53 protein-coding genes (2 of these 53 running past the window's edge) are annotated in these 56,577 nt (G+C 67.2%); 21 read left to right on the top strand and 32 right to left on the bottom strand.

The window, feature by feature from the left end; translation table 11 throughout:
- Positions 1 to 723, bottom strand: partial view of a GntR family transcriptional regulator gene (locus ABFO07_RS28435; RefSeq protein WP_059882460.1) — the 5' portion only. 153 nt of this gene lie to the left of the window's left edge; 723 of the gene's 876 nt are visible here — the first part of the coding sequence; it begins with the start codon at positions 721 to 723; its stop codon lies off the left edge, out of view.
- 74 nt (positions 724 to 797) lie between these two features.
- Between ABFO07_RS28435 and ABFO07_RS28430 the strand changes: the two genes are divergently transcribed.
- From ABFO07_RS28430 to ABFO07_RS28405, 6 genes are all read left to right on the top strand, one after another.
- Positions 798 to 1,997, top strand: coding sequence for a C45 family autoproteolytic acyltransferase/hydolase (locus ABFO07_RS28430; protein WP_060290313.1), 1,200 nt, complete (start codon positions 798 to 800; stop codon positions 1,995 to 1,997).
- A 120-nt stretch (positions 1,998 to 2,117) separates the two neighbouring features.
- Positions 2,118 to 3,617, top strand: a complete 1,500-nt coding sequence (locus ABFO07_RS28425) for an ABC transporter substrate-binding protein (protein WP_230943231.1) — start codon at positions 2,118 to 2,120, stop codon at positions 3,615 to 3,617.
- A gap of 12 nt (positions 3,618 to 3,629) precedes the next feature.
- The gene (locus tag ABFO07_RS28420) at positions 3,630 to 4,586 is read left to right on the top strand and encodes an ABC transporter permease (protein WP_059908280.1); all 957 of its coding nucleotides are present in this window, start codon (positions 3,630 to 3,632) and stop codon (positions 4,584 to 4,586) included.
- Complete coding sequence (locus ABFO07_RS28415; protein WP_059882455.1) at positions 4,583 to 5,389, top strand: ABC transporter permease; 807 nt, start codon at positions 4,583 to 4,585, stop codon at positions 5,387 to 5,389. The genes ABFO07_RS28420 and ABFO07_RS28415 overlap by 4 nt, the downstream gene beginning before the upstream one ends.
- Before the next feature lie 74 nt (positions 5,390 to 5,463).
- Entirely contained in the window at positions 5,464 to 7,128 is a 1,665-nt protein-coding gene (locus ABFO07_RS28410) for an ABC transporter ATP-binding protein (RefSeq protein WP_347469707.1), read from the top strand.
- Positions 7,129 to 7,315: 187 nt separating this feature from the next.
- Entirely contained in the window at positions 7,316 to 8,383 is a 1,068-nt protein-coding gene (locus ABFO07_RS28405) for a porin (protein WP_230959244.1), read from the top strand.
- Positions 8,384 to 8,433: 50 nt separating this feature from the next.
- Here ABFO07_RS28405 and ABFO07_RS28400 read toward each other — a convergent pair whose 3' ends face one another.
- The 10 genes from ABFO07_RS28400 to ABFO07_RS28355 form a co-directional block, all read right to left on the bottom strand.
- Positions 8,434 to 8,652 carry a hypothetical protein gene (locus ABFO07_RS28400; protein WP_081063178.1) on the bottom strand — a complete coding sequence of 73 codons (219 nt, stop codon included), beginning with the start codon at positions 8,650 to 8,652 and terminating at the stop codon, positions 8,434 to 8,436.
- A 112-nt stretch (positions 8,653 to 8,764) separates the two neighbouring features.
- The gene (locus tag ABFO07_RS28395) at positions 8,765 to 9,229 is read right to left on the bottom strand and encodes a copper chaperone PCu(A)C (protein WP_347469037.1); all 465 of its coding nucleotides are present in this window, start codon (positions 9,227 to 9,229) and stop codon (positions 8,765 to 8,767) included.
- Between the two features lie 11 nt (positions 9,230 to 9,240).
- Entirely contained in the window at positions 9,241 to 11,352 is a 2,112-nt protein-coding gene (locus ABFO07_RS28390; RefSeq protein WP_347469035.1) for a TonB-dependent receptor family protein, read from the bottom strand.
- A 68-nt stretch (positions 11,353 to 11,420) separates the two neighbouring features.
- Positions 11,421 to 11,924 carry a YcnI family protein gene (locus tag ABFO07_RS28385; RefSeq protein WP_059992742.1) on the bottom strand — a complete coding sequence of 168 codons (504 nt, stop codon included), beginning with the start codon at positions 11,922 to 11,924 and terminating at the stop codon, positions 11,421 to 11,423.
- 95 nt (positions 11,925 to 12,019) lie between these two features.
- Entirely contained in the window at positions 12,020 to 12,394 is a 375-nt protein-coding gene (locus ABFO07_RS28380; RefSeq protein ID WP_059564296.1) for a DUF2946 domain-containing protein, read from the bottom strand.
- Between the two features lie 294 nt (positions 12,395 to 12,688).
- Positions 12,689 to 13,066: a DUF2946 domain-containing protein gene (locus ABFO07_RS28375; RefSeq protein WP_347469033.1), complete on the bottom strand. Its 378-nt coding sequence runs from the start codon at positions 13,064 to 13,066 to the stop codon at positions 12,689 to 12,691.
- Between the two features lie 133 nt (positions 13,067 to 13,199).
- Positions 13,200 to 14,603, bottom strand: a complete 1,404-nt coding sequence (locus ABFO07_RS28370) for a GGDEF domain-containing protein (RefSeq protein ID WP_059810864.1) — start codon at positions 14,601 to 14,603, stop codon at positions 13,200 to 13,202.
- A 175-nt stretch (positions 14,604 to 14,778) separates the two neighbouring features.
- Entirely contained in the window at positions 14,779 to 15,099 is a 321-nt protein-coding gene (locus tag ABFO07_RS28365) for a DUF4148 domain-containing protein (protein WP_060352502.1), read from the bottom strand.
- 117 nt (positions 15,100 to 15,216) lie between these two features.
- Complete coding sequence (cynS, locus tag ABFO07_RS28360) at positions 15,217 to 15,687, bottom strand: cyanase (RefSeq protein ID WP_059564300.1); 471 nt, start codon at positions 15,685 to 15,687, stop codon at positions 15,217 to 15,219.
- Between the two features lie 30 nt (positions 15,688 to 15,717).
- Entirely contained in the window at positions 15,718 to 16,377 is a 660-nt protein-coding gene (locus tag ABFO07_RS28355) for a carbonic anhydrase (RefSeq protein ID WP_347469031.1), read from the bottom strand.
- 123 nt (positions 16,378 to 16,500) lie between these two features.
- Here ABFO07_RS28355 and cynR point away from each other — a divergent pair, with 123 nt between their 5' ends.
- Together cynR and ABFO07_RS28345 are read left to right on the top strand one after the other, a co-directional pair.
- Entirely contained in the window at positions 16,501 to 17,421 is a 921-nt protein-coding gene (cynR, locus tag ABFO07_RS28350; RefSeq protein ID WP_060014355.1) for a transcriptional regulator CynR, read from the top strand.
- Positions 17,422 to 17,510: 89 nt separating this feature from the next.
- A complete protein-coding gene (locus ABFO07_RS28345) occupies positions 17,511 to 17,936 on the top strand; it encodes a GNAT family N-acetyltransferase (RefSeq protein ID WP_059922187.1) in 426 nt (141 codons plus the stop codon).
- A 7-nt stretch (positions 17,937 to 17,943) separates the two neighbouring features.
- Here ABFO07_RS28345 and ABFO07_RS28340 read toward each other — a convergent pair whose 3' ends face one another.
- The 11 genes from ABFO07_RS28340 to ABFO07_RS28290 all read right to left on the bottom strand — a co-directional run bounded on the left by ABFO07_RS28340 (position 17,944) and on the right by ABFO07_RS28290 (position 30,715).
- A complete protein-coding gene (locus ABFO07_RS28340; protein WP_059564303.1) occupies positions 17,944 to 18,363 on the bottom strand; it encodes a secondary thiamine-phosphate synthase enzyme YjbQ in 420 nt (139 codons plus the stop codon).
- 22 nt (positions 18,364 to 18,385) lie between these two features.
- Positions 18,386 to 18,712 carry a thioredoxin family protein gene (locus tag ABFO07_RS28335; protein WP_059810869.1) on the bottom strand — a complete coding sequence of 109 codons (327 nt, stop codon included), beginning with the start codon at positions 18,710 to 18,712 and terminating at the stop codon, positions 18,386 to 18,388.
- 351 nt (positions 18,713 to 19,063) lie between these two features.
- Complete coding sequence (locus ABFO07_RS28330) at positions 19,064 to 20,305, bottom strand: PucR family transcriptional regulator (protein WP_124491012.1); 1,242 nt, start codon at positions 20,303 to 20,305, stop codon at positions 19,064 to 19,066.
- A 400-nt stretch (positions 20,306 to 20,705) separates the two neighbouring features.
- Positions 20,706 to 21,641 carry a 3-hydroxyacyl-CoA dehydrogenase NAD-binding domain-containing protein gene (locus ABFO07_RS28325; protein ID WP_059988090.1) on the bottom strand — a complete coding sequence of 312 codons (936 nt, stop codon included), beginning with the start codon at positions 21,639 to 21,641 and terminating at the stop codon, positions 20,706 to 20,708.
- Between the two features lie 29 nt (positions 21,642 to 21,670).
- Complete coding sequence (locus ABFO07_RS28320; RefSeq protein WP_124491011.1) at positions 21,671 to 22,876, bottom strand: acyl-CoA dehydrogenase family protein; 1,206 nt, start codon at positions 22,874 to 22,876, stop codon at positions 21,671 to 21,673.
- A 24-nt stretch (positions 22,877 to 22,900) separates the two neighbouring features.
- A complete protein-coding gene (locus ABFO07_RS28315) occupies positions 22,901 to 23,656 on the bottom strand; it encodes an acetoacetate decarboxylase (RefSeq protein WP_059908300.1) in 756 nt (251 codons plus the stop codon).
- Positions 23,657 to 23,742: 86 nt separating this feature from the next.
- Complete coding sequence (locus ABFO07_RS28310) at positions 23,743 to 24,975, bottom strand: CaiB/BaiF CoA transferase family protein (RefSeq protein WP_124491010.1); 1,233 nt, start codon at positions 24,973 to 24,975, stop codon at positions 23,743 to 23,745.
- A 90-nt stretch (positions 24,976 to 25,065) separates the two neighbouring features.
- On the bottom strand, positions 25,066 to 25,869 hold the full coding sequence (locus tag ABFO07_RS28305; RefSeq protein ID WP_124491009.1) for an enoyl-CoA hydratase/isomerase family protein: 804 nt from the start codon (positions 25,867 to 25,869) through the stop codon (positions 25,066 to 25,068).
- 107 nt (positions 25,870 to 25,976) lie between these two features.
- On the bottom strand, positions 25,977 to 26,339 hold the full coding sequence (locus tag ABFO07_RS28300; RefSeq protein WP_060160099.1) for a DUF3331 domain-containing protein: 363 nt from the start codon (positions 26,337 to 26,339) through the stop codon (positions 25,977 to 25,979).
- 232 nt (positions 26,340 to 26,571) lie between these two features.
- Positions 26,572 to 27,813 carry a PucR family transcriptional regulator gene (locus ABFO07_RS28295; RefSeq protein ID WP_059810877.1) on the bottom strand — a complete coding sequence of 414 codons (1,242 nt, stop codon included), beginning with the start codon at positions 27,811 to 27,813 and terminating at the stop codon, positions 26,572 to 26,574.
- Positions 27,814 to 27,898: 85 nt separating this feature from the next.
- Complete coding sequence (locus tag ABFO07_RS28290) at positions 27,899 to 30,715, bottom strand: LuxR C-terminal-related transcriptional regulator (protein WP_060352498.1); 2,817 nt, start codon at positions 30,713 to 30,715, stop codon at positions 27,899 to 27,901.
- 266 nt (positions 30,716 to 30,981) lie between these two features.
- On the opposite strand from ABFO07_RS28290, the gene ABFO07_RS28285 reads away from it, so the two are divergent.
- The 11 genes from ABFO07_RS28285 to ABFO07_RS28235 all read left to right on the top strand — a co-directional run bounded on the left by ABFO07_RS28285 (position 30,982) and on the right by ABFO07_RS28235 (position 42,487).
- Positions 30,982 to 32,064 carry a porin gene (locus ABFO07_RS28285; protein WP_124517669.1) on the top strand — a complete coding sequence of 361 codons (1,083 nt, stop codon included), beginning with the start codon at positions 30,982 to 30,984 and terminating at the stop codon, positions 32,062 to 32,064.
- A gap of 328 nt (positions 32,065 to 32,392) precedes the next feature.
- Positions 32,393 to 32,662, top strand: a complete 270-nt coding sequence (locus tag ABFO07_RS28280) for a YtcA family lipoprotein (RefSeq protein WP_059810891.1) — start codon at positions 32,393 to 32,395, stop codon at positions 32,660 to 32,662.
- 15 nt (positions 32,663 to 32,677) lie between these two features.
- Entirely contained in the window at positions 32,678 to 33,742 is a 1,065-nt protein-coding gene (gene mdtN / locus ABFO07_RS28275; protein WP_347469026.1) for a multidrug transporter subunit MdtN, read from the top strand.
- A gap of 7 nt (positions 33,743 to 33,749) precedes the next feature.
- Entirely contained in the window at positions 33,750 to 35,846 is a 2,097-nt protein-coding gene (locus tag ABFO07_RS28270; protein ID WP_347469024.1) for an FUSC family protein, read from the top strand.
- On the top strand, positions 35,843 to 37,327 hold the full coding sequence (locus ABFO07_RS28265; RefSeq protein ID WP_060352496.1) for an MdtP family multidrug efflux transporter outer membrane subunit: 1,485 nt from the start codon (positions 35,843 to 35,845) through the stop codon (positions 37,325 to 37,327). The genes ABFO07_RS28270 and ABFO07_RS28265 overlap by 4 nt, the downstream gene beginning before the upstream one ends.
- Before the next feature lie 8 nt (positions 37,328 to 37,335).
- Complete coding sequence (locus ABFO07_RS28260; RefSeq protein ID WP_059922240.1) at positions 37,336 to 37,806, top strand: MarR family winged helix-turn-helix transcriptional regulator; 471 nt, start codon at positions 37,336 to 37,338, stop codon at positions 37,804 to 37,806.
- A 48-nt stretch (positions 37,807 to 37,854) separates the two neighbouring features.
- Positions 37,855 to 38,505 carry a paraquat-inducible protein A gene (locus ABFO07_RS28255; protein WP_347469022.1) on the top strand — a complete coding sequence of 217 codons (651 nt, stop codon included), beginning with the start codon at positions 37,855 to 37,857 and terminating at the stop codon, positions 38,503 to 38,505.
- Positions 38,502 to 39,131, top strand: coding sequence for a paraquat-inducible protein A (locus ABFO07_RS28250; protein ID WP_059993265.1), 630 nt, complete (start codon positions 38,502 to 38,504; stop codon positions 39,129 to 39,131). The genes ABFO07_RS28255 and ABFO07_RS28250 overlap by 4 nt, the downstream gene beginning before the upstream one ends.
- The gene (locus ABFO07_RS28245) at positions 39,124 to 40,764 is read left to right on the top strand and encodes an intermembrane transport protein PqiB (protein ID WP_347469020.1); all 1,641 of its coding nucleotides are present in this window, start codon (positions 39,124 to 39,126) and stop codon (positions 40,762 to 40,764) included. Before ABFO07_RS28250 ends, ABFO07_RS28245 begins: the two co-directional genes overlap by 8 nt.
- Before the next feature lie 8 nt (positions 40,765 to 40,772).
- Positions 40,773 to 41,423: a PqiC family protein gene (locus ABFO07_RS28240; RefSeq protein ID WP_430733083.1), complete on the top strand. Its 651-nt coding sequence runs from the start codon at positions 40,773 to 40,775 to the stop codon at positions 41,421 to 41,423.
- Between the two features lie 119 nt (positions 41,424 to 41,542).
- Positions 41,543 to 42,487, top strand: coding sequence for a LysR family transcriptional regulator (locus ABFO07_RS28235; RefSeq protein ID WP_059809141.1), 945 nt, complete (start codon positions 41,543 to 41,545; stop codon positions 42,485 to 42,487).
- Between the two features lie 30 nt (positions 42,488 to 42,517).
- Here ABFO07_RS28235 and ABFO07_RS28230 read toward each other — a convergent pair whose 3' ends face one another.
- The gene (locus ABFO07_RS28230; RefSeq protein WP_060290497.1) at positions 42,518 to 42,991 is read right to left on the bottom strand and encodes a MarR family winged helix-turn-helix transcriptional regulator; all 474 of its coding nucleotides are present in this window, start codon (positions 42,989 to 42,991) and stop codon (positions 42,518 to 42,520) included.
- A 259-nt stretch (positions 42,992 to 43,250) separates the two neighbouring features.
- Between ABFO07_RS28230 and ABFO07_RS28225 the strand changes: the two genes are divergently transcribed.
- Positions 43,251 to 44,504 (top strand): PucR family transcriptional regulator, encoded by a 1,254-nt coding sequence (locus ABFO07_RS28225; RefSeq protein WP_059994574.1) that lies wholly within the window; start codon positions 43,251 to 43,253, stop codon positions 44,502 to 44,504.
- Positions 44,505 to 44,634: 130 nt separating this feature from the next.
- On the opposite strand, the gene ABFO07_RS28220 is transcribed toward ABFO07_RS28225, so the two are convergent.
- Positions 44,635 to 46,332, bottom strand: coding sequence for a M4 family metallopeptidase (locus ABFO07_RS28220; protein ID WP_059889978.1), 1,698 nt, complete (start codon positions 46,330 to 46,332; stop codon positions 44,635 to 44,637).
- Positions 46,333 to 46,921: 589 nt separating this feature from the next.
- Positions 46,922 to 47,677: an SDR family oxidoreductase gene (locus ABFO07_RS28215; protein ID WP_347469017.1), complete on the bottom strand. Its 756-nt coding sequence runs from the start codon at positions 47,675 to 47,677 to the stop codon at positions 46,922 to 46,924.
- Positions 47,678 to 47,866: 189 nt separating this feature from the next.
- Between ABFO07_RS28215 and ABFO07_RS28210 the strand changes: the two genes are divergently transcribed.
- Positions 47,867 to 49,366, top strand: a complete 1,500-nt coding sequence (locus ABFO07_RS28210) for a PLP-dependent aminotransferase family protein (RefSeq protein WP_347469016.1) — start codon at positions 47,867 to 47,869, stop codon at positions 49,364 to 49,366.
- A 27-nt stretch (positions 49,367 to 49,393) separates the two neighbouring features.
- On the opposite strand, the gene ABFO07_RS28205 is transcribed toward ABFO07_RS28210, so the two are convergent.
- The 7 genes from ABFO07_RS28205 to ABFO07_RS28175 all read right to left on the bottom strand — a co-directional run.
- A complete protein-coding gene (locus tag ABFO07_RS28205; protein ID WP_059921037.1) occupies positions 49,394 to 50,068 on the bottom strand; it encodes an FMN-dependent NADH-azoreductase in 675 nt (224 codons plus the stop codon).
- Entirely contained in the window at positions 50,065 to 50,532 is a 468-nt protein-coding gene (locus ABFO07_RS28200) for a GNAT family N-acetyltransferase (RefSeq protein ID WP_059882905.1), read from the bottom strand. The genes ABFO07_RS28205 and ABFO07_RS28200 overlap by 4 nt, the downstream gene beginning before the upstream one ends.
- Positions 50,533 to 50,860: 328 nt before the next feature.
- Positions 50,861 to 51,904, bottom strand: a complete 1,044-nt coding sequence (locus ABFO07_RS28195) for an AraC family transcriptional regulator (RefSeq protein ID WP_347469014.1) — start codon at positions 51,902 to 51,904, stop codon at positions 50,861 to 50,863.
- Between the two features lie 87 nt (positions 51,905 to 51,991).
- Positions 51,992 to 53,188, bottom strand: a complete 1,197-nt coding sequence (locus ABFO07_RS28190; RefSeq protein ID WP_347469012.1) for a porin — start codon at positions 53,186 to 53,188, stop codon at positions 51,992 to 51,994.
- 177 nt (positions 53,189 to 53,365) lie between these two features.
- Positions 53,366 to 54,571, bottom strand: a complete 1,206-nt coding sequence (locus tag ABFO07_RS28185; protein ID WP_060149368.1) for an MFS transporter — start codon at positions 54,569 to 54,571, stop codon at positions 53,366 to 53,368.
- Complete coding sequence (locus ABFO07_RS28180) at positions 54,568 to 56,145, bottom strand: D-arabinono-1,4-lactone oxidase (protein WP_347469011.1); 1,578 nt, start codon at positions 56,143 to 56,145, stop codon at positions 54,568 to 54,570. The genes ABFO07_RS28185 and ABFO07_RS28180 overlap by 4 nt, the downstream gene beginning before the upstream one ends.
- Positions 56,146 to 56,228: 83 nt before the next feature.
- Positions 56,229 to 56,577, bottom strand: the end of a protein-coding gene (locus ABFO07_RS28175; protein WP_347469008.1) for an amino acid deaminase/aldolase. Its footprint extends 875 nt past the window's final position; only the last 349 of its 1,224 coding nucleotides appear in the window; its start codon lies beyond the right edge, outside the window; its stop codon occupies positions 56,229 to 56,231.

Below are 56,577 nucleotides of genomic sequence, written 5' to 3'. Positions count from 1 at the left end.
GCGCCTGAGCCGGTTCAGGCGCCGGATGGCGTCGACGAAGAAGCGGTTTCCGGATGCCAGCGCCAGCCCTTCATGGAACGCGGCGTTGGTCTCGAAGAACGCCACGCTCAGGCTGTCCTCCCACGGGCGGGTGAGGAACGCCGAGTGCTGGCGGCGCATTTGCGCGGCCCAGTCGGGCGGAAGCGAAAACTCCGGCTGCAGGATCGCCGCCGGCTCGATCGACAGACGATAGCGATAGCACTCGATGCGCGCCTCGCCATACCAGTCCAGATTCGTGAACGTCCATCGATAGCCGACGCGACGCTCGACCAGCCCGAGATCCGCCAGGCGCACGAGCGCCTGCTTGATGGTCGCCCGGCTTTCTCCGTAGAACTCCATCAGGTCCTTCTCGGACACCTCGTCGGGCAGCGCGCTGCGCTGGCGATCGTGGGCGATCCTGGCGAGCAGCGCATCCTCGTCCGTTGCGCCGACGGGCTCGTTCGACACCGGAGGGGCCGCCAGAAGCTCGACCCCCCTGTTCTTCCTGCGCTGCACGAATCCCTGCTTCTCGAGCTGATCCAGCGCGGCGCGGATCGGCGTGCGCGACACGCCGAGGTGCTCCGCCAGCCTCTGCTCGTTCAGCCGGTCGCCGACCTGCAGCGCTTCATCTCGAATCCATTGGGCGATGCGATCCCCCAGATCAACGCGGGCGCGCACGGTTGCCGATTCACTTTGCATATCCATTTATTTTTTTGTGTTCACAAAATACATTCTAGCCTAAACTGCGACGTACCTCATTTGACAACGAAAGCCCGACCATGGACAACCTTCCAGCCCAACGGCAGCAGTCGATCCCGCCCCACACCCCGCTCGTCGAAGTCAGCGGCGCGCCGCGCGAGCGCGGCCGCCAGTATGGGGAGCAGGCGGCCGGTCGCATCCGGCGCGGCGTCGAGCACTACGCGCGTCAGCTCGAGCAGGAAAGGCTGAGCGCGTTGCAGCTTCGCGAAATCGTGGCGCGGTTCGAGCCGACGATCGCATCGTTCGAGCCGCGCTACATCGAGGAGATGAAGGGCATCGCCGAGGGCGCCGGGGTCGGCTATGACATGGTCGTCATGCTGAACGCGCGAACCGAGGTCCTGAAGCTGGCGGACAGGATGCGAAACGCCGAACCCGTGCCGATCGATCCGGACGGCTGCACCGGCATCGTCGCGCTGCCGGCGGCGAGTGCGTCGGGACGCGTGATCCACGCGCAAAACTGGGACTGGAAGGCCGAGTGCGCGGAATCATCCGTTGTCCTGAAGGTGAAGCGGGACGATGGCCCCGATTTCCTCACATTCACCGAGGCAGGTGCGCTGGCGCGCTCGGGCATGAACGCCGCGGGCATCTCGATCACCGCGAACTACCTCGAATGCGAGCGCGACTACCGCAACCTCGGCGTGCCGCTTGCGTTGATTCGCCGGAAGGTGCTGGAGCAGCAGCGCTTCGCGTTCGCGATGCAGGCGGTTTACGCGACGCCGAAATCCGCGGCAAACAACATGATGGTCGCGCATGCGAACGGCGTCGCGATCGATTTCGAATGCGCGCCGGACGAAACCTTCCTGATCCACCCGAAGCGGGGCGTGATCGTCCACGCCAACCATTTCCAGAGCCCGGTCGCGCTGTCGAAATTGTGCGACAGGGGCATCGCCACGATGCCCGACTCGCTGTATCGGGACGAGCGCGTCTGGCAGATGGTCGAGCCTCATATCGGCGAGGTGACGCCGGAGATCGTCAAGGCGGCGCTGTTCGACGATTTCGAGGCGCCCTGGTCCGTGTGCCGGCCGCCGCGCCCGAACGAACGCAACAACCTGTCGGCGACGGTCGCGATGATCGTGATGCAGCCCGACCTCGGCATCATGGAGGTGTCGACGCTGCCCGCCGTCAATCCCGTTTTCCAGGCTTACAGCCTCGAGATGGCCGTCGCGCGGCCCAGGTCCGTGCCCGCATCCGTCGCGCTCAGGCGCATGGCAATCGCATAACGACACGGAGGAGACATGAGCACCACGAAAACAATCGCCAGATCGATCGGCGCCGCATTGACGTCGCTGCTGCTGGCCGTCGCCGGCACGCCTGCATCGGCGCAGCAGTCGCAAGGCACGTTGCGCATCCGCCTGAACGCCGACGTTCGCTCGCTGGACCCGGGCGTCAATCGGGACGGCAACAGCGACGCGGTCGTCTCCCATATCCTGGAGGGGCTCGTCGCGTTCCGCGAGGATACGTCCGTCGGCCTGCTCCTCGCAAAAGCGCTGACGGTCTCGCCCGACGGCCTGACGTATACGTTTACGCTGCGCCCGGGCGTGAAATTCCAGAACGGTTCGCCGCTGACTTCGGCGGATGTGACGTTCGCGTGGAATCGCTACATGAACCCGGGCACCAACTGGCGCTGCCGGCCCGAATTCGATGGGCAGGGCGTCGCCAAGGTCGTGAATGTCTCGGCGCCCGATCCGTCGACCGTCGTCTTCACCCTCGACCGCCCGAATGCGATCTTTCTGGAAACGATGGCGCGCACGGACTGCGGCGGCACCGGCATCTATCATCGCAGCTCGCTCGACGCGAACGGCGCGTGGCGCGAGCCCGTCGGCACCGGGCCGTTCAAGGTGTCGGAATGGAAGCGCGGCCAGTACGTCGAGCTTGCGCGCAACCCCCTGTACTCCGCGCTGCCGGGCAAGCGCGACGGGAATACCGGAAACAAATCGGCGGAGGTCGCGAAGGTTCGCTTCGTCGTGATTCCCGACGCGGCGGCGGCAAAGGCGGCGCTGCTTTCCGATGCGGTCGACGTCGTGTCCGATGTGGACGACGGCGATGTTCCGGATTACAAGGGACGCGCCGATCTCGCGGTGGCCAGCGTGCCTTCGATGGCGGTCACCGCCATGCTGTTCCAGACGCGGGATCCGCTGCTGAAGGATGCGCGCATCCGGCGTGCGTTCGCGTTGGCGCTCGACCTGCCGCAGATCGTCCGGACCGTCACGAACGGCACGTCGAAGGCCAGCCGGTCTCCCATTCCCGAGCCGAGCGTGTACTACAGCAAGGTACAACGCACCGTCCCGGCGCGAGATGTCGCCGCGGCGAGAAAATTGCTCACGGAAGCCGGGTATCGCGGCCAGCCCATCAAGCTGCTGACGACGAAGCGCTACAACTACCTGTTCGACGTCGCCGTCCTCGCGCAAGCGATGGCTGCCGAAGCCGGCATTCGAATCGACGTCGAGGTGCTCGACTGGGCCACGCTGCTCGACAAGTACAACCGCGGCGATTACCAGGCCATGACGTTCACGTACTCGGCGCGGCTCGATCCGTCGCTTTCGTTCGACGCGTTCGTCGGCGCCAAGGACAAGCAGTCCCGCAAGGTCTGGGATGACCCTGACGCCATCCGCATGGTCACGCGTTCCATGGAGTCGTCGGACAAGGGCAAGCGGCAAGCGCTGTTCGACCAGCTGGAGCTGAAGCTCCTCGACGAGACCCCGGCCGTCTTTCTCTATTCGGAAACCCGAACCAGCGCGGTGCGCAAGAACGTGCGGGGATTCAAGGGCTGGCCCCTCGGCCAGCCGCGCGGCTGGGGCGTTTCCCTGACCGGGCAGGCGATCTCCAGCGCGGAGAAATAAGGAGCACGTATCATGCGACACGCATTCCTTCCGTATCTGCTGCGGCGCATACTCTGGACCATCCCGACGCTGCTGGTCGTCGCGACGTTCGTGTTCGCGCTGATGCGGCTGATTCCCGGCGATCCCGTGCAACTGATGCTGGGCGACGCCGGAACGCCGGCGCAAGTCGCGCAGCTGCGCACGCATCTGGGCCTCGACAAGCCGATGGTTACGCAGCTTGCCGTGTGGATCGCCCATCTGCTGCACGGCGACTTCGGCCATTCGATCACGACGGGCCAGCCGGTGCTGCCGTTGCTGCTCGAACGCTTCCAGGTGAGTGCGACGATCGTGCTCGTGGCGGTCGCGATCGCGGCCGTCATCGCGGTGCCCGCCGGTCTCGTCGCCGCGTGGAAGCAGAACTCGATCACCGATACCGCCGTCGTCGCGGGCGCCACGTTCTTTCTGTCCGTCCCGAGCTTCTGGCTCGGCCTGGTGCTCCTGCTGTTCGTCGGCCTGAAGCTCGGGTGGGTGCCGGTGGTCGGCTACGTGACGTTCAGCGAGAACTGGCGATCCGCATTGACCTATCTGGTGCTCCCGATCGTCACGCTGGCACTCGTCGAGACCGGCGTGCTGACCCGCATGTCGCGCGCCAGCGCCATCGAGGTGCTGCGCCTCGAATACGTCACGCACGCGCGCGCCAAGGGTTTGCCGGAGCGAAAAGTGCTGCTTCGCCATGTGCTGCCCAATGCGTTCGCGCCGACCTGGACGATGATCGGCCTCGTGCTCGGCCACCTGCTGGGCGGCATCGCGGTGCTGGAGACCGTGTTCACGCTGCCGGGCCTGGGAAGGCTGCTCGTCGACGCGATCTTCGCTCGCGACTATCCGGTGGTGCAGGGCTGCCTGGTGTTTACCGCCGCCGTCTACGTGTTCGTCAACCTGTTCGTCGATCTGCTCTATCCGCTCTTCGACCCGCGAGTGTCGGCATCATGAAAATCCGAAACAATGCACTTTTGGGCGGCGCAATCGTGGTCGCGGTGGCCGCGATGGGCATGCTGTCCACGGTATGGACACCGTACGATCCGCTCGCGCTGAGCCTGGGCGAGCGTTTTCGCGCGCCTTCCGCGGTTCATCTGCTGGGCACGGACGAATTCGGCCGCGACATCTTCTCCCGGATCCTGTCCGGCGCCGGCGCGAGCCTGCTGGTCGCGTGCCTGACGGTGCTGATGGCGATCACGATCGGCACGCTGCTCGGGTTGACCGCCGGATATTTTCGCGGGCTGGTCGATCGCGTCATGATGGTCGCGAACGATGCGCTGCTCGCGTTTCCCGGCATTCTCCTGGCGCTGGGGATCAGCGTCGTCGCCGGCGCGAACAAGTACGGGATCGTGCTGGCGCTCGGGCTGGCCTACGCCCCCACGACCGTGCGCCTCGTGAGGGGCACGGTGATGTCGCTGCGGGAAAAGGAGTACATCGAGGCGTCGCGCGTCATCGGAAACAGCGAGCTGACGACGATGCTGAAGCACGTGCTGCCGAACTGCGCGGCGCCGCTGATGGTGCTGGCGACGTCGATGTTCGGCTGGGTGATCCTCGCCGAAAGCGCGATGAGCTTTCTGGGTCTCGGCGTGCCGCCCCCCGCTCCCACCTGGGGGAACATGCTCTCGTCCGGCCGGCCCTTCATCGAATCGGCGCCGTGGCTCGGGATGGCGCCGGGCCTGTGCATCGCGCTGACGCTGCTCGGCATCAATCTGCTGGGCGACGCGCTGCGCGACTGGCTCGACCCCCGGATGGAGTGAGCATGAACCTTCGAATCCTCTCACCACGCGCGCCGCGGCACGATATCGGCGGCGCCAGCACATCGGGCGACGACATGAATCGAGCGACGGCCGCCAGCCCCGTGCTGTCCGTGCACGACCTGACGCTCGAGAGCCTGCGCGGCGCAAGCATTCTCAATGGCCTGACGTTCGACATGGCCGCCGGCGAAATCCTCGCGCTGGTCGGCGAATCCGGCAGCGGCAAGACGATGGCGGGCCGGGCCATCCTGCGCCTGCTGCCGTCGCAGGTCGTGCAGACCGGCGGCACCATCGTGCTCGACGGGCATGACGTCGGCAGCCTGTCGCCGTCGGACATGCACCGCGTGCGCGGCAGCGTGGCCGGGATGGTGTTCCAGGAGCCGATGGTGTCCTTGAACCCGGCCATGACGGTGGGCGCGCAGATGTCGGAAGGGCTGATGCTGCACGAAAAGATCACCGCGGACGACGCGCGCGGCAGGATCGTCGAAATGCTTCGCCGGGTGCAGATTCGCGAGCCGGAAAACTGTCTCTCGTCGTATCCGCACGCCTTTTCCGGTGGCATGAGGCAGCGCATCATGCTCGCGTCGGTGATGCTGCTCAAGCCGAAGCTGTTGATCGCGGACGAGCCGACCACCGCGCTGGACGCGTTGAGCCAGAAAGAGGTGATGGAGCTGATGGTCGATCTCGCCCGCACCTCCGGCACCGCCGTGCTGCTCGTGACGCACGATCTCCAACTCGTCGCGCACTATGCCGATTCGGTGGTCGTCCTGAAGCGGGGCGACCAGATCGAGTCCGGCGCCGCGCGCGACGTCCTTGGCCATCCGGCGAGCGAGTACACGCGGAGCCTGATCGACGCGCTCCCGAAGCGAGACGAAAACAGGGCGCCGGTTCGGGACGCGCCGACGCTGATCGAGGCGCGCGACGTATCGGTTTCGTACGGCGGCCGCCGGGGCCTGTTTTCCCGGGGCGCGGGGAAGCTCGCGGTGAACCGGGCGACGATTTCGATCCGCGCCGGCGAGGTCGTGGCGGTCGTGGGCGGTTCGGGGTCCGGAAAGACTACGCTCGGCCGCGCCTTGATCGGGCTCCTGCCGCTGACGGACGGCGCGGTCTACTTCCGGGGCCGGCCGTTGACCGACAGCGATCGGAACACCCGGCGGGCGTTCCGCCTCGCGTGCCAGATGGTATTTCAGGATCCGTACTCGTCGCTGGACCCGCGTCAGAAGATCCGCGACATCGTCGCCGAGCCGCTGAATCACCAGGACGGGCTGACGTCGGCCGAGCGGCGGCGATGGGTGGACGACATGCTGCGCGAGGTCGGACTGGAAATGCTCGGCGACAGGTTTCCGCACGCGCTGTCGGGCGGGCAGCGCCAACGGGTTGCGATCGCGCGGGCGCTGATACGGCGGCCCGCACTGGTGGTTGCCGACGAGCCGGTGTCCGCCCTCGACATGACGATTCAGAAGCAAGTCCTGTCGCTGTTCAGGCGGCTGCAGGCGCAATACGGCTTCGCGTGCTTCTTCGTCTCGCATAACCTGGCGGCCGTTTCCGAAATCGCGGACCGGATCGTCGTGATGCACCAGGGCTGCATCATCGAAGAGGGCACGGTTTCAGACATCTTCGATCGGCCGCGCGAGGCGTATACCCGGCAGTTGCTGGAGGCGGCCTATGTCGCGCCGGGGCAGCTGTCGCCGCTGTCGCGCAGCCGAACCGGCGCTGCGACGCAACGCGCGGCGGGCGCGTAGCGCCGGCAGGCCGCTGCGGCGCGCCTGGCTTCGGCATGCGTATCAGGCGTTGAGAAACAAGCACGAGCAAACGAAAGGAGTCAGACGGCAATCTTTACTTCGCAATCCAAATAAATGTGAAAACCCGGAGATCTTTTACGTGAAAAAATTCATCATTGTTCTTGCATCATCGAGCGCCATCTCGGGAGTGGCTCAGGCTCAAAGCAGCGTCACGCTGTACGGCATCGTGGACGCGGGCATCCTGTACACGAGCAACGTCAAGACCGCCGGCGGCGGCAAGGCGCTCTGGCAGCTGGCAAGCGGCAACGAGTCCGGCTCGCGCTGGGGCCTGACCGGCACCGAGGACCTGGGCGGCGGCCTGAAGGCGGTCTTCAAGCTTGAGAACGGTTTCAACGTCAACAGCGGCACGCTCGGCCAGGGCGGCCGGGAATTCGGTCGTCAGGCGTACGTGGGATTGGCGGGCGACCGCTTCGGCACGTTCACGATGGGCCGCCAGTACAACGCCATTCAGGACTTCGTTTCCCGGCAGGGCGTGGCGTCGATATTGGCCCAGTTCGCGACGCATCCGCTCGACAACGACAACCTGAACAACACGTATCGCACCGACAACTCGGTGAAGTACGCGACGCCCGTCATCGCCGGTTTCCAGGCGGAGGCGACGTACGGCTTCTCGAATTCGACCGGCTTCGCGAACAATCGCGCGTTCAGCGTCGGCGCGACCTATATGAACGGCCCGCTGAACCTCGGGGCAGGGTATGCGCGCGCGCAGCAGCCGGGCACGATCGGCGGTGCGATCGTCGGCAATCCGTCGTCGAGCACGCCGTCGAACCCGCTGCTGGGCGCATCGCGCGTCGATCAGTGGGGCGCGGGCGGCACGTATGCGTTCGGCCCGCTGACCGTCGGCCTGCTGTACTCGGGGGCGCTGTACGTCAACGCGAACACCGCGCTGACGGCGCCGCGCGGCACGATTCATTTCCAGAATTATGAAGGCAGCGTTCGCTACCAGGTCACGCCGGCCCTGTTCCTTGCGCTGGGCGAGACCTACACGAACGTGCATCAGTCGGGCGCGTCGGGGCACTACCTGCAAACGAGCGGCGGCGCGCAATACCTGCTGTCGAAGCGCACGGACGTCTATCTGAATGCCTTCTACCAGAAGACGTCGAGAAACCTCAACGCGGCGATCGACGCCGCCGGCGGCACGTCCAGCGGTACGTCGCAAACGGCGGTGGTGCTCGGCATGCGTCACAAGTTCTGAGCATCCCGGCAGCGGGTTTCGTCCGGGCCTGCCCGGCGCCTCATCCGCCGCTAGTCGCCGAACATGGCCGCGATATCGCGTCCGGCCTGTTCGGCTTCTTCGATCAGCCAGTCGAGGAACTGTCGGGTGGCAGCGGAGTCCGCCACCGCCTGCTTCCGGCAAATGAAGTACGGGAACGGCATGGGCAGGGCGATCCTGAACGGCGCGACGAGATCGTGCCGCTTGATCGCCTCCATGGCAAGGAAGCCCCCTATGGCCGCGTCATCCACGCGATCCATCCGGCCCAGAGCCCGCAGGCGATCAGGGCGCCGATGTTCAGGTGCGTCTTGTAACGAACGATCAGGTCAAGCAGGGACGGTCGGTTTTTCATGTGTGTCTCCGTCATTCAGGGTTGCCGGCCGACTGGCCGGAAAACGATGGCGCCTTGACGTCGCAGGTCGCGGGCACCGCCAGGCCGCCGGCGAAATGCAGCGTGAGCGGCACCTTCGTGCCGGGCGTCACGGCCTGCCGCGGCTGTTCGAGCATCGCGTGATAGCTTTTCGGCTTGAACGTGAGCGACCCATGCGCCGGCACCTCGACCGATTCGACGTGAACCATCTTCGACGTGCTGCCGCTCGTCTGCGTTTCGTGCAGCATCGCCATGCCGAATGCGGGCGTGTCGATGCCGGTCAGCGCGATGGGCGCGTCGCCGTCGTTCTTCACCGTGAAATAGCCGGACGACGGCAGCGTCGGCGGCATCGCGCGAATCCAGCAGGCATCGACCTGCACGGCGCTCGCCGAGTGCGCCGCCGGGGCGTGAAGGGCCATCAATGCAAATGCCGAGCCGGCCAGAATGGAACGTTTCAACGTGGTTCTCCTCAGAACGCGTAACGCATGCCGGCGAAGACGCTGCGGCCTTCACCGGGGTAGAAAATCGCCGTGTTGCTCGCGGTGCGCGCGTTGGCGACGGTGCTGATGTCGCTGACGTAGCGCTTGTTCGCCAGGTTGCGCGCATCGACGAACAGCGACAGGCCGTTGCGGAAATCCATGCCGGCCTGCAGGCCGAGCAGCGTGTAGCCGGGCACGCGCAGCGTGTTCGCGTCGTCCGCCCATGCGCCCGACGGCACCCAGTCGACCGTGGCGGCGACGTGGAAACCGTTCGGGCGCGCATAGCCGAGCGCGGCGCGCAACACGTTGAGCGGCACGCCGGCGATGCGCTTGTTGCCGTATTGCGGATCGTCCTTGAAGCGGAAGTCGCTCAGGTTCCACAGCCCGGACACCGTGATCGCGTCGCCCGTGCCGCGCCCCATGACGTTGCGGAACAGATCGACCGACACGGCCGCCTCGATGCCCTGTAGCACGGTCTTGTTCGCATTGAACGTCGATGCGGGGACATCGGGGTTGGTCGTGTATTGCAGGAGCTGATCGCGGACGATCGAGCGATACGCGGTCAAATCCCAGCTCACGCGGTCGGTCTTGCCGCGCGTGCCGATCTCGAGCGTCCATGCATGCTGCGACCTGAGCGGCGTGAAGCGCGTGGTCGTCGCGAACGTCTGCGTGAGATCGCCGAAGTCGGGCACGTCCTGGCTGCGCGTGACGTCGATGAACGCCTGGACGTCGCGGCTCGGCTGCCACAGCAGGCCGAGTTTCGGATCGAGGCCGTTGTAGGTCGCGCTCGTCGACCGGTACGCCGGGTTGCCGGCCAGCCCGCCGTGATCGACGTATCGACGCACGTCGCGGAACGCCTTGAGGCCGGCCATCACCGCGACGGTCGGCAGGAAGAACAGGCGATCCTCGACGTAGGCCTCGTAGTTGTACGCGCTCTGCGTCGAATCGAGCGTCTGCCGGCCTTCATTGCCCGCGACGTTGACGTACTGGCGCGCCTTCGTATTGCCGCCGAAGAACCGCGCTCCCGCGATCACGTCGTTGCGCATGCCCGCGATGGTCGTCGTGCCCGTGTAGCGCGGCGCGAAGCCGTAGGTCCAGCCGTCCTGGTCGATCACCTGGAAGATCGGGTGGTAGAGGCTCTTGTGAATCGCCCACGTGTCGAAGTCGAGCCGGCCGTTGTCCAGCTTGACCGTCGTGCGGTTCGCGATCCGCTCGGTGCGCGTGTTGCGCGCCTGGTCGCCCGACACGGCGTTCGCGGCGGCCTTGGTCGGATCGTTCAGCGCGTCGGACAGCGACAGCGTGCCGGGCAGCTTCTGGTCGACGATGTAGGCGCCGACGTAGAAGCGTGTTTCGACGCGCGGGCTGAAGCGGTAGCCGACGTTCGCGTTGAACTGTTCGTACTGGCCGCGCGCATGCTGCCGGAAGCCGTCGCCGTGGTCGACGGTGAACGTGCCGATGAAGTCGAGCGGCCCCATCACGCGCGAGAACTGCGCGCTGCCGCGCACGGTGCCGTAGCTGCCGGCTTCGAGCCGCACGATGTTCGGCGCGATCGCCGTGCGGGCGGTGGGCGTCAGGAAATCGATCGCGCCGCCGAGCGTCGACGCCCCATACGCGAGGCCGTTGCCGCCCTTGTAGACTTCGGCCGATTGCAGCGCGAGCGGATCGATCTGGTAGTAGTCGCCGCTGCCGTCCGCGAGATTGGTCGGGATGCCGTCCTGCAGGATTTCGAGGCCGCGCGTGTGGTACGAGCGCGCGATGCCCGAGCCGCGAATCGACAGGCGCAGTTCCTGCCCGTAGCGCGTCTGGACGAATACGCCGGGCACATCCTTCAGCACGTCGCGCAGCGTGAATGCGTAGGTGTTCGTGAACGATTCGGCGTCGACGAAGCCGACCGAGCCGACGGTCTGCTCGAGCGTGCGCTTCTGCTCCGCGGTCGAGCGGGACGTCAAGGAACGCTCGGCGCTGCCGTAGACGTTCAGCGTCGGCAGGACGGTGTCTCCGTGCGCGTCGGCGGGCGCCGCCGACGATTGTGCGAACGCGTGGGTCGCGACGAGCGCGGCCACGCCGGTGAGCGCTCTGCGGCGCCTGGATGCGATATGCATGATGGTTTGTGTTGTTCGTTGAGCGGAAATGGACCGGCGCGGCGGACATGCGCGCCGATCCGGCGGCGCTATTTCGCGGTCTGCAGACGCACGAACGGCGCGGGGCTGTGCACGGCATGCCAGCTTTGTCCGTCGGCCGGGATGTCGGTCCACGCACGCCGGCCGTTCTCGCAGGTCTGGACGACCGGGAAATACAGCGTCTTGCCGGCGGCGGGCGGCAGCTTCATGACGAGGCCGAACGCGTCGTAGAGCGTGTCCGGCAGCGGCCCGCCCCGCCATTCGACGGCGGCGACGCGTTTGCTGATCGTCGTGCCGTGCTCGCCCTTGAGCGGCGGGTCGATCGGTTGCGTGTCGATATCGACCGACCAGCCGGGCTTCATCTGCGGCTTGACGGACGTCACGCCGTCCGGAATCGCGACGCGCAGCGCGACGGTGGGGGAGCCGTCACAGCCGTGCGGCACCTTCAACGATGTTTCGAAATACGTGCCCGCGGCGCCTTCGTTCGGCTGCGCGGTGATATGGGCGTGCGCGCCGGCGGCCAGCGTCATGCTGCACGCGAAAGGAATGAGCATGGCGCGAGCGCGCCCATGCCGATTGAAAATATGCATGTCGGTTTCCTGTTGGACGGGACGAGCGCCGCCCGTGAAAGGCGGCGGTATCTCGGGAATCAGAAAACCGTGAGCGGCGGCCCTCTCGGCGGCGCGAGAGAAAAGCGCGCGCGGGCGATATCCGGCGCGACCGGATACGCGAGTTCGCGCGTAGCGGGAGCGGAGGGAATCCAGCCCGTGTAGCCAAGCCCGGTCAGCGGCGGATGGTGGGCCAGCAGATTGCAGTAGCCGCAGGTCTTCGCCGGATGACTGCCGGGAATGGCGCCATCGGGCGCGTGCGTTTCGGCGTCCGCCTTCGCCGAGCAGAGCGCGGCGATCGGCTGCGCCTGTTCCTGCGACGCGAGCCATTGCGTGACGACAGGCGCGACCAGGGCCAGCCAGATCGAAATCAGGCCGGCCCAGGCTGCGAGCGCAACGCGTCGGGCGCGTGTCATGCGTTCGATGCGCAGCGGCGCGCCGATCGGCGCATGCGGGCGATGGCGGACATCACTTCACCATGAAGGTGCCGTGGCCCTGCCTGCGATCGCATGGGCGTGGGCGACGGTGGGAGCAGGCAGTGCGCCGGCGAGTGCAATCGGCGCGGCGCTGCGTACGCTCGACGCAATACCGCGCTCAAAGGGAATGCGCATGATCATCCTCGAGGTGAACCGTGGCATCGCATACGCGCGGGTGTGCGCGCGTGCGAAAGCGGCGCGATGCGATCACGCATCGCGGCCCGGCACTTCAGTTCAGGACGAAACCGGCGGTGCGCGCGGCTGCGCGGCGGTCAGCGGCAAGACGCGCCGCAGGCTTTCGAAGCGCGTTTCGGCACGCTGGTGAATCGCCCGGACGGTTGCGGCAAACGACGCTTCCGGCGTGGGAAGCGCGGGGGCATGGGTGAGGAGATTGCAGTATCCGCAGGCCTGCAGATGCGCCAGCGCATCGTGCGAAGCCGGGTCGCTCGTATCCGATGCTGCGCCGGGCTGCGCGGTGCAGTAAGCCGACAGGAACGCGTCGACGCGGTTGTGCGCGGCCACTGCCTGCGAGATCGTCGGCGCGAGCGACGTCATCAGGATGGCGAGCAATCCCAGGAGACTGCCGATCTTCCGGAAACGGAGGCGCAGCATACGAGGCGCAGTGGCGTGCAAGTTGGAGCGGTGCGGAATTATGCCACGCGCCCGGCGAGCCGAATATGCGGGGATGCGTATGCGCCGGCTGTCGCGGCGCGCCGCTTGACCGTTCAAGTAACGCCCCCGCTGCCTACGTCGCGACAACCCGGTTGCGGCCTTGATGCTTCGCGCGATACAGGCGTTCGTCGGCCTTGCGCAGCATCGCGTCGATCGTCTCCCCGTCGCGGCCGAACTCGGACGCGCCGACGCTCACGGTGACTTCGATCGGCTTGCCGATGCCCGCCTCGAACGGTGTGCCCGCGATCGCCGCGCGGATGCGCTCGCCGATGACCCCGGCGGTATCCAGCGCGGCTTGCGGCAGCAGCACCATGAATTCCTCTCCGCCCACCCGCGCGACGCCGTCGTATGGCCGGATCGCGTCGAGGCATTTCTGCACGAAGCGCTGCAATACCTGGTCGCCCGCCTGATGCCCGTAGCTGTCGTTGATCGCCTTGAAGTGATCGAGATCGAGCGTCAACAGGGAAAACGGCGCGCCGTTGCGTTTCGCGCGGGCAATTTCGGATTCCACGCGTTCGATGAATTGCCGCCGGTTGGCCGCGCCCGTGAGCGGGTCCGTCGCGGCCATGTGCTCGAGCTTGTCGTTGGTCCGCTGCAGTTCCTGCAGCGCCCGCTGCGTATGCGCCATTGCTTCTCTCAACCGGGCAAACAGCTCTTCCTGGCTATAGATCTTCGAAAACGAACGCGTCGTGTGAAAGGCCTGCACGACGCCGAAACTGAGCAGCAGGAAGCCGGCCGCGAATATCGCGTGCGCCAGCCACCACATGTGATTCCACGGCCGCCCGAGGATGAAGGCCAGCGACGACAGCGCGAATGACGTCACCGAAATGGCGTAGGTCGTCATCAGCGGCGAGCGGATGCGGCGCTGGACCAGCGCGACGACGTTCACGACGGAGAGCAGGAGTGCGCCCCCTTCCATCGAAAGGCGCACCCACGGGGCGCCGGCCACCGGCGAGTAGGCGATGCCGGCAACCGCGACGTCGATCAGCACGAACAGGGCGATCCACTTCGCCCAGCCACGGCCGTCGACGCGCCTTGCCTCGCTGTCGGCCGCGCGGCTGTAGGAGAGCTGGCCGACGAAAATGAGGATCGACATGGCCAGGCGGGAGGCCGGCCCGTACAGCAGGAACAGCCAGATATTGTGATGCGCCATTCCGGTGAAGGCGCCGTGCATGGCATAGATGATGGAGAAGCCGAGAAAGCCCAGCGTAAGCCAGCGCAGCAGCGGTTCGCCCGACAGGCGATAGCAGCGCCAGCAGACATAGGTGACGAACCCGCCTTCGAGCGTGGCGACGGCGATCGCCAGTTCGTGAAAGGCGTGATTCTCGAATTTCAGCGACGGGTCCTGAAAGAAATACAGGTAGGCGATCAGATAGAGCGGCACCAGCGCGAAGCCAACCAGCAGAAGCCTGGCGTAACCACGGGTGACCAGTTGGACTGCGCTGGATGGCTCATTGGCTGCAACGCGGATGCTCATGTTCTGCCTCCGTTTCGTCAGGTGAATCCAGTATAGGTAAGGAGGCGCATTCGGAAGGAGTTTCGTGCGGTAAATCCGCCGGTACTGGCCTGCAGGAGGAAATCCGGATCGAAATCGACGTGAGTGTTTCGGCGCGAGACGCTGTGCCTGATTGTTTACAAAATTGCGCTTCAGCTCACGGCGTCAAGCTGTCGTGATCAAGACGCCGCGCTGCCTTGCGGGCGCCGGCTTCCGACGCACCTGCCGGATTGCCGCCGCCGTACGAAACGGCGTTCGCGCCGGCGTCGCGCTGCGCCGCGATGCGCGCTTCGGCCGCCAGAATGTCCGTCGGGTAGCTTGCGTCTTCTCCGCGTGACGGATCGTAGCCGGCGGCCCGCAGCCCAGCGAGTTCGGCGCGTACCTGCGCGCGGCTCAAGACTTGCGCATCGGCGTGCGCAACGGCCGGGGCGGCGAGCGCTCCGGCGACGACAAGTGCAACGAGCATGCGTGACTTCATGTGTATCTCCACGACTAAAGCGTTCCAACGCCGGCCACCGGGCGGTGGCCGGCGTAATGATTCCGGAGCACGACACCCGCCGGCGCGCCGCGCCAGCCGTGTCGTTTCGACGGGGATTCAGAACGGCTTGGTCGGCAGGTATTTGCCGTCCAGCGTGATGACGGCGCGCGAGCCGCCATCCGGATCGTCGACCTTCTTCACGTCGAGCTTGAAGTTGATCGCGCTGATGATCCCGTCGCCGAACTTCTCGTGAACCAGGACCTTGAGGGTCGTGCCGTAGACCTGCAGCATCTCGTAGAAGCGGTACACGGTCGGGTCGGTCGGCACGCGATCCTCGATGCTGCCGCGCAGCGGGATGGTCTGCAGCAGCGCGACGGCATCGGCGTCGAGGTCCAGCAGCTTGCCGACGTGCCGGGCCGCGTCGGCCGGCAGCGGATGCTGGCCGAGCAGCGCCGCGGTCACGAACACTTCGTGCAGGCCGGTGCCTTCGGCGATCTGCGCGAACGTCAGGTCCTTCCTGGCCTTGGCGAGGAGGATGGCGTCGGCGAGGTCGAGGCGGGCGTTCTTACTGGTTTGCGATTGAATCATGGCGAACTCTCCTTGGGTGAGTAACGGAAATCAGGCGGCTGCCTGGAGCTGGCGGGCGGTAGCGCGGGCTTCGGGGTTGTCCGCCAGGGAAACGAATTTGCCGGTGGCGCCATCGAGCGCATCGATGCGGCCGCTTTCGATGTCGTAGATCCAGCCGTGCAGCGTCACCCGTCCCTCTTCGAGGGCCAGGCGGACGGACGGATGCGTCTGGAGGTTCGCGAGCTGCGCGATCACGTTCTCCCGCACCATCGCATCCACCTTGCGAGGCACGCTCTCGTGGTTACGCGCATCGTTCACGACGCGGGCCGAATCGGCATAGCGCAGCCAGCTGCCCACCGCCGGCATGTGAGCCATGCACTGGCAGGTGGCGATCGCGGTCATGGCGCCGCAGTCCGAATGTCCGCAGATCACGATGTCCGATACGCGCAGCGCCGCAACCGCATATTCGACGGAAGCCGAGACGCCGCCCGGCTCGGGCCCGTAGGACGGGACGATATTGCCGGCATTGCGGATCACGAACAGGTCGCCGGGTTCGCGCTGCGTGACGAGTTCGGGCACGAGGCGGCTGTCGGAGCACGAGATGAACAGGGCGCGGGGGTTCTGGCGCGTGGCCAGGCCCTTGAACAGTTCGGCGCGCTTGGGAAACGCGTGCTGCTGGAACTGCAGGAAGCCTTCGATGATGTCTTTCATGGCGAATCCTTCGTAGGGCATCGCGTTGCGCGATGCAATGGCCTGAAGGTTACGCGTCGATTTGCATAAGCGAAAATATCGATTTATTATGCGTTCGATTCGATTTTCTTATGCGAAACCGGCATGCTCGACCGCCACATCAAATACTTCCTGGCCGTAGCGGAACACCGCAGCTTCACGCGCGCCGCTGCTGCGCTGCATGTGTCCCAGCCGGCCTTGTCGCAGCAGATCAAGCAGCTGGAGGAAAGCCTTGGCGCGCAGCTTTTCGATCGCACGGGCAGAGCGACGCGGCTGACCGACGCGGGCGACGTGTACTTCCGTTATGCGCAGCGTGCGGTGCAGGGGCTCGAGGAAGGCCGGCGCGCGATCCACGACGTCGAGGACTTGAGCCGAGGCGCGCTGCGTATTGCCGTGACGCCGACGTTCACGGCCTATTTCATCGGGCCGCTGGTCGAAGCGTTTTACGGTCGCTACCCGGGCATCACGTTGACGATGCGCGAGATGTCCCAGGAGCGCATGGAGGCGCTGCTGGTCGATGATGAACTCGACGTGGGCATTGCATTCGACGAGGTGCGTTCACCGGACATCGATGCGCAACGCCTGCTGGTCGAGACGCTCGCGCTGGTCGTCGGGCGGCATCATCCGCTGGCGAAGCGGCGCTCGGTGCGCGTCAGCGCACTGAACGACGAATCGCTGATTTTGCTGAGCGCCGAATTCGCGACGCGCGAGCACGTCGATCGCTATTGCCGTCAGAACGATGTGCGCCCCCGGGTGCTCATGGAGGCCAATTCGATCAGCGCGGTGATCGAGGTCATTCAGCGAACCCAACTGTCGACCCTGCTGCCGGCGACGATCGCGCGCGGGCGGGATGATCTCGTCGCTGTTGCGCTGGATCCTTTGCTGCTGCAGAGAACGGCGGTCCTCATGCAGCGCAAGGGCGGCTACCGGACGGCCGCCGCGCGCGCGTTCATCGAGGTCGCGCTGGACGTGGCGGAGACGCTCGCACGTCGGCCGAAGCCGGCGTCACCGGTATCCAGACCGTAGATACCGCTTCCTCGAGCGCGCCATATATCGATACACGACATGTAGAGAAATGTCGTGACTGTAAAACCGCTAAAACACGAGAGATGGCAATGACGTTCAACTACACGGTGACCGATACCGCGGATGCCGGCGTCCGTAAGCAAATCGCGGCGCCGCTGGTGCAATTCAACATAAGCCGGGCAGGCCCGATCAACTTTCGGCCGCTCGCCGTCATCCTGACCGACGATGCCGACAATATCGCGGGCGGACTGTGGGGATCGACCGCCTACGGCTGGCTGCACGTCGACCTGCTCGTGGTGCCCGAGGCGGCGCGCGGCCAGCGCGTCGGCACGCGCCTGATGCAATTGGCCGAGGCGGAAGCGCGCGCACGCGGATGCCATGGCGCGTGGCTCGACACGCACGACTTCCAGGCCAAGCCGTTTTACGAGCGGCTCGGCTATGTCCAGTTCGGCGAGCTGCCGGATTTCCCGGCCGGCCACGCCAAGATCTTCCTGAAGAAATCGCTCGGCGCGTGACGCGCGTTCACTCGCCGATCAGGTGCAGCACGATGTCGCGCCGGTGCGCGGCGCGGCGATGCTCGAACAGATAGATCCCTTGCCAGGTGCCGAGCACCATGCGCCCGTGCTCGACGGGAATCGACAGCTGCACCTGCGTGAGCGCCGTGCGCAGGTGCGCGGGCATGTCGTCGGGGCCTTCGGTGTCGTGCTCGTAGCGTGACGCGTCCTCGGGGGCGAGAGCCGCGAAGTAGCGCTCGAGATCGCGCTGCACCGACGGGTCCGCGTTCTCCTGGATCAGCAGCGACGCGGAAGTGTGCCGGCAGAACACGGTGAGCAGGCCGGTGCGGATCGACTGCTGGTCGACGAACGCGCGCACCTGCGACGTGAACTCGACGAGGCCGCGCCCGCGTGCGTCGATGGCGATGTGTTGAATGGCCTGTTGCATGGCGATCGGGGGGCAGATGAACTCATGCCAGCGCCGCGAAGCCGTCGGCTTCGATCTGCGCGGCGTCGGTGGGGCGGACGACGCGCGCCACCTCGACGCCGTCGCGCAGGAACACCAGCGTCGGCCAGAGCTTGACCCGGAACGAGCGGCCGAGCGGGCGGCCGGGGCCGTCCTCGATCTTCAGGTGGCGGATGGCGGGGTGAGTCCGGAACGCGTCGCGAATCGCGGGCTGCGCGCCGGCGCAGATGCCGCACCAGTTCGTGCCGAACTCGATGACGGTTGCGCCTGCGAGCGCGTCGACCTCGGCGCGGGTGGGGGCATCGGGGGTGTAGGCGTGTGGCGTATTCAACCTGGCCCTCTCTGGCTTGGAAAAAGGTGGATAGGATCGTGGCCGTTTGCGAGGCCAGCGGACCTACTGTAGCGGAAAAGGAGGCGAGCCGCCGCGCGGCGCCGGTTGCATGCTCGTGCCGCCATTTCACGACCGCTGCTTCGTCCGGACCGAACTCGGGGAACGGTCTCGGCGACCGATCGCATGTGTGACGATCCACAATGAAGCTGGCTATTTTCCAGTGTGGATGTGTTCGACAGCCAGCCTGAAATCGATGGGCCGGCGGCGAGGGCGAAAGCCTCGCACTGCTTCCATATTCAGCGCGAGAGATGAGCCACACCCTTGCACGAGAGTGCGGGCGGGAGGGAAACGCTATTTGCGCGTGCCGCGCAACTTGATTGCCATGTCGAGCTTCGATATCCAGCCGGTATCATCCAGCCGGGCGCCAAGAATATTCTCGATTCGCTCGAGGCGGTAGTTGAGGGTATTGGGATGAATGCCGAGCACGCTTGCGGTTGCCTTGCGTCGCTGCAATTGATCGAAGTAGGTCTGGAGTGTCTCGAGCAAATACGGTTCATTCGCGAGCTGTTCCAACAGGGATACCAGATAGTTCAACACGCGTCTTGATCCACGGATGCCCTCTTCGAGGGCAATCGCGGAATACAGGCGCACACGCGCCTGGTCATCGCGGCCCCGGCCGAAGCTGAGCGCCCGGCTCGCCTCATCCGCGGACATCGACCAGCCTGACGCGCCTTCGCCTGGCAGGCCAACGCCAATCGCGCTCACTTCGGATACGGAATCTGCGACGAACGCTATCTGCTTGCCTACTTGACGATCGCTCGTGCCCGTCAGGTCGCCAAGCAAAATGGGGATCCATACAAACAGCCGTCCGTGAAACCAGATATCGAAAATCTCGTCGACAGGCAACTTGACGCACCGGGCGATCGCCGCAACGATTCGCTCGATTTCGTTCCTGAAGGTCGGCGAATTGCTGTCGATCGAGTTGACGTCTATCGCCAGTGCGATTCGCGGCGTCGTACCATTGATGCGCAGTGCGGATGTGGCTTTGGAGAAGCCATCGGCATCCTCGGGGGAATTCAAAATGATGCTGTGCAGTTGATGCCGAAGCGATTGACGCCAGTGAGCCTGCTTGAACTGTTCTTCAAGATAGGTTTGCGAAATGATCTGCGACATGGCGTCGAAGAATTTCATTAAATTGGGGGAGATCAGAAATAGAAGCTCGTCGCGCAGATCATCGGATTTTTCGTCCACTTCGATATAGCTGCACCAGAGTTCCCGGGATGCCAATCGGAACGCATGCAACAGCGCCTCGAGGGAAATATTCTGATAGACCCGCCGACGGCCATGCTCTCGAAATATTTCAAGCGCATCATCCGACGGCAGCTTGCCGGACAGGAGCGAGTCCAGCCATAGTCGCGACGAGAAGGAAATCGAATTCCGGATGTCGAGCTTGGTAGGTAAATCGAGATCGATATAAGGCTTGATGCCGAATATTTCCTTGCATGCCCGTTCGACGACGCTCGTGTGATTCGAGATGACGGTTTCAGTCCATCTGCGTAGGATCGGAGAGATGTCAGGGATTTTGGATATCATTTTCGCAGCTCTTTGAATTTCATACGCTCGTGCCTGGTCACCCTGTATGTGCGGCCGACATGTCGTCGTAGCGGCGGGGCGCGGCGTTAAGTCCCGCGTTGACCGCGGTGCGTTCGCCGTTCGACGAGGGGATGTCGCTTCGCACGACGGGCCGAGAGCGGATCGAACAGTGGTTCGTGCGGGTTCGTGCGGCCGGCAACCTCACTCGCGCAAACGTACGCTCGCGTTTGCGCGACGTGTCCGAGGGATCGATGCCGGCGGCGCGAGTCTTGTGACCATCCGGTCATGGCGGTTTCGAGAGCGGCGGCTGCTCACCGCTCTCGTTCCCGATACTGCGGGCCTGTTGCGCTGCCTCGCCGCCGCACCGTGGGGCAAGCAGGTCCGGCGAGAGGGGGGCGCGTCAGGTTCCTTCTCGCCGAAGGGACAGGAGGCCGAGCAGGACTTCGTCGCGGTGAGCCGCCAACTGATCGATCGACTGGCCGGCGACCTCGTCCCGAACGCCCGCAATCACTTTCTGACGAAGTTCCGGCGTGATTTGCGGCGAACCCAGCACCTTCCACCACGCGGTCATCGGGCCGGTGAACTGGTCGAAGAAGTGGTCGATGCCGCCTTGTCCGCCGCCGAGATGGAACAACATGTTCGGGCCCATGATGCCCCAGCGCAGGCCCGGCCCCCAACACACGGCAGTATCGGCGTCCTTGACGCTCACGACGTCTTCCGCGATCAGATGGACGATTTCGCGCCAGAGTGCCGCCTGGAGGCGATTCGCGACATGGCCGGGCACTTCCTTGTTGAGCTGGATGGTTTTCTTCCCCAGGCTCGTATAGAAGCGGGTCGCCCGCTCAATCGTTTCCCGCGACGTATTCGCGCCGCCGACGATCTCGACCAGCGGAATCAGATGAGGCGGATTGAACGGATGCCCGATCACGCATCGCTCGGGGTGGCGCTCGCAGGCCGACTGGATTTCGCTCATGGTCAGCCCCGAGGAACTCGAGGCGATGATCGTGTCCGGCGCCAGGATGGCGTCGAGATGCTTGTAGAGGTCCTTCTTGAAGTCGATCCGCTCGGGGCCGTTCTCCTGCACGAAGTCGCTGCCGGTCACCGCTTCGTCGAGACTGGCGGTGAACCGCAGTCTCGAACGCGACGCGCCCGGCGTGATCCCGAACTGCTCCAGAGCGGGCCATGCCGCGTCGACGAATGCCCTGAGCTTCGGCTCGGCATCCGGGGCAATGTCCGTCGCGACGACGTCCAGGCCTCTGGCCAGAAACAGCGCGGCCCAGCTTGCGCCAATGACGCCGGTGCCGATGATGGCAATGCGGTTGATATCTTTGCCCATGGCTGACAATCCTTCGAATGGAGTGGGGATCAGACGAACGCGCTGAAACCGGTAACCGCCTTGCCGACGATCAGGTGGTTCATTTCGCGTGTGCCTTCGTAGGAATAGAGCGCTTCCGCGTCGGCAAAGAAGCGCGCGACGTTGTAGTCGAGGACGATACCGTTGCCGCCGAAGATTTCACGAGCCCAAGCGACGGTCTCGCGCATGCGGCTCGTGCAGAATGCCTTGGCCAGCGACGATTGCTGGTCGAGCAGCTTGCCCTGATCCTGCAATTCGGCCAGCCGTACGACCATGCATTGCGACGCAGTGATGTTGCCGAGCATCTTGGCGAGGTGGTCCTGCACCATCTGGAACGACGCGATCGGTCTGCCGAACTGCTCGCGGGTCTGCGCGTAGCGCAGCGCATGTTCGTAGGCGCCCATGCTGCAACCGACGGCTTCCCACGCCACGTACTGACGGGTGAGCCGAAGCACGCGAGCCGTATCGCGAAACGACAGGTCGCCCTGCAGGCGGTTTTCTTCCGGCACCCGGCAATTGTCGAGCGTGATCACGCCGTTCTGCACGACGCGAAGCGCGATCTTGTTCTCGATCTTCTCGACGGAAAAGCCCGGCGTGGTCTTGTTCTCGATGATGAAACCCTTGACCTGGTTGTCGTCGACGTCGCGTGCCCAGATGATCGACAGGTCGCACCACGGCGAATTGCCGATCCAGCGCTTCTGGCCATTGAGCACCCACGTATCGCCTTCGCGCCTGGCGGTCGTCAGCAGGCCGCCGCCGGCGCCCGACCCGACCAGCGGTTCGGTCAGCCCGAAACAGCCGATTTTTTCGAGCCGTGCCATTGGAGGCAGCCATTTCCGCTTCTGTTCCTCCGACCCGCCGAGATAGATCGACCCCATGGCGAGTCCGCTATGGACGCCGTAGAAGGTCGAGATGGACGAGTCGACCCGTGCCAGTTCCATCGCGATGAAGCCGTCGAGCAGCGTGCTGCCGCCGGGGCAGTCATAGCCTTCGAAACCGATGCCGACGATGTTGAGATCCCTGATCTCGGGGATCAGCTCGAACGGGAATGCATCCGCGGCCCAGAACTTGTTGATCACCGGCGCGACCCGGTCCTCCATGAAGGCACGGACGCGTTTCAGCAGCGCGCGTTCGTCATCACTCAGGAGCTCGTGAATCAGATAGAAGTCGCTGTCGGGTGCCGGAAGCGGGTGGTTGGGCTTCGAGCTGGCAGTCATGATGATTTCCTATAAATGCGTTGATCAGGATGCGTTCGATGGGGCTCGCAGGTAGTCGTGGACGACTTCGGCGCCGGCGATCGTCAGGTCGGTCAGGATATGGATCGCGGACAGCACCTCGAGCACCGGCAGTCTTGCGACCGGCGCGAAGCAATGCGGATGCAGTTCCAGAGAGGCGGGCCCGGCCCACGCACCCTTCACCGTGACGTCGGTCACGTGATACCTGACCAGTTCGCAGACGCGCGCCGACCCGTCGACGTGCGGCAGGATCTTCAGCAGGAAGCCGGGCGCCTCGAGCGTTTGCCTGACGGCGGCGAGGTCCAGCGGCTCGTATTTGTAAGCCATCGTCGCGGTCGCGATGCGCACGCCGTTGTAGTCGAGCGTGCCCACCAGCGCATCGTTGCGAACCTCGAGCTTCGGTTGCGCCAGCACTTTAGGAAAGCCAAGCAATTCGCGGCCGGAGGCGATGCCGGCTTCGCTGTCGAGATACATGGCGTGGGTGTAGCCACCGGCCGCGCCGTTGAACGACACCGGAATGACCTGGCCCGATTCCGTGTACGAACCCAGCCCGCTTGAATCGGGCATCTTGATGAATTCGTACTTGACGATCGGCTCGGCCGGCAGCAATGGCGCGGGCACGACGCGGGCAAGCGCTTCCGGGTCGGTGCGATAGGTCACGATGATGAATTCGCGATCGACGAACCGGAATGGCGGTTTGGGGTAGGCCGGGCTGCAGATCGGCATGGCGTACGCGTGGGCGCGGATTTCGTCTTCAGTCATGAATGACTCCGGATGTGCGGCGGGCCGTGGCCGGCCGCGGGATGGTTGCCGGAGCGGCTCGCCCGAGCCGCTCGATACGTCGGGTTTCAGGTCTCGCTTGCAAAGCGCGAGACGACCCCCGCGTCCTGGAGGCGGGCGATGTCCGCGTCGTCGAAGCCCATTTCCTTCAGGATGTCCGTGCCGTGTTCGCCGAGTTGCGGCGCCGCGCCGGGCTTGACCTTCGGCTGTCCCGCGATTTGAATCGGATTGCTGACCGTGCGCGTGACGGGCTGGCCCGGCACTTCGAGCGGCACGACGATCCCGTTGATTTCAAGTTGGGGGTCGTGAATGATTTCCTCGGCAATCTGCACGACGCCGAAAATCACGCGTTCGGCCGTGAAGGCCTGTTTCCAGAACGCCAGCGGCTGGCTGGCGAAAAGCGGATCGAGAATCTCGACCAGCGCGGCCGAATGCGCGATGCGCTGCGCGTCGTCGGCGAAGCGCGGGTCGTCCAGAAGCTCGGGCATGTCGATCGCGCGGACAAAGCCCGCCCACTCCTTGCGCTGGGCCGCGACCAGCAGGAACCAGCGCCCGTCCGCCGTCTGGTACGGGTTGAGCAGCGCGTTGGGCGGATTTTTCCGGTCGTGCTGCGGGAAGAATTTGCCGCCGTTGAGGCCGCCTTCGACCCACGCCGCCGCGGCCCAGATGCCGTTGGCGATCAGGGAGGTCGTCACGTGGCTGCCTTTCCCGGTCGCCGTGCGCGCGTACAGCGCGGTGACGATCGCCGCGTAAAGCGTGGTTGCCGTCGCGTGGTCGCCGATTCCGGGGATCGGAAGCGTCGGCGGGCTGCCGGCATCGTGGGTGACCTCCATCAGGCCGGAACGCGCCCAGTAGGCCGTGACGTCGAAACCCGGCGTGTTGGCCTCCGGCCCGTCGGAGCCGTAGCCGGTGATGTCGGCGTAGATCAGCCGCGGATTGAGGGGCGAGAGGGCCTCGTAGGTCACGCCCAGCGTCTCCCTCACGCGCGGCGGGAAATTGACGACCACGACGTCTGCCCATTTGACGAGGCGTGTCAGGACTTCTCGGGCATCGCTTGCCTTCAGGTCGAGTGCGATGCTGCGCTTGTTCCGGTTCGTCAGTTGCCAAGCGTAGTTCGTGCCGGCGACAGGGTTCGGCGGAATGCTCGAGAAGAAGCGATAGACGTCGCCGGTGCCCGGCGGCTCGATCTTGATCACGTCCGCGCCGAAGTCGGCCAGGATCGTCGTGGCCGCTGGCCCGGCGATGTAGCTCGCGAGATCGAGCACCTTGAGGCCTGAAAATACGTGTTGTCCGTCAATCATTGCAGTGTTCCGAATTCAAGGTTGGGGTTTCGCGCGACGCAGGCGGGCATTTTTTCGAACTGCGTGCGGGGACGGAGAGGCCGCCATCGATCAGCGCCCCGCGAACTTCGGCGGGCGCTTCTCGAGGAAGGCGGTGGTTCCTTCCTTCTTGTCATCGGTCGCGGCGCAGAGCGCGAAGAGCTTCCCTTCCAGCGCAAGGCCTTCCGGCAAGGCCGCGTTGAGCCCGAGGTTGACGGCATCCATCGCGTAGGCGACGGCGACGGGCCCGTTGGCGGCGATCTGAGCCAGAATGGCTTCGGCCCGGGCGATCAGGGCATCGGCTTCGACGACTTCGTTCACGAGGCCGATCCGGTACGCCTCCTGCGCCGAAATCATTTCGCCGGTCAGGATGAGTTGCAGTGCGATGCCTTTGCCGACGAGACGCGGGAGCCGTTGCGTTCCGCCGAAGCCGGGGATGAGCCCGAGCCTGATTTCAGGTTGTCCGAACTTCGCGCCCGGGGTGGCCAGCCGGATCGTGCAGGCCAGCGCGGTTTCGCATCCGCCGCCCAGCGCGAGACCGTTCACGGCCGCGATGACGGGCTTGCCGAGGCGCTCGACGAGATCGAGCAGCGCCTGGCCCGCACGCGTGCGCTGTTCGGCCTCGATCGGCGTTGCGGTGGCCAGTTCGTTGATGTCGGCACCCGCGATGAACGCGCGATTGCCGGCGCCGGTGACGATGATCCCGCGAACCTGCGGGTCGTCTCGCGCATCTTCGAACGCCGCGCGCAGCTCCGCGATCGCCTTCTGGTTCAGTGCATTCATCACCTCGGGCCGGTTCAGCGTCAGATAGGCCGTCGCGTTTCTCTTTTCGTAGAGAACGGTGTCGAAGCGGGGAGCGGAGGAATCGTGTGACATGGGATCGACTTTTCAGACAGGTGACGTGCGTCCGTTCAGGACAGGCCGCTGAAACAACACGGGCGTGCTTCGGCCGGTGGCGCCGGGCAAGATGCCGAGGGGGTGTCTCAAGCATCGAGAACCGGAACGTGCTCCACGACCGCGGCGAGAATCAGGAAATTCAAGTTGACCGGGTTCGAGTGCCGGACGCGAACCGGTCGATAGACAAGATCGCCGACTTCGATGGCGGCATTCGTCAGCGCGCAGATACCGGGACGCCGCGCAATGGCGACCTTCCATATCTGATCCTCGTATCGACATGCGGTCGGGTCTTGCCACGAAACGCTGATCGTCGAGCGGCTCAGCCGTTCCAGGATCCTGACCGAGTGGACCGCTGGACACTTGCTTGCGCGCGCGCCACGTCCGGCGATCGAACCGGGCAAGCGGCCCAGGCCGGCCCGTCGCCCGTCGCCGTCGAGCATGCCCACCATATGTGCCCATATCGGACAATTCGGCATACTGGTCCTCACCTGATACCTGATCGTCGTTGAAATCAGTTCAACTTAGCGGTACAGATTGCGACCCATCTTAAGGTGATGACGATCCGCAGCCTATGTCACAACACACAAAGCAATTAGCTCTTTTTCCAAAAGCAGGCGAGTTGGGTGGTCAAGCACACATTGCCGGGCCGGCAGCGCGGCGCCGAAAGCCGTGCGGCTGCCGCTACTTGTGCGAGCCGCGCAGCTTGATGGCCATGTCGAGCTTCGAGATCCAGCCGGCATCGTCCAGCCGCGCGCCGAGAATGTTCTCGATGCGCTCCAGCCGGTAGTTCAGCGTATTGGGGTGAATGCCGAGCACGCTTGCAGTTGCCTTGCGCCGCTGAAGCTGATCGAAGTAGGTGCGGAGGGTTTCGAGCAGATCCGGTTCACCGGCAAGCTGTTCCACCAGGGAGACCAGATAGCTCAGCACGCGCTGGGTGCCGCGGACGCTTTCTTCGAGGGCAATCTCGGAATAGAGGCGAACCTGCGCCTGGGCAGCCCCGCCACGGCCGAAACTGAGCGCCCGGCTCGCCTCGTCCGCGGACATGGCCCAGCCCGGCGCGCCTTCGCCCGGCAAGCCGACGCCGATCGCGCGGACTTCCGGCACGGCAGTCGCGACGGACGCGATCTGCGTGGCGACCTGGCGATCGCTCATGGCGATCAGATTGCCGAGCAGGATGGGGATCCATACGAGCAAACGTCCGCCGAACCAGATGTCGAAGATGTCGTCGACAGGCAATTTGAGGTGCCGGGCCGTCGCCGCGATGACTCGGTCGATTTCGGTCTTGAAGGTGGGGGAATTGCTGTCGATCGAATCGACGTCGATCGCCAGCGCGATGCGCGGAATGGCGCCGTTCAGGCGCAGCGCGGCGGCGGTTTTGGAGAATCCGTCGAGGTCCTCGGGGAAGTTGAAAATGATGCTGTGCAACTGGTAGCGCAGCGATTCCCGCCAGCGAGCCTGCTTGTATTGCTCTTCGAGGTAAGTCTGGGAAATGATCTGGGCCAGGGTGTCGAAAAACTCCATCAAGTAAGGCGACACCTGGAACAGGAGCTCGTCCCGCAGGCTGGCGTATTGCTCGTCGAGCTCGATATAGCAGCACCAGAGCGCGCGAGACCCGAGCCGGAACGCACGCAGCAGCGCTTCGAGGGGAACGCTCTGATAGACCCGCCGGCGGCCGTATTCCCGGAAGCTTTCGAACGCCGCTTCCGACGGCAGGCGGCCCGACAGCAGCGTGTCGAGCCAGAGCCGCGACGACAACGCGATCGAATGACGGATATCCAGCCGGGTGGGCGAATCGAGATCGACATACGGCTTGACGTTCAGGACTGCCTTGCACACCCGGTCGATGACGCTCTCGTGATTCAGGACGACGCTTTCGGTCCACTCGCGCAAGGCCGGGGAGATTTCAGGGACTTTGTCTGTCATGTTTCCTTGCTCCTGGAGGCGGCCTGGCTCGTCCGGACAGGAATCCGGGGCGCCACGTCGTGCCGGTGGCGCCCGCCGCCGTGGTTCACGGGCCCGGCATCGCGCGCTGCCCGGGCGGCGCCGGATCGGATTCCCGCGCGTCGCCGCGATCGACCGGCGTCACGCCCAGCCCGGTCTGGACGGCCTCGAACCGCGTGCCGACCTTCAGTTTCTCGAAGATGTTCTTCAGGTGCCACTTGATGGTCTCGGGCGCCACGCGCAAGGCCCGGCCGATTTCCTTGTTCGACAGGCCCTGGGCGATATGGCCGAGGATCTCGATCTCGCGCGCGCTGAGCAGGTGCCGCGCGCCGCGCGCGTCGTCGCCGGTCGTCCGTTGCTGCGGGTCGAACGCGGCGAGCAGCCGGTCGACGAAGGCTCGCCGGCTTCCGGCGCGATCGGGCGTGTCGCGGGCCCATCTCGTCAACAGGCGCAGCGCCGGCTCGCCTTCGTCGACGAAGCTGCTGATCATGCCGTTCGATTGCGCGTAGCGCAGCGCGTCGTCCAGTGCCGCCAGCGCGGCTTCATGCGCGTCGGCCTGCTCGAGCGCCAGCGCGCGCAACAGCGAGGTGCGTGCCTCGAGGTATTGCATGCCGGCCCGGGCAAACGTGTTCCCCAGCGCGTCGAGCCGTTCGGCGGCCCGCCCGGCGTGGCCCGTTGCGATGTCGAGCCGCGCCTGCACCTCGCACCAGCTTGCCCATGTCTCGAGAAAACTGCCCATCGGCGCGGGGGGCGGCGCGGGCATCAGCGCTTCCAGCGCGTCGGCGGTGTCCCGTGCGCGATCGAGCCACCCGCGTTGCAGGCACAGGCGCACGATATCGGCGTCGCAGGAGGCGCGCAGGCGTAGCCAGCCCCGCGACGCGGCCAGTTCCGCTCCTTGTTCCAGGCACAGCAACGCCGACGCGATATCGCCATGCCGGGCGTGCAGCCGGGCCGCGGTGCGGCAGTAGCTCGACAGCGACCCGAGCGGACACGCTTGCGCAGTGATGGCCGAGCGGTCGTTGACGAGCTGCCGCGCGCGGGCCAGATCGTTCTGCTCGTAACGGACCGCGGCCAGGTAGCCTGCCGGCACGGCCGCGGCGGCGGAGTGGCGGCACACGTTCGCTTCCGCGCGGGCGAGGGCCGACTCGAACAGCGCGGCCGCCTCCGACAGGCGGCCGTTGACCAGCACGTTCAGCCCGAACATGCATTCGCGGTAGACGCTTGCGTAGATGGGTTCGTGATCGTCGTCCGGCGCGATCGCTCTCTTGCGTCTGATCTGCTCGACCTCGTCGAAGCGGCCGTCGTAGGTCAGGCCGAAGATTTGCGCGGATTCCCCGATTCGCCGGGCCCACGCCGGCACGGGCAGCGGCGAAGCGGCCGCTTCGCGGCCGAGGTCGAGCGACCGGTAACTGTCGTCGCGAAAGCCGGACAGCGCGGCGGCCACCGCGATCGCCTCGATCCGCAACAGCGCGTTGCCGACGTGTGCGGCTCGCGTGCCATCGACGGGCGTGTGCGCGAGATCGGATGTCACCGACTGCAGCACGCTGCCCGCCTCCGGCGTATGCATCAGGAAGGCAAGCGCCAATGCATTGGCCAGCCGAAGCCGCAGGCGCGATTCCACCAGGTCGGGAGGCAGCTTGCCGATCAGGCTCAGCAGCATGCTCACGTCGCTGCGATCGATCAACGCCATCGCGCAGTGCTCGACCCAGGTCGCGGCCTGCTGCGCGTCGCCGGCAGCCAGCGCATGGCGCACGGCCTCCGGCCACTGGCGCTCGGCCGCGAGCCACTGGCTGGCGCGACGGTGCAGCTTCGGCAGCTCGTCGGCCAGCTGCCGGGCGGCTCGCCGCCTGAGCGCGTCGGACATCAGCGCGTGATAGCGGAACCATTGCCGCTCGTCGTCGAGCGCGCGGATGAACAGGTTATTGCGCTCCAGCCAGTCGAGCTTCTCCCAGCTGCGTGCGCCGGCGCCCATGACGGCATCGCACAGCCCGGGGCTCAGCCGCTCGAGGATCGACGTGCGCAGCAGGAATTGATAGACGGCGGGCGGCAGGCGGGCCAGCACCGCTTCGTCGAGATAGGCGTCGATGCCGTACCGGTTGCCGGCAAGATCGCGCGCGACCCTGGCGGCATCCGCCGCATCGTGCAGCGACAGCGACGCGAGCTGCAGGCCGGCGATCCATCCCTCCGTTGCATCGTGGAGCAGTTCGACGGCAGGACGGTCGAGTATCGCGGTGCCCGCGCGCGCGAAGAATGCCTGCGCGTCGTCGGCGGAAAAGCGCAGGTCGGATTCGTCGATCCGCAGCAGCTGCCCGTGGGCCTGGAAGTGGGCGAGCGCCAGCTTGGGCTCGCTGCGCGCACCGAGCAGGATATGAAAGTTGTCGGGCGCATAGCGCAGCAGGCGAGAGACCGCGGCCCGCACGGGCGTGGACGACAGGCGGTCGAAATCGTCGAGGACCAGAAACACCTGCTTGCCGCAGGCCGCGATTTCGTTGAGCAGCACGGACACGACGGTCCTGCCGGGCGTGAGCGGGTCCTTGCGCAGCAATCGTTCGGCGTGCTGCCCGACGCCGCCCGTGCCACGGCTCAGCGCGGCGACCAGGTACGCGCCGAACTGGTCGGGGTCGTCGTCGTCGCTGTCCAGGCTCAGCCACGCGACGAGCTGGTGCCGGGTGCGCAGCACTTCGCACCATTCGGACAACATCGTCGTTTTCCCGAACCCCGCCGGCGCGATGATCAGCGTGACCGTATGTCCGGCTGCCGCCGCCAGCTTCTTCAGCAGCGGCCGCCGCGTCACGCGGCAGCGGGGCGGCCGGGGCGGCGCCATCTTGGTCTGGATGAGTGAGAGATCCCAGCGTTGCGTGTCGGGATCGGTCGGAAGGTTCATTGCGAGATATACCGGGAAGATGCCGCCCCATCATAATCCGCGCCGCCGTGCGGGCGATGAGGGTTTTCCCACGGGAGGGGGGTGACCGGATTCCACCCCCCCGGCGCGCGCGGCCGACCCTCCCCGCCGGCCGGCCGCGCACCTGTCCGCCTGCCCGTAATCTTGCCCCGGGATCGCGTCCGTGGTCGTGACGCGCGCAGCGTCGTTCGACACCGCGCGGGCGGGCATCCCGAATCAAAAAACAACTATTCGATTGGAGATTGCGGATGAAATCGTCAACGTGCCCGCGAGCATGGGGTTTTTTTGTGGCGGCATCGCTGGGTGCAGCGTCCGGGCTGGCTCACGCTCAGAGCAGCGTGACCTTGTATGGGGTGGTCGATGCGGCCGTGCTGTATACGAACAAGTCGCTGAACACGCACACCGGCGCGAATGGCGGCCACAAGTTCGCGATGATCGACGGCGCCGCGTCGGCATCGCGATTCGGCCTGAGAGGCGTCGAGGATCTCGGCGGCGGAATGAAGGCGACGTTCGTCCTCGAAAGCGGCATCGACGTGTCGAACGGCGGGTTCGCGAATTCGAACGGCAATATGTTCGGCCGTCAGGCATGGCTCGCATTGAGCGGCAATTTCGGGACGGTCAAGGCCGGCCTGCAATACTCGCCGTTCGTGCTCGCCCAGATCGCGACCGATCCGCGCGACATCGCCTATTTCGGCAGCGGCGCCGTCATCTATGTCGACAACGTGCTGGTGACGGGGCTGTTCAATCAGAATGCCGTGTCCTACACGAGCCCGGTGATCGCGGGTTTCCAGGGCAGCGCGATGTTCGGCTTCGGCGGCAAGGCCGGCGATTTCCAGTCGGGCCGGCAATATTCGGCAAGCCTGAAATACCAGATGGGCGGCCTGCTCGTCACGGCGGCGCTTTATAACGGCAACGCGGGCGGCACGGCGGCGACGCCGATTCCAAGCACCGTGCCGTTCACGGGGCGAGCGATCGGCGCCGTGTACGATTTCGGCAACCTGACCGTCAAGGCCTCCTACGCGCTCTACAAGGTGGGCGGATCGTTCGACAACCGGGTGGTTGGCGCCGGAGCCAGCTACCTGATTACGCCCGCGGTCAACGTCGATGCCGGCGCGTGGTTCACGAGCGACGGCAACGATACCCGCAACCACTCGCTGCTGACCGCGATCGGGTTGCGGTACTTCTTGTCGAAGGCAACGGCGCTCTACACGCAGGTCGGGCTCGTGCACAACTACGGGCGGATGAACACCGGGCTGTCGATCAACGGCGCGCTGCACGAGGGCCGCGGCACGGCCGTGGGCGCCGTGCTCGGCATGCGTCATTCGTTCTAGGCCCAGGGCGGCACGCTGTGCGCCGCACCGGCGCGCAGCGTGCGCGGCCCCGCGATCGCGGCGGGCCGCATTGTGAATTTTCACAATCGCGTTGTCGGTTATTCCAGTGCTTTCGCCTTCCCCGCCCGCTTACCATCGGGGATCGAGTCGCGCAGGGCCTGTTACCGGCCCTCCGTTCTTCCGGCCGGGGCCGCGCTTGCGCCCGGCTGCCGCGGCAGGCAGGCGGCCATCCGCCCGAGCCCCGTTCCGCCGTACCCATTCAATCGTCGAGTCAACCTTGCGGCATTCGACCATGCGTCCATTGCCCGCCGCCGTGAGTCCTTTGCAGATGCGCTCATCCACCGCCCAGAAATTCGTCCCGCTCGCGGCCAGCCTGTTGCTTGGCGGCTGCGTGCCCGCGCCGTCGGTCGTCGTGTTCGGCGCCGCGTTTCCGGACTGGCTGTTCTGCATCGTCTTCGGCGTGCTGGGCACCGTCGTCGTCCATGTCGTGCTGGGCAAGCGCGGCAAGCGCGCGTGGCTGGCGCCGCTCGCGATCAGCTACCCGGCGCTCGCCGCGCTGCTCGCGATGGCCTTCTGGCTGCTCTTCTTCCCCCACTGATCACGCGTACCGTATATGTCCGACGCCTCCCGCGCCTCCCGCGCCTCGCGCAAAAAGTCCCTTCCCGCGTTGCTCGTCGCCGCCGCCGCGCTGGTGCTGCTCGGTGTCGTGCTGTGGCGGATCGACCGCGCACCGAGCACCGACGACGCCTACGTGTACGCGGACACGATCAACGTGGTGCCGGAAGTCAACGGACGCATCGTCGAGATGCCGGTGCGCGACAACCAGCAGGTCAAGCAGGGCGATCTGCTGTTCCGGATCGATCCGCGGCCGTACCAGGATGCGCTGAATCAGGCGCGGGCGCGGCTCGAGACGCTCGATCGGCAGATCGCGCTCACGCAGCGTTCGGTCAATGCGCAGCAATACAACGCCGAATCCGTGAAGGCGGCGGTCGAGCGGTCCCGCGCGCAGGCGAACCAGGCAACCGATACGCTCCGCCGGATCGAGCCGCTGCTGGCGCATGGCTACACGTCGGCCGAAGACGTCGATCGGGCCCGCACCGCGCAGCGGGCCGCGCAGGCGGAATTGAATGCGGCGACGCTGCAGGCGCAGCAGGCCAAGGCGGCCGTGAGCGGCGTGGACGCGCTGGTCGCGCAGCGCGCGGAAGTCAACGCGCAGATCGCGATCGCCGAATTGAACCTCGAGTTCACCGAGGTGCGCGCGCCGTTCGACGGACGGGTCGCGGCATTGCGCACGACGGTGGGGCAGTTCGCTTCCGCGCTCAAGCCGGTGTTCACGTTGATCGATACGCGCCACTGGTATGTGATCGCGAATTTCCGCGAGACCGACCTGAAGGGCGTGCGCGCGGGGATACCGGCCACCGTCTACCTGACGAGCGACACCGGCAGGCGCTTCGAGGGCCGCGTCGATTCGATCAGCTACGGCGTGCTGCCCGACGACGGCGGCGTGGTGCTGGAGGGGCTGCCGCGGGTGCAGCGCAGCATCAACTGGGTGCACGTGTCGCAGCGCTTCCCGGTCAAGATCGCGGTGGCGAACCCGGACCCGGCGAGCTTCCGGATCGGCACGTCGGCGGTCGCCACGCTGCGCCGCGATGGCCACCCGCACGATGCATCCCGTTGAGCGGCACATGAGCGCCGCACATGCCCTGCCGGGCGGCCTGCAACGTTTCGCCCGCTTCGTGGGCGGCGAAATCCGCCCGTATCCGGGGCGCATGAACGTGACGCTGCGCTGCGTGCTGACCAGCGCGCTCGTCATCGTCACGTCGATGGCGCTGCAGGTGCCGCTGCTCGCGCTGTCGCTGATCGTCGTGTTCTACGTCACGCAGGCCAACGTCGTCGTGACGCGCATGATCGGCGTGCTGTTCGTCGTCGGTTCGACGCTGGCGATCGTCAGCGCGATCCTGGTGCTGAAGCTGACCTACGACTATCCGCTGCTGCGGATCCTGCTGGCCAGCGCGCTGTTCTTCGGCAGCGTCTACCTGATGCGCGTGGCCAAGGTCGGCGTCGTGTTCTTCATCGTCGGCCTGATCGTCATCTACGTGCAGACCTTCGTCGACCGGACGGACCAGGCCGAACTGCTGGTGCGCATGGTGTTGTGGGTATGGGTCGCGGTCAACTATGCGATCGCGCTGACGCTCGTGATCAATACGCTGCTGCTGCCCGCCGAGCCGGTGCGCCAGCTCGAAGCCGCGATGCGCGGGCAACTGGACGCGATCGACGTGACGCTGGCCGGCCTCGAACACGGCACGCCGGCAGCCGGCGTGCCGGGGGCGCGTGCGATCCAGCTTGCCGCGTTGACGCTGCAGAAGCTGCTGCGTTTCGCCACGATGCGCGACGCGGCGTATCGCAAGGGCCAGGCGCTGCATCTGGCGCGCGCGGCAACGGTGTCGCGCCTGTACGCCGCCGCAGGCCACCTGCCGGACTCCACGGCCGGCTTGCCGGCGAACGCGCTGCCCGCGCTGCGCGACGCATGCCGGGGCCTCGGCGATGCGATCGGAGCTGGCACGCGCTATGTCGCGCCCGCGGCATTGGCCGCGCTGCCGGCCGACGGGTTGCCCGGCGCGCTGGCGGAGATGCGCGACGCGCTGCTGGCGTTCGCGGATCGATCCGCGGCGGCACCGGATGCCGAATCGCCGGCCGAAAAGGGGCGCCTGCTGGTGCCCGATGCGCTCGTCAATCCGGTCTATGCGCAGTTCGCGCTGAAGACGCTGATGGCGGCCCTGTTCAGCTACGTCTTCTATATCGCCACCGATTGGCAAGGTATCCATACGATGATGCTGAGCTGCCTGATCGTCGCGCAGCCGAGCCTCGGCGCGACCGCCCAGCGCGCCGCGCTGCGGATCGGCGGCGCGGTGGTGGGCAGCGCCCTGGCGCTCGCGATGGTCGTGTGGGTCGTGCCGCATCTCGACGGCATCGTCGGCCTGTTGATGATGGCCTTGCCCGTCATCGCGCTGGGCGCGTGGGTGGCGGCAGGCTCCGAGCGCATCAGCTACGCGGGCATCCAGATCATGTTCACGTTTGCGCTGGCGTTGCTGGAGGAATTCGGTCCGGTCACCGACCTGACCGAAATCCGTGACCGGATGGTCGGCATCCTGCTCGGCGTCGCGGTGTCGGCGGCCGTCCACGCGTTCCTGTGGCCCGAGGCCGAGGGCGAAGCGCTGCGTCAGCGCGCGGCGACGCTGCTGCGCCGGATCGCCGCGCACCTGCGTCCGGGCGCAGCGGGCCCGGTGCCGATCGCGCTGTGGGGCGAGCTGGCCGATTGCGACGCGATGGCCGCGCGCGTGGCGCTGGAACCGGGCTGGCAGATGGCCGAAGGGCAGCACGAAGGCTTGACCCTGCGCATGCAGACGCTGCTGGCCCACGTCAGGGAAATCCTGCTGGCGGCCGACGCGTTCGGCGCGGAACGGCGCTCGCTGCGCTTGGCGGAGCGGACCGAGGCGGCCGCGAGCGCATTTGAACAGGCGCTGGCCGCTGCGCTGGACAGCTACGCACACGGGCTGGCCGACCATCCGTTGACGGTCGACGCGCCGCCCCGCATCGCATTGGACGCGCTGTCGGCCTGTTGCGCGGCCGATCTGTCGGCGCAGCCGGCCGATGCCGAGCGCGCCGCCCACGCGCGCCTGTTGACCCGGGCCGGGAACCTGGCCAGCCAGATTTCGATCCTGCCCGCCTGGGCCGAGGACGCCGTCAGCCCCGCACTTTCCTCGCGAGCTTCGCAAGCATGACCGTTTCGCCGATTCGATCCTTTTCTTCATCGCTGCGCCGTGTCGCGGCCGCGGCACTGCTGTGCGGCCTGTCCGCGTGCGCATTGATCCGCCACGACACCCAGCCGGCCGCGGCGCTCGATCCCGAGCGCATTCGCATTGCCGACGACATCCATCTGGCGCACGGCGACTGGCCGTCGGCCCGCTGGTGGACCCGCTATGCCGATCCGCAGCTCGACGCGCTGATCGAGCGCGCGCTCGGCGACGCGCCGACGATGGCGATCGCCCGCACGCGTGTCGCCCAGGCCCGGGCCAACGTCGATCTCGTGAAGGCCGGCACGAACCTGCAGGTGTCCGCGCTCGGCTCGGTGGACCGCGAGCGCGTGTCGGGCAACGGCTTCCTGGGCGCCTATTCCGGCAACGAGCCGATGATCGGCGCGACCGGGCCCTGGTATACGGAAGGCATCGTCGGCCTCGGCGCGAGTCTCGATGTCGACATCTGGGGCAAGGAACGTGCGCAGGTGGCCGCCGCGCTGGGGGTGCGCAATGCGCGCGCGGTCGAGCTGTCGGCCGTCGAACTGGAACTCGCCGCGGACGTCGCGCAGCTTTATTACGGCATCCAGACGACCTATCGAATCGCCGATCTGCTGGAGCAACTGCACGCGATCGCGACCATCTCGGTCGATGCGCATGCCGCGCGCGCGGCGCGCGGCCTCGAGCCGCGGACGCCGACCGAAACGGCGCGCGCGCAACAGCTGACGACGCAGCGGCAGTTGGCGGCCGCGCGAGCACGCATCACGCAGTTGCGCGAATCGTTGCGGGCGCTGGTCGGCGCGCGCGCCGACGAACTGGGCGACCTCCGGCCCGTGCCGCTGCCGTCGCCGCCGCTTGCGCTGCCCGCGACGCTCTCGTACGAATTCCTGGCGAGACGGCCGGATCTGCAGGCGCTGCGCTGGTATGTCGAAGCGTCGTTCGACAGGATCGACGCGGCCAAGGCCGCGTTCTATCCGAGCTTCGACATCAAGGCGTTCTTCGGCGTCAACGCGCTGCATCTGGCCGATCTGTTCACGCATGCAAGCCAGCAGATCAACCTGGTTCCCGGCCTGACCCTGCCGATTTTCGACGGCGGCCGGCTCAACGCGAATCTCGGCGGCGTGCGCGCGGCAAGCGACCTGCTGATCCTGCAGTACAACCAGGCGGTGCTGAACGCGGTGCGCGACGTGGCGATGACGGGCAGCCAGCTGCAGGATCTCGACGTCGAGGCGAAGCTGCAGACGGAGAAGATCGAGGCGGTGCAGTTCGCGCAGGACAGCGTCGACGCCCACTACCGAACCGGGCTGGCGAGCCGGCTCGCCGCCGTGGAGGCGAAGCAGGCGGTGCTCGTCGAACGCATGGTGCTGGCCGAGCTCGACGGACGGCGGATCGGCCAGGACATCGCGCTGACGAAGGCGCTGGGCGGCGGTTATCGGGCGCAAGCGCCGGTCACGCCGAAGGCCCGGTAGTGCGGAACATGGCCGACAGGTTTTCCCCACCGGATCGCCGCGACGTATCGCGCGAGCTTGACGCGGTTCGCTCGATATTGGGCGTCCACGCGTCGATCAAGCGGCTGTTCGAGCAGGCAACGTTGACCGCGCTGGGGATGCCGTTCTCCCAGGGCAGGGCGCTCGTCCATCTCGCGCGCGGCGAGGCGGTGTCATGCCAGGCGCTCGCCCGCTCGCTCGGGTGCGGCGCGGGCCGCATGTCGCGGCTGGTGGATGACCTCGAGGAGCGGGCATGGGTCGTGCGCCGACGCCATGACGACGATCGCCGCACGCTCGATCTCGCGCTGACGCCGGCCGGCCTGGCGCTCGCGGAGCGCATCCCGGCGGTGCTGGCGGAGGTCAGGCGGGGCGTGCTGAATCGATTGTCGGCGCAGGAGCGGGCGGTGCTCAAACGATTCCTCGAGCGGATGCTCGGGGAGATCGACGGACAGCCCGGCTGACCCGGCAGGCCGCGAACTTCCCGAAACACCCGGATCGCTATACCTCCCATGTCGAAACCCGCTCTGATCGCCTGTCACGAATGCGACGCACTGCTGCACAAGCTGCGCCTTGGCGGCCGTGACGTCGCGCACTGCCCGCGCTGCGACGCGGTGCTCTACCGCAGCAGCTCGGCGCAGCTCGACCGGATCTGCGCACTCACGCTCGCGGCGCTGATCACGTTCATGATCGCGCAGGCGTTCCCGATCCTCGAGATGGACGTGAACGGCAACCGCGTGCAGACCACGCTGTTCGGCGCGATCGAATCGCTGTGGCGCCAGGACATGGCGCCCGTCGCCGCGATGGTGTTCTGCTCGACCGTGCTGTTTCCGCTCGTCGAGATGTCCGCGCTCCTGTACCTGCTGTTCCCGCTGCGGCGCGGCCTCGTGCCGCCCGGCTTCAACCTCGTGCTGCGCGCGATCCAGCTGGTGCGCCCGTGGGGGATGATCGAAGTGTTCATGCTCGGCATCGTCGTGACCATCGTGAAGATGGTCACGCTCGCGCGCGTCGTGCCGGAAGCCGCGCTGTTCGCGTTCGCCGCGCTCACGCTGATGATCGCCGTCGTGCTGATGTTCGATCCGATGCTGCTGTGGGATCTCGTCGACGACCTGCGCGCCGGCCGCGCGCCCAGTGCCGCACCTCGCCCGGAGGCTCGCCGATGACCACGCCCACCGCCGCCCGCGCGGGCCTCGCGAGCTGCCACACCTGCGGCCTCGTCCAGACGCTCGACCATCCGCATGCCCGCTGCGCGCGCTGCCACGCCGCGCTCCATTTCCGCACGCCGAACAGCATCGCGCGCACCTGGGCGCTGCTGATCGCCGCCGCGATCCTCTACATTCCGGCGAACCTGCTGCCGATCATGCGCACCGCGTCGCTGGTCGGCGCGCAGCAGGACACGATCATGAGCGGCGTCGTGCTGTTCTGGGCCTCGGGCGACTGGCCGCTCGCGGTCGTCGTGTTCGTCGCGAGCATCCTCGTGCCGATGCTCAAGCTCGGCGTGCTGGTGATCCTCGTGATCAGCGCGCAGCGCCGCTCGCCGTGGCGGCCGATGCAGCGCACGCGGCTGTTCCGGATCGTCGAGCGCATCGGCCGCTGGTCGATGCTCGACATCTTCGTCGTGACGCTCACCGTCGCGCTCGTCCATTTCCGTTCGCTCGCCGTCATCACGGCCGGCCCCGGCGCGCTCGCGTTCGGTTCGGTCGTGATCCTGACGATGCTCGCGTCGATGCAGTTCGATCCCCGTCTGATCTGGGATCCGGTAGAAACCTCAGGGAAAAACCATGAATAGTCCGCAAGGCCCGCAGCAAGACGGCCGTCCGGCCCCCGATCAGCCCCCGCCGCAGGATCCCGCGATCTCGACGAAAAGCGGCTGGCTGCCGTCGCTCGTGTGGCTCGTGCCGCTGATCGCCGCGCTGATCGGCATCGGCCTCGTGATCAAGTCCGTGCGCGAGCGCGGCCCGGAAATCACCCTCACCTTCCATAGCGCCGAAGGCCTCGAGCCCGGCAAGACCCAGGTCAAGTACAAGGACGTCGAGATCGGCATGGTCAAGGCGATCACGCTGTCGAAGGACCTGACGCGCGTGCTGGTCGGCGTGCAGCTCAAGAAGGAATCGGAGAACTTCGCGGTCAAGGGCTCGCGCTTCTGGATCGTGCGGCCGCGCGTGGGCGCGACCGGCGTGTCGGGGCTCGGCACGCTGCTGTCGGGCGCGTACATCGGCGTCGACGCGGGCCGTTCGTCGGAGTCCCAGACCGAGTTCGCCGGGCTCGAGACGCCGCCGGCCGTCACCGGCGACCAGAAGGGCGCGCAGTACGTGCTGCGCGGCGATTCGCTCGGTTCGGTCGACATCGGCTCGCCGGTCTACTACCGGCGCGTGCAGGTCGGCCAGGTGGTGGGCTTCTCGCTCGACAAGGACGGCACGGGCGTGACCTTCAACGTGTTCGTGAACGCGCCGTACGACCAGTACGTCGGCGAGAACTCGCGCTGGTGGCAGGCAAGCGGCGTCGACCTGCGGCTCGATTCGAGCGGGCTGAAGCTGAACACGCAGTCGCTCGCGACGGTGATCCTCGGCGGCATCGCGTTCCAGACGCCACCGAACCAGACTACGGGCGCGACGGCGCCGGGCAACACGACGTTCCGCCTCGCCGCCGACGAGACCGACGCGATGCGCGACCCGGATGGCGAACTGGTACAGGTCGTGATGAATTTCAACCAGTCGCTGCGCGGGCTGGCGGTGGGCGCGCCGGTCGACTTCCGCGGCATCGTGCTCGGCGAAGTGACGAGCATCGGCATCGACTACGACCCGAAGGCGAAGAATTTCACGATGCCGGTGACGATGAACATCTATCCGGATCGGCTCGGCAAGCGCTTCCGGGACGCGGTCGGCGACAAGGGCGATGCCGCGCGCCGGCTGGTCCTGAAGCGGCTGGTTGCCAGTTACGGTCTGCGCGGCCAGCTGCGCACCGGCAACCTGCTGACGAGCCAGCTGTACGTCGCGCTCGATTTCTTCCCGCAGGCGCGGGCGGAGTCGATCGACATCACGAAGCCGGTGATGGAACTGCCCACCGTGCCGAACACGCTCGACGAACTGCAGGTGCAGGTCGCCGATATCGCGAAGAAGCTCGACAAGGTGCCGTTCGAGCAGATCGGCAAGAACCTGAACAGCACGCTCGCGAACGCCGACCGTCTGTTCAGGCAGCTCGACACGCAGGTCATGCCCGAGGCGCGCGACACGCTGTCGGCCGCGAAGCAGACCTTCTCGGCCGCCGAAGCGACGCTGCAGCAGGATTCGCCGCTGCAGTCCGACGTGCGCGGCGCGCTGAAGGAACTCACGCATACGCTGCAATCGCTGAACGCGCTCGCCGACTATCTGGAACGCCACCCCGAATCGTTGCTGCAAGGCAAACCCGGAGACAGGAAATGATCGATCGCCTGACACGACACGTGCACGGCGCGACGTTCGCCGCTTGCGCGGTGGCCGCCGCACTGCTGCTTGCCGCGTGCGCGTCGCCGCCCGCGCGGTTCTACACGCTCGCCTCCGCGGACGCCGCGGCCCCAACGCGCGCCACACCTGCCAACCCGCCGTTCCTGATCGAGGTGCCGGCCGTCGGCGTGCCCGAGCAGGTCGCGAAAAACCAGCTCGTCGTGCAGAAGAACGGCGCGCAGGTCGACGTGCTCGAACTGGAACGCTGGGCGTCGCCGCCCGCCGACGAGATCCGTCGCGCGCTGTCCGACGATCTCGCCGCACGGCTCGGCACGATCGACGTCGCGAATGCCGCGCATCCGGCCGGCGTGCCCGTGTACCGGGTGAGCGTCGACGTGCAGCGCTTCGAATCGTGGCCGGCCAGGCGCGCGGCAATCGACGCGGTGTGGAGCGTGCGCGCGGTCGGCACGCAGGCGGTGATGACCTGCCGCACGAGCGTCGCCGAGCCGGTCGGCAGCGGTTACGACGCGCTCGTCGCGGGCCACCGGCGGGCGCTCGGCGAATTGGCGGAGCGGATCGCGGCAGGGGTGCGTGCGATGGACGAAGCACATGCGCGTGCCGCGCCGGCGTCGCCGGTCCAGCCGTGCCGGAATCGATGACCATGCTGCCGCCCGACCTGGATCGCCGGCCCATCGCCGGCGTGGCGCCTGCCCTCTGCGATAGCGATGCCGACGCATTCGTCAGGCAAATCCGCCGTGACAGGACCGGGAAACGCAGCATCGACACGCTGCGGGCGATGCGGATCTTCGTGCGCGTGGCGGACGCGAATGGCTTCACCGAGGCCGCTCGACAGTTGAACGTGTCGGTCACGTCGGTCTCCCGCATCGTTGCCGCGCTGGAGACATCGCTGCGCGCACGCCTGCTGGATCGTTCGACCCGACGCGTGCAGCTCACGCCGGCTGGCGAACGCTATATCAGGCACTGCAAACGGATTCTCGAGTGCGTGGACGCCGCGGAAGCCGAAGCCGCCGGCGGCGGCATGCGCCCCGCCGGAAAGCTCAAGATCCATGCTTCGCCGGAATTGGGGCAGCGTTACGTCATGTCCCTGATCGCGCGCTATCGGCGGCGCTATCCCGACGTTCGGGTCGAGCTTGCGTTGGCGCACGGGATGCCCGATCTGTTCGGCGAAGGGGCCAGCATGGCACTGGCGCTTCGCCGGCAGGCGCCCGAACCGGGATTGGCCGCGCGGCGTCTCGGGCAGATCTTCGGGATCGTCTGTGCGTCGCGCGAATACATCGCACGGCATGGCGCGCCGCAAGGCCCCCGTGATCTGGCCGACCACGTTTGCCTGGGCCTCGCGGTGCCGGGTTTCCGGCCGGACGAGTGGGTGCTGGCCGGGCCGGACGGCAAGGAGACGACGGTGCCGGTGCGGCCGGAAGTCCGGGTCAACGTCGCGGAAGCGCTGGCGACGGCGGTTCGGGAAGGGATGGGGATCGGGGTCTTGCCGATGGGTTCGGCGGCCGCCGGGCTGCGCAACGGCGACTTCGTGCGGATCATGCCCGATTACCGCGCAGCGGGGATGAGCGCTTACGCGTTGTATTCGCCGCCACGCTATCGGGACGACACGGTTCGAACCTGGGTCGACTTCATCGAGGATGCGTTTCCCGCATTGCTGAGCGCGGATGAAGCGACCCTTCGATGTCCGGAGCATACGGCAGCGTGAGCGCCCGGGCTCGCCGCGCGCGAGCGCGGTTCAGGCGTGATGCGTTCCGTTCGCGACGAGGCGGCCGAGCAGGCGCTCGAGCGCATGGATCTCGTCCGCGTGGAAGCCGGACAGCAACGCGCCGGACACTGCCGAGACGATCGCCGGAATCCGGGTGGCGACCGCCTGCCCCGGCTCAGTGACGTGTAGTCCGACGATTCGCCGGTCTTCGTCGCAACCCGTACGCGTCAGCAGGCCGCGCTGCGCCAGGCGGTCGATCATCCGTGTCACGGCGCTGGCGTTCACCTCGCATTCCCGCGCGAGCTCGGCCGTCGTGCGAGCGGAACGGCTGGCGAGCATGAGCAGCAGGCGTGCCTGGGTGTCCGTCACGCCCAGTTCGGCTTCGGTGTGCCGCGACAGCGTGCGGCACATGACGGCCTCGGTTCGTTTCAGCAGGTAGCCGAGCCCGTCGCCGGCCGGCTGCGTTCCCGTGCCGGGGGCGTTCGGCGAGATTGCCGGGTTCATGATGCAGTTGCTCCGATTCATTGCCCGTGTCGATATCCGGCGCGGTGACCTGCGCGCCGAAATCTGAAAAAATGACTGCCTTCGTCGGTCGATGCCGACTACGTTATCCGAGCGTCGCGGCGCGGGAAATGGGACAAGGTGCGGCCGACGATGTGGTTTTTCACAATCCCCTGCGGGGCGTGAGCCGCGCGTGTCGCGACGTGAATCGAATGAACGGGAATGGCCGATGGCTGCCAAGAACAGAAAGGTTGAATCCACCATGACGCCCGTCGACGTTCCCGCAACGTCGGCGCTGATGCGCGACAGCGTGCGCGCGCTTGCGGCGGACCCGTCGACCATCATCGAGCGCACGTATGCGGCGCTGACCCGCATCGGCGGCTACGACGGCCTGACTTCCGCGATGCGGAAGGACATCATGGACTCGATCGAGGTGTCGCAGCGACTGTGGTTCGAATCGGTGGCCACGGGTGCGTTTCCGTCCTCCACGGAGCTGGAAGGTCTGCGGGAATTCGGGCGCCGGCGCGTTCACCAGGGCATTCCGCTGTCTGCGTTGCTGCGGGCCTTCTGGGTCGGGCCGCGCGAGTTGTGGCGGGTCTGCGCGGAGCTCGGCAGCCAGCATGACGATTTGCGCGACGAGCTGCTTTTCGTGCTGTCGCCCTATCTGATGGAGTATTTCGACTACATGGTGCAGCTGATCTCGCAGGCCTACCTCGACGAGCAATATCGACAGGCGCGATGGCGCGACGCGCTGCGTCAGCAACTGCACGAGATCGTCTTCAGCCATGTCGCGGACGACGATGCGTTCCGCAAGGCGACCAAGGCGCTGGGGCTGGACCACGCTTCGCCGCGAATCGCGCTGGCGGTCGACTGCGATCGGCTCGATCGCGGGGCGATGCGATCGGACGGCGAGCGCGAACGCGTCGTGCTGTCGGCGGCGCGCTACCTGAAGTGCCGGAAGGACGATGTCGTCGATGTCTGGCACCGCGATCGCCTCGTCATCTGGGCGCCATGCGATCCCGGCGAAGCGGCGAGCGCGAGCGACCGGCGCGTGCAGGCCTGCATGACGGCATGGCTCGACGGCGCGGGCGGCATCGGCGCGATCGGCATGGGGTTGTCGGGCGTTGGCGCGAAAGGATGGGCGACGTCGGCCGACGAGGCGATTCGGGCGCTCGATGCCGGCCGGCACCGGGGCGGCGACGGCAAGCTGCACCGCTACTCGGACATCGTCATCGGCGAGTGCATCCGCAGCGACGGCAGTGCGCTCGACTACCTGCTGTCGCTGATGCGCGAATTGTCCGGCGAGCAGGACCTGATCCTGACGCTCGAGACCTTCTTCGCGAACCTGCAGCGTCGGAAAGTGACCGCCGCCGCGCTGGGCATTCATCCGAATACGCTGGACCATCGGCTCGAGCGGATCGAAAACATCCTGGGCGCCCGGCTCGACGACGCGGCGTGGATCGCGAAGCTGGAAATCGCGCTGAAACTTCACGGGATGGGCGAACGGGGCCGGTGAGCAGGCACCCGGGAACGGCGCATTCCGTTCGGATGCCTGAGTGTCGCACGGCCTCGATCGGCTCGATTTCGTTCGAGTCGACGTTCCGCCGCGCGACCCTCAGGCGTTCAATGCACCCGCGCAAGCGCCATCAATTCACCCCGACCGCGCTCCACGCACGCGCCACCGCCGCGCTTTCGGCCGAGTTCGCGCCGTACAGGTCGGTCGCGGCCTGGATCGATGCGCGCCGCGCGTTCGGGTAGCTGGAGTTGGCGTTCAGGTACACGGTGAGCGTCCGGTACCAGATCTTGCCGGCCTTGTCGCGGCCGAGGCCGCTGAAGCTGGTGTCGCCATTGCAGACCAGCTGGCTCCTCGACAGCCCGGTGTCGGTCGACGGCACCACCGGCCCTTCCGCCAGCAGGTAGAAGAAGCGGTTGCCGACGCCCGACGTGTAGTGCGGATCATGACGCGGATTCGCCCACGAGAAGCCGCCCGACGGATAGCAGCTGTACGAGCGGCCGTCGAGATCCTGCTTGTACATCTTGCGCAGGCCGCCCGACGTCACGCGCGCGCCGATCACGTAGTTGCCCGGATCGTTCGGGTTGTTCGCGTAGAACTTCACGAGCGTGCCGAAGATGTCCGACGTCGACTCGTTGAGGCCGCCCGCATCGCCCGAGTAGTTCAGGTTCGCGGTGGCTTCGGTCACGCCGTGGCTCATCTCGTGCCCGGCCACGTCGACCGACACGACCGGGTTCGGCAGGCGGGTGCCGGGCTGGCCGTCGCCGTACACCATCACCTGCGACCCGAGCCACGCCGCGTTCGCGCCGGTCGTGCCGCTGCCGGTGTTGAACACTACGTGCGCATAGCTGCGCACGCCGCGGCCGTCGTTGAAGATGCCGTTGCGGTTGTGTGCGCTGCGGTAGTAATCCCACGTGAGCGCGAGGCCGTAGTCGATGTCGGCGGCAACGGTCTGCCGGTTGGTGGTCGAGTTGTTGCCCCACACGTTCGTGCTGCTCGTGAAGATCGGCAGGTCGGTGGCCTGTTCGACGTCGTCCGAGGTCAGGCCGCGGCCGTCGTACACCGAGCCGCTGCCGCGGGTCGGATCGAGCATCCGGTACGAGTTCGTGCCGAGCTGGTCGGTGGTCAGCGACAGGTTTCCGTAGTACAGCGAACGACCGGTGCCGGTTGCCGAGGCGGTCTTGATCAGGTCCTGCGCGTCGAGCAGCTTGCCCGTGCGCGCGTCGACGTAGTACAGCACGGCGTCGCCGTGCACGTCGGTCGACTTGCCGTACACGCGCACCGCATAGGCGAGCGTCGGCGCGACGTCGCGCGCGAACACCACGAGCTCCGCATTGTCGACACGGCGCACTTCCGAGCCGAAGCGCGCGACCGCCACGCGGCGGGCCGTGGCCGCGCCGACGTCCGGCGCATTGCGCACGACGTAGCGGTCGCCGGCCTTGCCGATCTTGCCGGCGAGATCGATCGGCGCGGGCTGGGTCAGGCTCGCCTGCTTCAGCTGGCCCTGGTTCGAGTGGACGACGACGTCGCCGCCGATCACCGGCAGGCCCGAGTAGAAGCGATCGAAGCGCACGTGTTCGGTGCCGTCGGGATCGACGACCACGTCGTGCACCTTGAACTGGTCGCCCTCCACCGGGGCGCCCGCCGGCGTGGCCGCGAACTTCAGCGAGCGCGCGGCATGGCCGGCGGCCACGCTGAACGCGGCCGGGTTTTGCTGGATCAGTTGCAGCGCCCGGTCGACCGGGGCCTGCTGGTCGCCGGCTTGCGCGAACGCGCCGAAACTGGCGAGGGAAATCGCGGTGACGGTCAGCAGGCTGGACAGTTTCTTCATGTAATCCCCCAGATAACGAATGCGAGACGATTGAAAATGTATTAACTAGCAGCGCAAAACGTGAGAGGTAATGTGAACTGCAAAGCCATGCTAGGAGGTCAATTTCATATTTACAAGATACTTGCGAATAAATTAATTATTCATTGTATCGGCGTGCATCGAGTCAGATATTGGTGAGAAATCTGAAATGATCTTGTCTGATGCATTGGATGCGGCGGCGTCATTGCGTCGGCGGAATGCGACGGCAAGGGGGAGGCGTGAATCTCAGGCAGGGCGAGGCTGAGCGCGATACGGACGGAGCGGGGTGCGGGGGTGCGGGCTGGTCGGCTGCAATGGCCGTGTTTTGAATGGCTGGATATTCGGCCGGATTATTGATGTTGTTTATATGGGCATTCACCCTGTCAATGAAGGGGTTTATCGGTCCATGTGTCCCACATTTTCAAGCGAGTGTCGAATATGTGGAAAAACGAACTCGGGGCATCGCGGCATGGTTTGAATGGATGAAACTTTTCGGCGCGTTTTACGGACGCGATCGACATATTGCTGACATGAAAAACCTGTCGTGTCGCGTCCGCAGCGCCGCTTTCGCTCAGCCTGCCTGCCGCGCCCGTGCGAGCCACTGATCGAGGCCGATCTGCCCGATCCGCGCTTCGCCGAGCGGCACGAGCGACTGTTGTTCGACGTGGCCGCCGAAGTACGGCGCGTCCCGATCCGTGACCACCGGGCGCGTATCGCCGATCGCCTTCAGGTAGCGCGCGATGATTTCCGCGAACGGCGCGCGATCGGGGCCCGCGATATCGACGGTGCCGTTCAGCGGCGCGGCGAGCGCGGTCTGCGCGAGGGCCGCCGCGACGTCGTCGGCCGCGATCGGCTGGAACAGCCCGTCGCCGATGCGCACCGTGCCGCCGTCGGTGCCCGTGTCGGCGATGCCGCCGAGGAATTCCATGAACTGCGTCGCGCGCACGATCGTGTACGGGACGCCCGCCGCCTCGATCGCGGCTTCCTGCGCGACCTTCGCGGCGAAGTACGCGTTCCCCGGCATGCGGTCGGTGCCGACGATCGACAGCGCGACGTGATGGCGCACGCCCGCGGCCACTTCGGCCTTGCCGAGATTGCGGGCCGACGTGCGGAAGAAGTCGAGCACCGCCTGCGGCTCCCACGACGGCGCGTTGGCCACGTCGACGACGACGTCCGCGCCCGCCAGCGCGTCGCTCAGGCCCGCGCCCGTGATCGTGTCGACGCCGCTGCGCGGCGACGCGGCGAGCGCTTCGTGGCCGGCCTCGCGCAGCAGCGTGACGACGCGCGAACCGATCAGGCCCGATCCTCCGATGACGACGATCTTCATGGCAAAACCTCCAGATGAATGCAGTTGAACGAGCGGGATGGCCGACGGGTGCCGTCTCGTTTGAATGTAGGCGACACCGTCGCATCGCGTGAGGCTATTCTGGGAGAATCATGTCCCGGCGATAAGTGCCAAGAATCGCCGATCCGACTGATCCATGCTGCTTCCGCTCCCGTCGCCCTCGAGACCGTCATGACCGCACCGTCCCCCGCCCTGACCATCGAAATCGACCGGCACCATCAACAGCCGATCTACCTGCAGATCTGCGAACGCTTCAGGACCGCGATCGCCGCCGGCCATCTGCATCCCGGCGATCGTGTGCCCGCGCTGCGCGGCCTTGCCACGCAGCTGAACACGGCGCGCGGCACCGTTGAGCTCGCCTATTCGATCCTGGTCGACGAGGGCTACCTGCAGATGCGCGGGGCGGCGGGCACGTTCGTGTCGCCGTCGCTGCCGGCGGCCGTCACGCGCGCATCGCGCGCGCCGGGCGCGGGCAGCGCACGCGAGCCGGGCGCCGAAGGCAACGGCGCGGCGCGGCGGCCGGCGGCGGCACCGCGCCTGCAGGCGCTCGCCGTCGCGATGAGCGGCGAGCCGAGGCCGTTGCAGCCGGGGCTGCCGGCGCTCGACGCGTTTCCGCGCAAGGTCTGGCACCGGCTGGTGTCGCAGCGCGCGCGCAGCGGCGAACGCGCGAGCCTCGCGTATCCCGATCCGGCCGGCTACGGGCCGCTGCGCGAGCACATCGCGACCTATCTCGGGCTGTCGCGCGGCGTGACCTGCGTGCCGGAACAGGTCTTCGTGACCGGCGGCTATCGCGCGACGCTCGAACTGCTGTTGCGCAGCCTGGCGCGCCCGGACGATCGCATGTGGTTCGAGGATCCCGGCTACCTGCTCGCGCGCGGCTTCCTGAACGAAACCGGCGTGCGGCTCGTGCCGGTGCCGGTAGACGGCGAAGGTATCGACGTCGAGCGCGGCACCCAGCTGGACGCCGACGCGCGCTTCGCGCTGGTCACGCCGTCGCACCAGAGCCCGCTCGGGCATACGCTGTCGCTCGCGCGACGCATCGCGCTGCTGGATTGGGCCGAGCACGCGTCGAGCTGGATCATCGAGGACGACTACGACAGCGAGTTCCGTTATCAGGGGCGGCCGCTGCCGGCGCTGAAGCGCCTCGACCGGCGCGATCGCGTGATCTATTGCGGCACGTTCAGCAAGGTGATGTTTCCGGGCTTGCGGCTCGCGTATGCGGTGGTGCCGGAACGCGCGATCGAGCGCATCGGCCGGGTCGCGCTCAGCATGAATGCCGGCTCGCCGACGCTGTTGCAGGCGGCCACGGCGGATTTCATCGAGCAGGGGCATTTCGCGCGCCACCTGAAGCGGATGCGCGCGTTGTACGCCGAGCGGCGCATGCTGATCGTGCAGGCGCTGCGGCAGGCGTTCGGCGAACGGCTGACCGTCGATCCGCCGTCCGGCGGCATCCAGTTCGCGGTGCGGTTCGCCGACGGCAGTGTCGACGATGTCGCGGTCGCGGCACGCGCCCGCGACGCGGGGCTCGCGGTGGTGCCGCTGTCGACCTGGTATGCGAACCCGCGCGCGCGGATTACGCCGCGCGGGCTGGTGATGGGCTTCGCGAATATCGCGGACGCGCGGGAGGCCGGGCGACACGCGCGCACGCTGCGCGCGTGTCTGGATGGCTGACGCGCATCACGTCGCGCCCCGGGCGCGTCAAGCGCCCGGCACCGCCGCAGTTGCGTCGGCGCGCGCACGGCCGGCCGCATGCGCGGCGAGCGCCGCGAACACCGAGCCGCCGGCCAGCTCGGCGCGTGCCGTATCGAGCGCTTCGGCCACGGCCGCTTCGCCTGCCACGAGCCCTTGCAGCAGCAGGAACTGCACGTCGCGGATGCCGATCGAGCCGAGCGCATAGTGCAGGTACGGCGTCAGGAAATCCGGCTGCCGCGCGCGCTCGCCGCGATGGAAGCCGCCCGACCCGACGATCACGACGGTCGGCCGGTCGCGCATCAGCCCGACCTTGCCGTCCGGCGTCGACGCGAACGTGCGATGAATGCGCAGCACGTAATCGATCCACAGCTTGAGCGCCGCCGGCACCGTGAAGTTGTGCATCGGCGTGTTGACGATCAGCGCGTCGGTTGCCTCGATCTCGCCGATCAGCTCCTCGGACAGGTCGAACTGCGCGGTATCCGGCGTGCGCGACGTGATGGCGCGCGCGTAGTCGCGGGCGACGGGCGGCAGCGGCAACGTGGCCAGGTCGCGTTCGGTCACGTCGATCGCCGCCGCGCCCGGCGCGACGCGTGCGCGCAGCATGTCGACGATCTCGCCGGCGAAGCGAAAGCCATGGCTGGCTGCGCCGTGCGGGCTCGCGTTGATCAGCAGGATCTTCATGATGCTTGCTCCGTCGCCGGCGCAAGCGGCGCGAGCGCCTGCGCGAAATGCATGCCGCGCGCGAGCAGCCCGTTGCGGAAATAGAAGCGCTGCGCGAGCGGCATGTGCAGGCCCGTGTCGAGCACGAGCTGCGCGCAGCCGGCCTCGCTCGCGATGCGCCGCACCGCGTCGAGCAATTGCGCGCCGATGCCGCCGCGTTGCGCTGCGGCGTCGACCACCAGATCGTCAACGTACACGAAGCGGCCGTACAGCAGGTTAGTGAGGGTTCGGTAGCCAGCGAGACCGACGATGCGGCCCGCGTCGGATGCGGCAAGCAGGCGATAGCCGTCAGCGTGCTGCCGCGCGACCTGCGCGGCGAACGCGTGCGGATCCGTCAGGTGCGCGCGCAACTGGCGCATCACGTCGAAGGCGGGCAGCAGCGCCTGCGGCGTGTCGAGATGAGTGAAGCGGAGCGAGGCGGTCATGGGCGTCTCAACGAACGGGGAACGCTGCACACGATAGCGCGCGGACGGCCCGGTCGACAGGGCCAAGAACGTGCCGACCGACCGGGCCATCGGCCGGGCGCGCGTCAGTGCGTCACCACGTCACCACGTCATCGCGTCAATGCGTCAATGCGTCAATGCGTCAATGCGTCAATGCGTCAATGCGTCACCGCATCACCGCATCACCACGTCGCCACGTCGCCACGTCGCCACGTCATCGCGTCACCGTGTCACCGAGTCATCGAGTCATCGAGTCATCGAGTCACCGCAACAATGCGTCACCACGTCACCACGTCACCGCGTCACCGCGTCAATGCGTGCCGGACGCCGCCGCGCCGATCGCATGGAACGCCTCGCGCGGGCCATGCCCTGTCCAGCGCTTGAACGCGCGCCGGAAGTTGTGCGAATCGCTGAAGCCGACCGCGTGCGCGACATCCTCGATCGACAGCCGCGGGTTGCTGAGCAGCGTGAACGCGCGCTTCTTGCGGATCGTGTCGATCACGGCCTGGTAGGACACGCCCTGATCGGCGAGGCGCCGCCGCAGCGTGCGCTCGCTCATGCACAACTGCGTGGCGATCGCGGCGAGCGTCGGCGCGTGGCGCAGGTCGCGCCGCACGATCCGCTCGATCGATTCGAGGAAGTCGGTGCCTTCGGGCTCGGGCGGCAGCGCCGTCTGCAGGAACTCGAGCGCCTGCCGGTGCGCGAGCGGATCGCTGGTCGCGATCGCGCGGCGGCCCCAGGCGGCGTCGCATGCGAACAGGTTGTGCTCCTGCTCGAAGCGCACCGGGCACTGGAACACGCGCGCGTACTGGTCCGCATAGTCGGGCCGCGGGTAGCTGAGGTCGACGACCTTTGGCTGGAAGCCGTCGCCGGCGAGCGAGCGGCCGATCTTCATGAAACTGCCGAACGCCTCCTCGACGAGGAACGCCTCGATGTCAGGCTCGAGGAACACGTTGGTCGCGTAGATCGACAGGGAGCGCGCGTCGGTCGTCAGGTCGAAATGCATCAGCGGGCCGGTGTGGCGCTGCAGCGCGATGCCGACCGCGATCGCATCCTTGACGGTCGGGCTCGTCAGCATCGCGTAGCCGACCAGCCCGATCGACGCGATCGTCTCGCTGACGCCCAGCTCGAGGCCGAGCGCGCGCCGCGGTGCCATCTCGAGCGCGCGGCGGATCATCGCGCTCGCCTGGCGCAGCGAAATCCGGCACGACGGATTGGACAGGTCCGCGACGTCGAAGCCGAGCCCGAGGCACAGCCGTGTGGGGTCGATGCCCAGTTCCTTGCTTGTCTCCGCCAGGCACCGCAGTAAATGAACCGGCAGGTTTGCCGTCGTATAGCGGGTGGTATCGTCCATGGATGCTCCCAGCTTTTTTCCACGGATTGTACGCGTCCCGCCCGCGCGGGGTGCCTCGGCGGCCGCCGGCCACATCGGCGCGGCCGCTCAGAAGTAGTGGCGCAGGCCGACGGTCGCGCCGAGCTGCGTGGTGCCCGTGCTCGGCGCCTGGCCGTTGACGCCCACGAGCTGCGCGCCGGCCAGGCCGCCGCGATAGATCGCGTAGTCGACTTCCGCGTAGAGCATGCTGCGCTTCGACAGGCAGTAGCCGGCGATCACCTGGAACTGGCGCGCGCGGCCGTCGAAGTTCGCGACGTAGCCGGACTGGTTGGTCCACCATGCGTTGACGGCCGCGGTCAGCACCGGCGTGATCCGGTAGGTCAGCCCGGCGAGCACCATCTCGCGGCGGCGGAAGCCGCCGGGCGCGGCCGGATCGGCCACCTGCGCCGGCGAAATGATGCCGAGCGCCGCGAGATCGGTCGGGCTGAACGGGCCGTTCGCGAACGACGTGAATTCGTTGTCGCGCGTGTTCACGATGTAGCCGGCGTTGACGCTCGCGTTGCCGATCGTCAGCGAGCCGCCGCCCGAATAGATGTCGAAGTGGCCGCTGGTGGCGTCGTCGCGAATGCGCATGACCGACGCGCCGAGCGTGAATGGCCCCTTGTCCGGCGCGTACACGACGGCCGCGCCGTACTGGCTGCCTGCCGAGCCGCCGCCCGCATGCCCGCCCGGCGCGTATTGCGCGAGCAGGTAGAAGCCGCCGAGCTGCGCGATGTACTGGATCATGTTGCTGGTGCGCGCGCCGGCCAGCATCGTCTGTTCGGGCTTGAACAGGTTGAAGTACGGATCCTGCGGGCCGGCCCACAGGTTCGATCCGTAGGTCATCGACACGCCTTCGAACGCGACGTTGTACTGGCGGCCGAGCATCAGCTGGCCGAGTGCCGACGACGTCAGCCCCACGAACGCGACCTGGAAGAAGTTGTCCGAATTCGCCGGCACGATGGCGCCGCTGTTGGGGCCGAAGTGGCTTTCGACGTTGAACTGCGCCGACAGGCCGCCGCCGAGGTCCTCGTTGCCCTTGAGGCCCCAGTAGCTTTCGGTCAGGCCGCCGCCGTCGGCCATCGAGATCTTGCGGCCCGTCGCCTGCGGCGCGCCGTCGGGCCCGTATGAAACGCCGTTCGTTTCGTAGCGCAGGCCGGCGTCGATCACGCCGTACAGCGTCAGGCTGGTTTGCGCGTGCGCGGCGGTGCCGGCGAGGACCAACATCGCGCAGCAGGCGGCGCGGATGCTTTCGAGACGAGTCATGCGGCGAGTCATCGGAACTCCGGACGGATGGGGGAGAGGCTGGCGGTCTTCGCCGCCGGATCGAATGTAGAAAGCCAAATTTGCGCGGGCCAAGGCCGTGGCGGCCATTTTCGTGGTGCGTCGCGGCCAGCGTGATGCCGCCCATGCCGCGTGCACCGGCGCGACGCGCGATGCGTGTCAGCGCGACGGATGGCCCACGCCGCCGTGCGCGCCGGCCGGTGCTGCGCGTCTCAGCGCGAGCCGCACGAACGGCGCGGCGGCCAGCACCGCGATGCACAGCAGGTGCGCGACCCGCGCGCCGCCGTAGCGGCCGAGCAGCGCGCCGGATAGCGCGGTGCCCACGCCCGCGGCGAAGAACGTGACGACGAGCGTGCGGGCCACGAGCGAGCCGTCGGGATCGACGTCGGACAGCAGGCCCGTGAGGAACGGCACGATCACGAAGAACGCGCCGTTCAGCACGAGCTGGCTCGTGAAGTACGCGCCGCCGCCGGTCGAGCCGAAGAACCATTCGAGCGACGCGACCATCGCGAGCTGCGCGGCCCAGATCAGCGCGAGGCGATGCCGGTGGCTTGCCGGATGCGCGGGGACGGCCGCGCCGACGAAGCCGAGCAGCGACGACGCCGACAGCAGCACGCCGATCGTCGTCGGCGACAGCCCGGCGCGCGCGCCGACGAAGCCGGCGATCGCCCATTGCGACGCCTGCACGCCGTACACCAGCGCGGTCACGATCCAGATCGCGACGACCGGGCGCCACGGCAGGCCGCCGTCGCGCGCCTGCGTGCGGGCCGCCTGCGCCGGCGGCGCCGCGAACGCGCCGATGCCGCGCATCGCGGGCGCCAGCACGGCCACGACGCCCGCCAGCAGCGCGAAGATCCCCCGCGCGAGCCACGCGGACGGCAGCGCCGAGATCAGCACGAGGATGCCGCCGTTGATGCCGCCCGCGAGCAGGTTGATGTGCCCCCACAGGCGGTCGGTCGACGCGCGCTGCGACACGCCCGACGCGACGACGACGAACAGCATTCCCTCGAACAGCCCCGTCAGCCCGCGCGCCGCACCAACCGGCACGATGCCGGGCGCGACGGCGCTGAGCGCCTGCCCCGCGATCGCGCCGAGCATGCCGGCCAGCGTGAACGGGCCGGCGGCGCGCGCGATCCGGCGGGGCAGCAGCGCGCAGCTGATCGCGATGCCGAGGATCTCGGCGCTGACGAGCGCGGTGGCGGCGCCTTCGTCGAGCCGGAAGCGCGCCATCACGGCGGCGACCAGGAACGGCGACAGGATCAGGCCGTTGGTGGCCGCCGCGAACGCGAGCGCGAGGCGGACGACCGCGCCGCGCGACGGATCGGGGCGGGACGAGGCTGCGTAACCGGAAGTGGTGGTGCTCATCGGTTCTCCTCGGCGGAGCGCGGCGCGGCGTGCAGCGCGCGGGCCGTATCGGTCGGCGGCCGCGCACTGGCGTGAACCGGTGCGGCCGACGTGGCCGACGTGGCCGATGTGGCCGACGCGGCCGATGTGGCCGACGTGGCCGATGTGGCCGACGTGGCCGATGTGGCCGACGTGGCCGATGGGGCCGACGCGGCCGACGTGGCCGACGCGGCCGACGTGGCCGACGTGGCCGGCGCGGCCGACGTGGCCGGCGCGGCCAACGTGGCCGACATGGCCGACACGCCGTGCTGCAAGCCGAACAGCGCGCGCAGGTACGGCGTGAGGAACCGGCCGTGCGGGTCCATCCGTTCGCGCAGCGCGAGGAAATCGTCCCAGCGCGGGTAGCAGGCCGCGAGGCCGGCCGCGGTCAGCCCGTGCACCTTGCCCCAGTGCGGCCGCCCGCCGTGGTTCAGGCAGATCGCCTGCACGCCCGCGAAGTACGCGTCGAACGGCATCCCGCGATACTGGTGGACCGAGATGTGCACGCTGTCGCGCCCGTAGTTCGGGCTCAGCCAGATGTCATCGCCGCGCACCCAGCGGTATTCGAGCGGGAACATCAGCGGGAAGGTGCGGCGCGCGATGAACGCGCGAATCTCCCGCAGCGCGTCGGCGCCGCGCTCGGCCGGCACGGCCCATTCCATTTCGTTGAAGCGGACCCGGCGCACCGTGGACAGCATCGCGTGGCTCGCGTCGACCTGCCGGCCGGCCGACACGGTCGACGCGCACAGCCGGCTCAGCGACGGGCACAGCGCCGGCACGCGCCGGCCGAGCCCGCACAGCGCGCCGAACACGGTGTTCTCCACGAACGACTCGGCGGCGCGGCTGGCCCGGCTGGCGGTGTCGGGCGCGTCGTCGGTGAGGTCCCACGCCTTGGTCAGCACGGTGTCGGTGTGCGGGAACCAGTAGAACTCGAACGAGCGGTGCCGGCCGATCAGCGCATCCGCCTGCGCGAGGCAATCGTCGAGACGCATCGCGCCGCGTTCGAGGCGCAGCCGGAACGACGGCACGACGCGCAGCCCGATCTCGGTCAGCACGCCCAGCACGCCGAGCCCGATGCGGCCGCCCGCGAACAGGTCGGGGTGCGTGTCGGCCGACGCGCGGATTTCCGTGCCGTCCGCGCGCATGAACGCGAGGCTCTCGATCTGCGTCGACAGGTTGCCGAGCGTGATCCCGGTGCCGTGCGTGCCGGTGCTGGTCGCGCCGGCGATCGACTGCACGTTGATGTCGCCGAGGTTTTCCATCGCGTAGCCGCGCGCGGCGAGCGCGGGGCCGAGCGCCCACAGCCGCGTGCCCGCGTGGACGCGTGCGACGTGTCGCTCAGGATCGACGTCGATCACGCCCTGCATCCGGTCGAGCGACAGGATCACGTCGTCGGTCTGCACGAGCGGCGAGAACGAATGGCCCGCGCCGGCCGCGCGCACGGTCGTGCCGGAAGCGGCGGCGTCGCGCAGCACGGCGGCCAGCGCGTCGCGCGACGCGGGTGTCGAAACGGTTGCCTCAGGACTGCTTACATATCCGGACCAGTTGCGCCACATGGGGTGTCCTCGTTGCCGATGCGTGAATGACGTGCCGCGCGCATGCTGCGCCGCGCGCGGCGGGAAAACGGCCGCGCCGTTCGCTAGAAAAAGCTCTTGCCTTCGCCCCGGTAGGTGAGCGCCTCGCCGGCCACCCGGCCCGCGCGGATCAGCAGCAGCGTGTTGAAGCGCTCGCACAGCTCGCCCGCTTTCGCATGGCGGAACAGCACCGGCTCGCCGATCGCGAGCGAGACGCCGGGCGGCACGCGCAGCGGCGTCTGCACTTCGCCGGCGCCTTCGTTGCCGATCAGCGTGCAGCCGGCCGGCAGCCACGGCCGCGGCAGACGGTGCGCGCCGGCCGGGCCGGACGCGATGTAGCCGCCGCCCGAGCAGGTGACGATGCCGGGCTGCGGATGCCGGGTGACGGGCAGCGCGAAACCCGCGGCGGGCCGC

The organism is Burkholderia stagnalis, assembly GCF_039848545.1.
Taxonomy (GTDB): Bacteria; Pseudomonadota; Gammaproteobacteria; order Burkholderiales; family Burkholderiaceae; genus Burkholderia; species Burkholderia stagnalis.
Note: the sequence above shows the minus strand (reverse complement) of the source record. Positions and strands in the feature narration are given on the sequence as shown.

Excerpts from the sequence above, each read along its gene's own strand:
- ABFO07_RS28430 (WP_060290313.1), top strand. The coding sequence starts at position 798 with ATGGACAACCTTCCAGCCCAACGGCAGCAGTCGATCCCGCCCCACACC.
- ABFO07_RS28420 (WP_059908280.1), top strand. The coding sequence starts at position 3,630 with ATGCGACACGCATTCCTTCCGTATCTGCTGCGGCGCATACTCTGGACC.
- ABFO07_RS28415 (WP_059882455.1), top strand. The coding sequence starts at position 4,583 with ATGAAAATCCGAAACAATGCACTTTTGGGCGGCGCAATCGTGGTCGCG.
- ABFO07_RS28410 (WP_347469707.1), top strand. The coding sequence starts at position 5,464 with ATGAATCGAGCGACGGCCGCCAGCCCCGTGCTGTCCGTGCACGACCTG.
- ABFO07_RS28390 (WP_347469035.1), bottom strand. The coding sequence starts at position 11,352 with ATGCATATCGCATCCAGGCGCCGCAGAGCGCTCACCGGCGTGGCCGCG.
- ABFO07_RS28385 (WP_059992742.1), bottom strand. The coding sequence starts at position 11,924 with ATGCTCATTCCTTTCGCGTGCAGCATGACGCTGGCCGCCGGCGCGCAC.
- ABFO07_RS28380 (WP_059564296.1), bottom strand. The coding sequence starts at position 12,394 with ATGACACGCGCCCGACGCGTTGCGCTCGCAGCCTGGGCCGGCCTGATT.
- ABFO07_RS28375 (WP_347469033.1), bottom strand. The coding sequence starts at position 13,066 with ATGCTGCGCCTCCGTTTCCGGAAGATCGGCAGTCTCCTGGGATTGCTC.
- ABFO07_RS28370 (WP_059810864.1), bottom strand. The coding sequence starts at position 14,603 with ATGAGCATCCGCGTTGCAGCCAATGAGCCATCCAGCGCAGTCCAACTG.
- ABFO07_RS28365 (WP_060352502.1), bottom strand. The coding sequence starts at position 15,099 with ATGAAGTCACGCATGCTCGTTGCACTTGTCGTCGCCGGAGCGCTCGCC.
- cynS (WP_059564300.1), bottom strand. The coding sequence starts at position 15,687 with ATGATTCAATCGCAAACCAGTAAGAACGCCCGCCTCGACCTCGCCGAC.
- ABFO07_RS28355 (WP_347469031.1), bottom strand. The coding sequence starts at position 16,377 with ATGAAAGACATCATCGAAGGCTTCCTGCAGTTCCAGCAGCACGCGTTT.
- cynR (WP_060014355.1), top strand. The coding sequence starts at position 16,501 with ATGCTCGACCGCCACATCAAATACTTCCTGGCCGTAGCGGAACACCGC.
- ABFO07_RS28345 (WP_059922187.1), top strand. The coding sequence starts at position 17,511 with ATGACGTTCAACTACACGGTGACCGATACCGCGGATGCCGGCGTCCGT.
- ABFO07_RS28340 (WP_059564303.1), bottom strand. The coding sequence starts at position 18,363 with ATGCAACAGGCCATTCAACACATCGCCATCGACGCACGCGGGCGCGGC.
- ABFO07_RS28330 (WP_124491012.1), bottom strand. The coding sequence starts at position 20,305 with ATGATATCCAAAATCCCTGACATCTCTCCGATCCTACGCAGATGGACT.
- ABFO07_RS28325 (WP_059988090.1), bottom strand. The coding sequence starts at position 21,641 with ATGGGCAAAGATATCAACCGCATTGCCATCATCGGCACCGGCGTCATT.
- ABFO07_RS28320 (WP_124491011.1), bottom strand. The coding sequence starts at position 22,876 with ATGACTGCCAGCTCGAAGCCCAACCACCCGCTTCCGGCACCCGACAGC.
- ABFO07_RS28315 (WP_059908300.1), bottom strand. The coding sequence starts at position 23,656 with ATGACTGAAGACGAAATCCGCGCCCACGCGTACGCCATGCCGATCTGC.
- ABFO07_RS28310 (WP_124491010.1), bottom strand. The coding sequence starts at position 24,975 with ATGATTGACGGACAACACGTATTTTCAGGCCTCAAGGTGCTCGATCTC.
- ABFO07_RS28305 (WP_124491009.1), bottom strand. The coding sequence starts at position 25,869 with ATGTCACACGATTCCTCCGCTCCCCGCTTCGACACCGTTCTCTACGAA.
- ABFO07_RS28300 (WP_060160099.1), bottom strand. The coding sequence starts at position 26,339 with ATGGTGGGCATGCTCGACGGCGACGGGCGACGGGCCGGCCTGGGCCGC.
- ABFO07_RS28295 (WP_059810877.1), bottom strand. The coding sequence starts at position 27,813 with ATGACAGACAAAGTCCCTGAAATCTCCCCGGCCTTGCGCGAGTGGACC.
- ABFO07_RS28290 (WP_060352498.1), bottom strand. The coding sequence starts at position 30,715 with ATGAACCTTCCGACCGATCCCGACACGCAACGCTGGGATCTCTCACTC.
- ABFO07_RS28285 (WP_124517669.1), top strand. The coding sequence starts at position 30,982 with ATGAAATCGTCAACGTGCCCGCGAGCATGGGGTTTTTTTGTGGCGGCA.
- ABFO07_RS28280 (WP_059810891.1), top strand. The coding sequence starts at position 32,393 with ATGCGCTCATCCACCGCCCAGAAATTCGTCCCGCTCGCGGCCAGCCTG.
- mdtN (WP_347469026.1), top strand. The coding sequence starts at position 32,678 with ATGTCCGACGCCTCCCGCGCCTCCCGCGCCTCGCGCAAAAAGTCCCTT.
- ABFO07_RS28270 (WP_347469024.1), top strand. The coding sequence starts at position 33,750 with ATGAGCGCCGCACATGCCCTGCCGGGCGGCCTGCAACGTTTCGCCCGC.
- ABFO07_RS28265 (WP_060352496.1), top strand. The coding sequence starts at position 35,843 with ATGACCGTTTCGCCGATTCGATCCTTTTCTTCATCGCTGCGCCGTGTC.
- ABFO07_RS28260 (WP_059922240.1), top strand. The coding sequence starts at position 37,336 with ATGGCCGACAGGTTTTCCCCACCGGATCGCCGCGACGTATCGCGCGAG.
- ABFO07_RS28255 (WP_347469022.1), top strand. The coding sequence starts at position 37,855 with ATGTCGAAACCCGCTCTGATCGCCTGTCACGAATGCGACGCACTGCTG.
- ABFO07_RS28250 (WP_059993265.1), top strand. The coding sequence starts at position 38,502 with ATGACCACGCCCACCGCCGCCCGCGCGGGCCTCGCGAGCTGCCACACC.
- ABFO07_RS28245 (WP_347469020.1), top strand. The coding sequence starts at position 39,124 with ATGAATAGTCCGCAAGGCCCGCAGCAAGACGGCCGTCCGGCCCCCGAT.
- ABFO07_RS28230 (WP_060290497.1), bottom strand. The coding sequence starts at position 42,991 with ATGAACCCGGCAATCTCGCCGAACGCCCCCGGCACGGGAACGCAGCCG.
- ABFO07_RS28225 (WP_059994574.1), top strand. The coding sequence starts at position 43,251 with ATGACGCCCGTCGACGTTCCCGCAACGTCGGCGCTGATGCGCGACAGC.
- ABFO07_RS28220 (WP_059889978.1), bottom strand. The coding sequence starts at position 46,332 with ATGAAGAAACTGTCCAGCCTGCTGACCGTCACCGCGATTTCCCTCGCC.
- ABFO07_RS28215 (WP_347469017.1), bottom strand. The coding sequence starts at position 47,677 with ATGAAGATCGTCGTCATCGGAGGATCGGGCCTGATCGGTTCGCGCGTC.
- ABFO07_RS28210 (WP_347469016.1), top strand. The coding sequence starts at position 47,867 with ATGACCGCACCGTCCCCCGCCCTGACCATCGAAATCGACCGGCACCAT.
- ABFO07_RS28205 (WP_059921037.1), bottom strand. The coding sequence starts at position 50,068 with ATGAAGATCCTGCTGATCAACGCGAGCCCGCACGGCGCAGCCAGCCAT.
- ABFO07_RS28200 (WP_059882905.1), bottom strand. The coding sequence starts at position 50,532 with ATGACCGCCTCGCTCCGCTTCACTCATCTCGACACGCCGCAGGCGCTG.
- ABFO07_RS28195 (WP_347469014.1), bottom strand. The coding sequence starts at position 51,904 with ATGGACGATACCACCCGCTATACGACGGCAAACCTGCCGGTTCATTTA.
- ABFO07_RS28190 (WP_347469012.1), bottom strand. The coding sequence starts at position 53,188 with ATGACTCGTCTCGAAAGCATCCGCGCCGCCTGCTGCGCGATGTTGGTC.
- ABFO07_RS28185 (WP_060149368.1), bottom strand. The coding sequence starts at position 54,571 with ATGAGCACCACCACTTCCGGTTACGCAGCCTCGTCCCGCCCCGATCCG.
- ABFO07_RS28180 (WP_347469011.1), bottom strand. The coding sequence starts at position 56,145 with ATGTGGCGCAACTGGTCCGGATATGTAAGCAGTCCTGAGGCAACCGTT.